General features: G+C 44.3%; 47 protein-coding genes and 1 pseudogene (1 of these 48 running past the window's edge). 22 read left to right on the top strand and 26 right to left on the bottom strand.

Going from position 1 to position 57,671, the window contains the following annotated elements; all coding sequences use genetic code 11:
* Nucleotides 1–959, bottom strand: partial view of a 3-deoxy-7-phosphoheptulonate synthase gene (locus MRK00_07765; GenBank protein MDR4517267.1) — the 5' portion only. It extends 163 nt beyond the left edge of the window; only the first 959 of its 1,122 coding nucleotides appear in the window; its start codon is at nucleotides 957–959; the stop codon falls past the left edge of the window.
* Between the two features lie 94 nt (nucleotides 960–1,053).
* On the bottom strand, nucleotides 1,054–2,781 hold the full coding sequence (locus tag MRK00_07760) for a chloride channel protein (protein ID MDR4517266.1): 1,728 nt from the start codon (nucleotides 2,779–2,781) through the stop codon (nucleotides 1,054–1,056).
* A gap of 329 nt (nucleotides 2,782–3,110) precedes the next feature.
* Here MRK00_07760 and MRK00_07755 point away from each other — a divergent pair, with 329 nt between their 5' ends.
* From MRK00_07755 to pyrF, 4 genes are all read left to right on the top strand, one after another.
* A complete protein-coding gene (locus MRK00_07755) occupies nucleotides 3,111–4,370 on the top strand; it encodes an ATP-binding protein (protein ID MDR4517265.1) in 1,260 nt (419 codons plus the stop codon).
* A gap of 4 nt (nucleotides 4,371–4,374) precedes the next feature.
* The gene (locus tag MRK00_07750; protein MDR4517264.1) at nucleotides 4,375–4,938 is read left to right on the top strand and encodes a response regulator transcription factor; all 564 of its coding nucleotides are present in this window, start codon (nucleotides 4,375–4,377) and stop codon (nucleotides 4,936–4,938) included.
* Nucleotides 4,939–5,183: 245 nt separating this feature from the next.
* Complete coding sequence (gene rapA / locus MRK00_07745) at nucleotides 5,184–8,084, top strand: RNA polymerase-associated protein RapA (protein ID MDR4517263.1); 2,901 nt, start codon at nucleotides 5,184–5,186, stop codon at nucleotides 8,082–8,084.
* Between the two features lie 80 nt (nucleotides 8,085–8,164).
* Entirely contained in the window at nucleotides 8,165–8,854 is a 690-nt protein-coding gene (gene pyrF / locus MRK00_07740) for an orotidine-5'-phosphate decarboxylase (protein ID MDR4517262.1), read from the top strand.
* Between the two features lie 26 nt (nucleotides 8,855–8,880).
* Here the strand turns inward: pyrF and MRK00_07735 are convergent, their stop codons facing one another.
* The gene (locus MRK00_07735) at nucleotides 8,881–9,627 is read right to left on the bottom strand and encodes a retroviral-like aspartic protease family protein (GenBank protein ID MDR4517261.1); all 747 of its coding nucleotides are present in this window, start codon (nucleotides 9,625–9,627) and stop codon (nucleotides 8,881–8,883) included.
* A 633-nt stretch (nucleotides 9,628–10,260) separates the two neighbouring features.
* Between MRK00_07735 and MRK00_07730 the strand changes: the two genes are divergently transcribed.
* From MRK00_07730 to MRK00_07710, 5 genes are all read left to right on the top strand, one after another.
* Entirely contained in the window at nucleotides 10,261–10,566 is a 306-nt protein-coding gene (locus MRK00_07730; protein MDR4517260.1) for a hypothetical protein, read from the top strand.
* 228 nt (nucleotides 10,567–10,794) lie between these two features.
* Entirely contained in the window at nucleotides 10,795–11,868 is a 1,074-nt protein-coding gene (purM, locus tag MRK00_07725) for a phosphoribosylformylglycinamidine cyclo-ligase (protein MDR4517259.1), read from the top strand.
* A 22-nt stretch (nucleotides 11,869–11,890) separates the two neighbouring features.
* A complete protein-coding gene (purN, locus tag MRK00_07720; GenBank protein MDR4517258.1) occupies nucleotides 11,891–12,529 on the top strand; it encodes a phosphoribosylglycinamide formyltransferase in 639 nt (212 codons plus the stop codon).
* Entirely contained in the window at nucleotides 12,526–13,299 is a 774-nt protein-coding gene (locus tag MRK00_07715; GenBank protein MDR4517257.1) for a DUF3108 domain-containing protein, read from the top strand. Before purN ends, MRK00_07715 begins: the two co-directional genes overlap by 4 nt.
* 15 nt (nucleotides 13,300–13,314) lie before the next feature.
* Complete coding sequence (locus tag MRK00_07710) at nucleotides 13,315–14,574, top strand: RsmB/NOP family class I SAM-dependent RNA methyltransferase (protein MDR4517256.1); 1,260 nt, start codon at nucleotides 13,315–13,317, stop codon at nucleotides 14,572–14,574.
* A gap of 30 nt (nucleotides 14,575–14,604) precedes the next feature.
* On the opposite strand, the gene MRK00_07705 is transcribed toward MRK00_07710, so the two are convergent.
* The 5 genes from MRK00_07705 to MRK00_07685 all read right to left on the bottom strand — a co-directional run bounded on the left by MRK00_07705 (nucleotide 14,605) and on the right by MRK00_07685 (nucleotide 21,404).
* Entirely contained in the window at nucleotides 14,605–17,247 is a 2,643-nt protein-coding gene (locus MRK00_07705; protein MDR4517255.1) for an MMPL family transporter, read from the bottom strand.
* A gap of 47 nt (nucleotides 17,248–17,294) precedes the next feature.
* Complete coding sequence (locus MRK00_07700; protein ID MDR4517254.1) at nucleotides 17,295–17,957, bottom strand: ABC transporter substrate-binding protein; 663 nt, start codon at nucleotides 17,955–17,957, stop codon at nucleotides 17,295–17,297.
* The gene (locus MRK00_07695; GenBank protein MDR4517253.1) at nucleotides 17,935–19,086 is read right to left on the bottom strand and encodes a glycosyltransferase; all 1,152 of its coding nucleotides are present in this window, start codon (nucleotides 19,084–19,086) and stop codon (nucleotides 17,935–17,937) included. Before MRK00_07695 ends, MRK00_07700 begins: the two co-directional genes overlap by 23 nt.
* A gap of 64 nt (nucleotides 19,087–19,150) precedes the next feature.
* Nucleotides 19,151–20,269, bottom strand: a complete 1,119-nt coding sequence (gene hpnH, locus MRK00_07690) for an adenosyl-hopene transferase HpnH (protein ID MDR4517252.1) — start codon at nucleotides 20,267–20,269, stop codon at nucleotides 19,151–19,153.
* A gap of 478 nt (nucleotides 20,270–20,747) precedes the next feature.
* Complete coding sequence (locus MRK00_07685) at nucleotides 20,748–21,404, bottom strand: peptidoglycan-binding protein (GenBank protein MDR4517251.1); 657 nt, start codon at nucleotides 21,402–21,404, stop codon at nucleotides 20,748–20,750.
* Between the two features lie 223 nt (nucleotides 21,405–21,627).
* On the opposite strand from MRK00_07685, the gene MRK00_07680 reads away from it, so the two are divergent.
* The 5 genes from MRK00_07680 (at nucleotide 21,628) to MRK00_07660 (ending at nucleotide 27,428) form a co-directional block, all read left to right on the top strand.
* A complete protein-coding gene (locus tag MRK00_07680; protein MDR4517250.1) occupies nucleotides 21,628–22,761 on the top strand; it encodes an FAD-dependent oxidoreductase in 1,134 nt (377 codons plus the stop codon).
* 444 nt (nucleotides 22,762–23,205) lie between these two features.
* Nucleotides 23,206–25,029 (top strand): fatty acyl-AMP ligase, encoded by a 1,824-nt coding sequence (locus MRK00_07675; GenBank protein ID MDR4517249.1) that lies wholly within the window; start codon nucleotides 23,206–23,208, stop codon nucleotides 25,027–25,029.
* 6 nt (nucleotides 25,030–25,035) lie between these two features.
* Complete coding sequence (locus MRK00_07670) at nucleotides 25,036–25,956, top strand: NAD(P)-dependent oxidoreductase (protein ID MDR4517248.1); 921 nt, start codon at nucleotides 25,036–25,038, stop codon at nucleotides 25,954–25,956.
* Between the two features lie 26 nt (nucleotides 25,957–25,982).
* Nucleotides 25,983–26,237: an acyl carrier protein gene (locus MRK00_07665; GenBank protein ID MDR4517247.1), complete on the top strand. Its 255-nt coding sequence runs from the start codon at nucleotides 25,983–25,985 to the stop codon at nucleotides 26,235–26,237.
* Nucleotides 26,238–27,428 (top strand): aminotransferase class I/II-fold pyridoxal phosphate-dependent enzyme, encoded by a 1,191-nt coding sequence (locus MRK00_07660; protein MDR4517246.1) that lies wholly within the window; start codon nucleotides 26,238–26,240, stop codon nucleotides 27,426–27,428. It abuts the gene before it with no gap.
* Between the two features lie 80 nt (nucleotides 27,429–27,508).
* Here MRK00_07660 and MRK00_07655 read toward each other — a convergent pair whose 3' ends face one another.
* The 6 genes from MRK00_07655 to MRK00_07630 all read right to left on the bottom strand — a co-directional run bounded on the left by MRK00_07655 (nucleotide 27,509) and on the right by MRK00_07630 (nucleotide 33,747).
* The gene (locus MRK00_07655) at nucleotides 27,509–28,177 is read right to left on the bottom strand and encodes an HAD-IB family hydrolase (GenBank protein MDR4517245.1); all 669 of its coding nucleotides are present in this window, start codon (nucleotides 28,175–28,177) and stop codon (nucleotides 27,509–27,511) included.
* A gap of 14 nt (nucleotides 28,178–28,191) precedes the next feature.
* Nucleotides 28,192–28,869 (bottom strand): DnaA regulatory inactivator Hda, encoded by a 678-nt coding sequence (gene hda, locus MRK00_07650; GenBank protein ID MDR4517244.1) that lies wholly within the window; start codon nucleotides 28,867–28,869, stop codon nucleotides 28,192–28,194.
* Nucleotides 28,870–28,944: 75 nt separating this feature from the next.
* On the bottom strand, nucleotides 28,945–30,012 hold the full coding sequence (locus tag MRK00_07645) for an AI-2E family transporter (protein MDR4517243.1): 1,068 nt from the start codon (nucleotides 30,010–30,012) through the stop codon (nucleotides 28,945–28,947).
* A gap of 655 nt (nucleotides 30,013–30,667) precedes the next feature.
* Entirely contained in the window at nucleotides 30,668–31,930 is a 1,263-nt protein-coding gene (locus MRK00_07640) for a methane monooxygenase/ammonia monooxygenase subunit B (protein MDR4517242.1), read from the bottom strand.
* Nucleotides 31,930–32,754 carry a methane monooxygenase/ammonia monooxygenase subunit A gene (locus tag MRK00_07635; GenBank protein ID MDR4517241.1) on the bottom strand — a complete coding sequence of 275 codons (825 nt, stop codon included), beginning with the start codon at nucleotides 32,752–32,754 and terminating at the stop codon, nucleotides 31,930–31,932. The genes MRK00_07640 and MRK00_07635 overlap by 1 nt, the downstream gene beginning before the upstream one ends.
* Nucleotides 32,755–32,940: 186 nt before the next feature.
* Nucleotides 32,941–33,747 carry a methane monooxygenase/ammonia monooxygenase subunit C gene (locus tag MRK00_07630; protein ID MDR4517240.1) on the bottom strand — a complete coding sequence of 269 codons (807 nt, stop codon included), beginning with the start codon at nucleotides 33,745–33,747 and terminating at the stop codon, nucleotides 32,941–32,943.
* A gap of 523 nt (nucleotides 33,748–34,270) precedes the next feature.
* On the opposite strand from MRK00_07630, the pseudogene MRK00_07625 reads away from it, so the two are divergent.
* Nucleotides 34,271–35,334 (top strand): annotated as a pseudogene (locus MRK00_07625) (IS5 family transposase).
* 133 nt (nucleotides 35,335–35,467) lie between these two features.
* On the opposite strand, the gene MRK00_07620 reads toward MRK00_07625, so the two are convergent.
* Entirely contained in the window at nucleotides 35,468–35,776 is a 309-nt protein-coding gene (locus tag MRK00_07620; protein ID MDR4517239.1) for a Spx/MgsR family RNA polymerase-binding regulatory protein, read from the bottom strand.
* A gap of 398 nt (nucleotides 35,777–36,174) precedes the next feature.
* Between MRK00_07620 and MRK00_07615 the strand changes: the two genes are divergently transcribed.
* Both MRK00_07615 and MRK00_07610 read left to right on the top strand, forming a co-directional pair.
* Nucleotides 36,175–36,555, top strand: a complete 381-nt coding sequence (locus MRK00_07615; protein MDR4517238.1) for a DUF2784 domain-containing protein — start codon at nucleotides 36,175–36,177, stop codon at nucleotides 36,553–36,555.
* 892 nt (nucleotides 36,556–37,447) lie between these two features.
* Nucleotides 37,448–38,656 (top strand): succinylglutamate desuccinylase/aspartoacylase family protein, encoded by a 1,209-nt coding sequence (locus MRK00_07610; GenBank protein MDR4517237.1) that lies wholly within the window; start codon nucleotides 37,448–37,450, stop codon nucleotides 38,654–38,656.
* Nucleotides 38,657–38,732: 76 nt separating this feature from the next.
* Here the strand turns inward: MRK00_07610 and MRK00_07605 are convergent, their stop codons facing one another.
* Complete coding sequence (locus tag MRK00_07605; protein MDR4517236.1) at nucleotides 38,733–39,116, bottom strand: exosortase system-associated protein, TIGR04073 family; 384 nt, start codon at nucleotides 39,114–39,116, stop codon at nucleotides 38,733–38,735.
* 125 nt (nucleotides 39,117–39,241) lie between these two features.
* Entirely contained in the window at nucleotides 39,242–42,670 is a 3,429-nt protein-coding gene (locus tag MRK00_07600) for a GMC oxidoreductase (protein ID MDR4517235.1), read from the bottom strand.
* 336 nt (nucleotides 42,671–43,006) lie between these two features.
* Between MRK00_07600 and MRK00_07595 the strand changes: the two genes are divergently transcribed.
* Nucleotides 43,007–43,933 carry a peptidylprolyl isomerase gene (locus MRK00_07595; GenBank protein MDR4517234.1) on the top strand — a complete coding sequence of 309 codons (927 nt, stop codon included), beginning with the start codon at nucleotides 43,007–43,009 and terminating at the stop codon, nucleotides 43,931–43,933.
* Nucleotides 43,934–44,027: 94 nt separating this feature from the next.
* Here the strand turns inward: MRK00_07595 and MRK00_07590 are convergent, their stop codons facing one another.
* Nucleotides 44,028–44,864, bottom strand: coding sequence for a DUF3025 domain-containing protein (locus tag MRK00_07590; protein MDR4517233.1), 837 nt, complete (start codon nucleotides 44,862–44,864; stop codon nucleotides 44,028–44,030).
* Between the two features lie 85 nt (nucleotides 44,865–44,949).
* Nucleotides 44,950–46,263: an MFS transporter gene (locus MRK00_07585; protein MDR4517232.1), complete on the bottom strand. Its 1,314-nt coding sequence runs from the start codon at nucleotides 46,261–46,263 to the stop codon at nucleotides 44,950–44,952.
* Nucleotides 46,264–46,375: 112 nt separating this feature from the next.
* Between MRK00_07585 and ppa the strand changes: the two genes are divergently transcribed.
* Nucleotides 46,376–46,924 (top strand): inorganic diphosphatase, encoded by a 549-nt coding sequence (gene ppa, locus MRK00_07580; GenBank protein ID MDR4517231.1) that lies wholly within the window; start codon nucleotides 46,376–46,378, stop codon nucleotides 46,922–46,924.
* Between the two features lie 115 nt (nucleotides 46,925–47,039).
* Here ppa and MRK00_07575 read toward each other — a convergent pair whose 3' ends face one another.
* The 3 genes from MRK00_07575 to MRK00_07565 form a co-directional block, all read right to left on the bottom strand.
* Nucleotides 47,040–47,525, bottom strand: a complete 486-nt coding sequence (locus MRK00_07575) for a zinc-ribbon domain-containing protein (GenBank protein MDR4517230.1) — start codon at nucleotides 47,523–47,525, stop codon at nucleotides 47,040–47,042.
* A gap of 166 nt (nucleotides 47,526–47,691) precedes the next feature.
* On the bottom strand, nucleotides 47,692–49,092 hold the full coding sequence (locus tag MRK00_07570; GenBank protein ID MDR4517229.1) for a hypothetical protein: 1,401 nt from the start codon (nucleotides 49,090–49,092) through the stop codon (nucleotides 47,692–47,694).
* Between the two features lie 36 nt (nucleotides 49,093–49,128).
* On the bottom strand, nucleotides 49,129–49,737 hold the full coding sequence (locus MRK00_07565; GenBank protein MDR4517228.1) for a hypothetical protein: 609 nt from the start codon (nucleotides 49,735–49,737) through the stop codon (nucleotides 49,129–49,131).
* Between the two features lie 213 nt (nucleotides 49,738–49,950).
* On the opposite strand from MRK00_07565, the gene MRK00_07560 reads away from it, so the two are divergent.
* Nucleotides 49,951–50,523 carry a hemerythrin domain-containing protein gene (locus MRK00_07560; GenBank protein ID MDR4517227.1) on the top strand — a complete coding sequence of 191 codons (573 nt, stop codon included), beginning with the start codon at nucleotides 49,951–49,953 and terminating at the stop codon, nucleotides 50,521–50,523.
* 140 nt (nucleotides 50,524–50,663) lie between these two features.
* On the opposite strand, the gene MRK00_07555 is transcribed toward MRK00_07560, so the two are convergent.
* Nucleotides 50,664–51,056 (bottom strand): hypothetical protein, encoded by a 393-nt coding sequence (locus MRK00_07555; protein MDR4517226.1) that lies wholly within the window; start codon nucleotides 51,054–51,056, stop codon nucleotides 50,664–50,666.
* 147 nt (nucleotides 51,057–51,203) lie between these two features.
* Nucleotides 51,204–51,995 carry a carbonic anhydrase family protein gene (locus MRK00_07550; GenBank protein MDR4517225.1) on the bottom strand — a complete coding sequence of 264 codons (792 nt, stop codon included), beginning with the start codon at nucleotides 51,993–51,995 and terminating at the stop codon, nucleotides 51,204–51,206.
* 777 nt (nucleotides 51,996–52,772) lie between these two features.
* Here MRK00_07550 and MRK00_07545 point away from each other — a divergent pair.
* Complete coding sequence (locus MRK00_07545) at nucleotides 52,773–53,525, top strand: EI24 domain-containing protein (GenBank protein MDR4517224.1); 753 nt, start codon at nucleotides 52,773–52,775, stop codon at nucleotides 53,523–53,525.
* Between the two features lie 77 nt (nucleotides 53,526–53,602).
* On the opposite strand, the gene MRK00_07540 is transcribed toward MRK00_07545, so the two are convergent.
* Nucleotides 53,603–54,109 (bottom strand): heme-binding protein, encoded by a 507-nt coding sequence (locus MRK00_07540; GenBank protein ID MDR4517223.1) that lies wholly within the window; start codon nucleotides 54,107–54,109, stop codon nucleotides 53,603–53,605.
* 286 nt (nucleotides 54,110–54,395) lie between these two features.
* Here MRK00_07540 and MRK00_07535 point away from each other — a divergent pair, with 286 nt between their 5' ends.
* Nucleotides 54,396–55,037: a hypothetical protein gene (locus MRK00_07535; protein MDR4517222.1), complete on the top strand. Its 642-nt coding sequence runs from the start codon at nucleotides 54,396–54,398 to the stop codon at nucleotides 55,035–55,037.
* Nucleotides 55,038–55,593: 556 nt separating this feature from the next.
* Here MRK00_07535 and MRK00_07530 read toward each other — a convergent pair.
* Nucleotides 55,594–57,222 carry a DUF4157 domain-containing protein gene (locus MRK00_07530; GenBank protein MDR4517221.1) on the bottom strand — a complete coding sequence of 543 codons (1,629 nt, stop codon included), beginning with the start codon at nucleotides 57,220–57,222 and terminating at the stop codon, nucleotides 55,594–55,596.
* Nucleotides 57,223–57,671 lie beyond the last annotated feature (449 nt).

Here is a 57,671-nt window from a genome sequence, read left to right as displayed (position 1 = left end):
ATGTTGGCACCGGCAATAATCCCTTGCGCCGTGGCATGCATAATATCCAGAATGCCATCAGACGATTCAGCTCGGGTACCTACAGAATGCGATGGGTCAATACAGACCGGCATGCGTGTCAGTCGTTTCACGACCGGAACATGCGCAAAATCAACAAAATTACGGTGCGGGTCACCCATATTCGTTTTCATTCCCCGTAAGCCAAATATAACTTTCCGGTTACCTTCTGAAGCCAGATATTCAGCCGCATTCAGAGATTCATCGAGGGTAATACCAAAGCCACGCTTTATCAGTACCGGAAAATCCTGCTGCCGTCCGACTATTTTCAGTAATTCAAAGTTCTGCGTATTGCGTGTGCCAATCTGCAGCATGACGCCAGTTGCATTTCCAGTTTGGTGAAGTGCATTGCGTATCTCTTCCAGGTGGATTTCATGCGTTATTTCCATCGCAATCACTTTGATGCCATATTTCCCTGCCAGATCAAATACATAAGGAAGACAGCTTTTTCCATGCCCCTGGAAAGCGTATGGACTTGTTCTCGGTTTGTACGCGCCCATACGGGTACAAACCTGCCCATTATCCTGCAATGCTTTCATCATGGTTTCCACATGTTCAAGCGTATCAACAGCGCATAATCCCGCAAAAACATTCAATGTATCCTGGCCAAACAAAACGCCGTTATATTCAAAACTGGTTGACCGGCTATCATTCATATGGCGGCCGAGTATGCGATACTCCTCAGAAACACGCACAACATGATCCACACAAGGAAGAATGCTGATCTCTTCAACTGATAACGTCTTGGTATTTCCAATCAGATACAGTTCAGTCAAAGTTTGTTCAGTACCAACTTCTGTATGTACACGTGTACTAATACCTGGAATATTGGCAAGATAGCTCAACAACTGTTTATATTCCGGACTCTCTGGCCGGGTATTCGGTACTAAAATTAGAATCATAAAATCATTTCAAAAAATTTATGCCGACATCTTCAGCACAAAGAAAACAGGTATTGAATTCTAACCGAAAACAAGGCCTGTTACCATGACCCAACTAACGTTCATCAATGCGATACCGCTCAAGAGCTTGCATACAGGCCTCTACCAATTCACCCACATAAACCACGCCCACAAATTGTTGTGTCCGGCCATCCAACACCGGAATACTGGCGCCTTTAAAATGCCTCGATTGCTCATATGCCTGATAGACACTCATGTCATTCGTAAAAATGATCGATGGCATATATAGCATGCTTTTAATCAGGTTATCCATTTTTTCTTCATTATGAATACGATACAACTGTGCTGCGCTGATTTGCCCCATTAACCGCCTCTCATTATTAACAACATAGGCATCTTCGATAACAGGTGCAAAATGGGCAAGCCGATGACGCGCTGACCGCAACGTCATGTCTGATGTTAAAACGACCGACTGCTCAGAAATAAATGCACAAACTGACATTTGATTCAATTTCTGCTGTATTTGCGACGTTTCGGGTTCCATTCCACGCATACGCAGCTGGTGATAAAAATAGGAATGATTGAAGAATTCTCGGGTAACAGTGCCTCCCGCAACAACCGACACCATGACCGCTGTCATTAATGAATAACTTCCTGTCAATTCAAAAACAATCAGAATTGTCGTCATCGGTGCGCCAATCACACGGCTAATTACCGCACCCATACCCACAACACCATAAACTGCAGGTGAAGCGGTTACCCCGGTCAACTCCTGAACACCCATCCCACACACAGTGCCCATCATTGCACCCAGAAAAAGCGCTGGACCAAATACGCCCCCAGAGAAACCCGCAGCAAAACTCACCGAAGTCGCAAGTAACTTTGCCAGGATCAACATCATTAATACGCCCGCGGACAGTTGGAGGTGCAAAGCATCTTGAATAACTTGCTCGCCCAGCCCAAAAGTCTGAGGAAAAACGAGAATAATAACACCCAGCAACATCCCGCCTATTATGGCCCTCACCATCAGAGAAATAGGTAACTGCTGAACAAACTGGTCAATGCGATGCATCACAGACATAAAACAGACAGCCAGGGCGCCACCGGCAACACCGACAAGTGCAAATACAAAAAATTCCCAGCTCGCGACCACCGGTATATCCGGCAACAAAAAAATCATGTTGTCTAATGCATGTATTTTTACGATCGCAGTGGCCACTACTGATGATATAACGATCGGCATTACAGATCTGCTGCCAAATCGGCCCAATACAACTTCATGCGCGAAAACCACCCCGGCCAGAGGTGCAGAAAATGAAGCCGAAATAGCACCCGCAACGCCGCAGGCCAGAAGATTCTTTTTTTGTTCTGCAGTAAGTTTCAGTAATTGAGCCAGCCATGACCCTAAGGATGCGCCCAAATGTACAGCGGGGCCATATCGCCCGACCGATGCCCCGCTACCTATTGATACGATACTGGCAACAGCGCTGCCAACTCCTGCTTTAATGGACAGATCACCATTTCCAAGCCGCGTCGCTTCAATCACATCTGCGGGTCCATGATTTCGCTGCTCAGGCATCCAGTATTGAATAATGAGTCGCACAAAAACTGCACCCACAACAGGCAGAAGAAATAAATACCACGCGGGCACCTTTTCCAGAACTTTGTAAAGCTCTCCACTTTCTGCGCCCAGGAAAAACTCGTGCAAACGGTCAATAGCCCACAAAAACCCCAAAGCTGCGTAACTGACCACAATACCCACAACAACCGCCAGCATCACCGTTGAAATTGTTTCCCGCCAGTTGTTTATAGAAACCTCCATCCTTAGCTTAGTCAGCCTGCCGCCAGAAAAAAGCAATTTACTGAATACGTCAACTTTAACTGCGACAAAATGTCACATAGCCATTGCTATCAATTTTGACTAGAGTAATATATTTTTCCAATACCTAATATAAATTAACAAGTCTGAATGTCCAAGTTCGGATTTTTTGTTGAAATGAGAAGTACTTTAAGAAAGGAACATCAAGCGTTTGATACAAATCGTCATGGTGTAACTTCACTAACAATTATCTGAAAATGACGCCAAAACAACATATCTACAGCAAATCAATCCTATTTGGACAATCAATTAGATCACTCTGACAAAAAATTATGTTTAGCGACCTTAGCCAATTACCGCTGAGTAAAAATCTGCAGCGCTTGTTCATGCTCCGAAATATTGCGATCCTGGCACAGTGCCTGACTTTCAGCCTCGTTTACATTATTATCGATCTCGATATTCCGTGGACACAAATGATCATCGTTGTTGTAATCCTGGCACTATTAAACCTGCTGACCTGGATACGGTTGTATCGAAAATGGCCAGTATCCAGTATCGAATTTTTTGCGCAATTGCTCATAGATGTTTTCGCGCTTAGTGCATTGCTATATTATAGCGGCGGTTCCACGAACCCATTCATTTCACTATACCTTCTGCCACTGACCATCGCAGCAGCCACCCTTCCTTGGCGATACACCTGGGTTATGGCCGTTATTACAATTGGCTGCTATACATTACTGTTGTTTAATTATATTCCGCTACCCCATGATCATAGCAAACACCTCATTGAATTCAACTTGCATGTATCCGGCATGTGGCTGGCGTTTGTACTCAGCACTGTTATTATTGCCTGGTTCGTAGTAAAAATGAGCATTTCAATCCGGGATCGCGACCGAGATCTGGCTCAAGTCCGTGAACAGGCATTACGCAACGAACAAATCATTGCATTGGGTACACTTGCAGCCGGCGCAGCACACGAACTCGGCACACCACTATCAACAATGGCGGTTATTACGGGAGAATTACAAAAGGAATATGTCAACGATAATGAATTTCAAAACAACATACATATTCTGCGCGACCAGATCACACACTGCAAGCAGACTTTAACCCAGCTTCTGGCCAAAGCAGGACAAACCAGAGTTGAAGGTGGCAGCCAATTGCCGGTTGATGAATTTTTATCTTCGTTATTGGAGAAATGGAAACTCATACGACCCACGGTCAAGTTTAATTATCAGAGTAACGGGCCACTTCCCGCGCCCAAAATAATGGATAACCAATTGGTCAGCCAATCGCTTCTGAACCTGCTCAACAATGCTGCCGATGCTTCCTCACATTGTATTGATATCAAAAGCCATTGGAATTCAAAGCGACTGCATCTCGAAATCATTGACGACGGTGAAGGCATATCGACTGAAGCCGCTCAACGTATCGGCGAAGCTTTTTTCACCAGCAAGGCTCCCGGTCAGGGCTTTGGCATTGGTCTGTTTTTAGCCAATGCCAACATTGAACGATTGGGTGGAACGGTGCATTTATTCAATCTTGAGAACGGCGGGGCCTGCACGCAAGTTTCATTGCCGCTAATAGGATAAAACCATGACAGAATCGATACCAGTCGATGACGCAAGCGAACGCCCCAGCTTGTTGGTCGTTGATGATGACAAGATTTTCTGCGATGTACTGGCGAAAGCCATGACTAAACGCGGTTTCAATGTGCACACCACGCATACCATAGAAGACGCACTTGCACAGGCTGAAGCAGCAACCCCGGAATACGCAATAGTAGACCTTAAATTATCCAGCGAATCGGGATTGGTTCTGGTTGAAAAGTTAAAAGCATTGGACCCGGGCACACGCATTGTCATGCTAACAGGATACGCCAGTATCGCAACAGCCGTGGAAGCAATAAAACTTGGCGCAACGCATTATTTAGCCAAGCCCGTCGACGCCGATGAAATTATGACGGCATTTGAACGCACAAGCGGTGAAACTGACACACCAATCAGCGCCAATCCTTTATCGGTCGGCAGACTAGAATGGGAATATATTCACCGAATTCTTACTGAAAATGACAACAATATTTCCGTAACAGCAAAAGTCTTGAACATGCATCGCCGGACACTCCAACGTAAACTGGCAAAAAAACCACATCGGGAGTAATTCAGCTTCGAATTAATCAAGGGCACCTCTAAAAACTCAGAGTTTTAAACAAGACGAGGCGAGAACAAAAAATATTGACGCAGCATATGATTGATATGTAAGGAGATATTTTTTGTGAATAACAAAGTATTGTGACAAAATATGGATTTTTAGAGATGCCCTCAATTATTTCCTGACAACACATTTTTAGCGGCACCTTTTAGCCGTCTCATGTATCCTGTCACTTCTTTTCAGTACAGCATAGAATGAACAACTTTAAACCTGGTCAACGCTGGATTTGCGATGTCGACCTGCAATTGGGCCTGGGCACTGTGCAATCAGTTGAACAACGCATAGTCAGCATTGCCTTCCTGGCATCCGGCGAGACCCGTACTTACTCACGTCAATCGGCGCCGCTCAAACGCGTGATTTTTAATGTTGGCGATACTATCACGAGTCTTCATGGCACTGTCATACAAATCCTGTCTGTTGAGAAAAACGATGGATTACTGACATACACGGGAAAAGACAAAAATGGCAAGCCGGTCATCCTGCCCGAGCATCAACTGGCGCACCATATACAATTTAACCGGCCTATCGAACGGTTGCTCAATCAGCATATCGATGCAGACAAGTGGTTCCAGATCCGATATCAAACTTGGTTGCAGAGAAACCGGCTTGTCAATAATTCATTGTACGGCCTGGTGGGCTCACGCACCAGTTTAATCCCGCATCAACTCTACATTTCACACGAAGTCGGCCGGCGCTATGCACCACGTGTATTGTTGGCCGATGAAGTCGGATTGGGCAAAACAATCGAAGCCGGCATGATTTTACATCAGCAACTCTTAACGGAACGCGCCAAACGCGTTCTTATTGCAGTTCCGGAAACATTGATTCATCAATGGCTTGTCGAAATGCTACGCCGCTTTAATCTCCGGTTTAGTCTATTTGATGACGAACGCTATGCGGTACTTGAAGAAAACAGTGCCGACGGCAACCCTTTTCACAACGAACAGCTCATTCTATGCAGCCTGGGCTTTCTGTGTAACAATCCGAAACACCTGAGAACAGCCTTGCAAGGCGATTGGGATTTACTCGTCGTCGATGAAGCACATCACCTCGAATGGTCGGAGCAGGCATCCAGCCCGGCATACCAGGCTATTGAGCAACTGGCTGCTCAAACACGCGGGGTACTGTTGCTGACTGCAACTCCTGAGCAGCTGGGTAAAGCAAGCCATTTTGCTCGCCTGCGTCTGCTAGACCCCGATCGTTTTTCTGACTTCCATCGTTTTCTTGCTGAAGAACAAACATTTGAACCGATCGCCAATGTGGTCGAAGCGCTGCTTGATGGGCATAAACTGAATGAAGAAATCAACACGACAATCTTGTCGATAGAAAATAACCCGCAGACCCAGTCCCTGCTAGATTTACTGGATAAAACCGATACAACGGATAAAAATAATAAAGCAGCACGGCAAGCTCTCGCAGCATTAATGCTCGACCGCCATGGCACCGGCCGCATTTTATTTCGCAACACCCGCGTCACGGTCCAGGGTTTCCCGGAAAGAGAACTGAATATGGTTCGATTACCGCTACCTGCCAGCTATAACGATTGCCTGACCGTTTTTGAAACCACTCGGTTGTCAGAACCTGAATTACTGCTTTATCCGGAATTGCTCTATCAGGTTAATGCCGGCACTGATGACCCGAAATGGATCGACATTGATCCACGCATCAACTGGCTGCACGAAACCATGCGACAGCTCAAGCCGGAAAAAATCCTGGTGATCACGGCCAGCGCACAAACAGCTTGCGATATTGCTCACGCGCTCAGAATGTTGACAAGCCAGCACTATCCAGTCTTCCACGAAGATATGAGTTTACTCGAACGTGATCGCGCCGCCGCCTTTTTTGCCGACAGAGAGGCTGGCTGCCAGGTATTGATCTGTTCTGAAATTGGCAGCGAGGGACGTAATTTCCAGTTTGCCCATCATCTTGTGTTATTTGATTTACCGTTTAATCCCGATTTACTCGAACAACGTATTGGCAGGCTCGATCGAATCGGCCAGACAGAAACAATCAAAATTCATCTGCCTTATCTGCAGCATAGCGCTCAAGCGCTCATGCTGAACTGGTATCATAAAGGGCTTAATGCCTTTAAAAAAACCTGTCCAGCAGGATCGGCCGTTTTTCAAAAATTTAAAAATCAGCTAATTAACAGTTTTCATCAACGTAACCCTGACTCGACTGCCTTTTCGAAATTAACTGTTCATACCCAAGAAGCCAATCAGGCACTTAACGAAGCACTTGATCGCGGACGCGACCGTTTACTGGAATATAATTCGTGCCGTCCACAGCTTGCAGAGCAATTATACAAGGCTGGAACTTCGCAGGATAACGACAACAGCCTGCAGCATTACATGGACAGCGCCTTTGACTGCTTTGGCGTACATATTGAAGAACACCGCCACATGAGCTATTACATTGAACCAAGCGAGCTAATGACATCGGCATTTCCCGGGCTACCCGATGATGGCCTGACCATTACCTATAACAGAAATGTCGCACTCGCCAACGAAGATATGCAGTTTTTAACCTGGGAGCACCCCATGGTTATCCACGCGATGGATCGTGTAGTCGATAATGAAACCGGCAATGCAACCGTATCAAGTTTCTCGCATCCCGATACCAGACCGGGAACACTGTTTCTAGAATGCCTGTTCATTCTTGACATCTCAACAGAAATTTCTGTGACCCGCAGCCACAACCAGCCATCAATCATGATACGCACCATTATCGATGAGCATGGCCGTTCTGATTATGCTGCACTCGATCACGACACGATCAATCAGTACTTGAGAACACTATCACCAAGCGTTTCAAAACAAGTTATTGAACTGAAGAAAGAAACGATTAAAGACATGATAACCGCCAGCGAGCAGCTTGCTAAAATACAGATGCCGGCTCACACCAAAAAGAACAAGGAAAAAATAGAGGAAAAATTCAAATTTGAAATTGAAAGGCTGAAAGCCCTGAAAGAAATCAATCCGAGCGTACGGCCAGAGGAAATTCTTTTTTTTGAACAACAGCTACAAATTTTAACCCGGGCAATAGACACCGCAAAGACCAGACTAGACGCCATGCGTGTTATTGTTGCGACCTGAACAATATTGCACGAAACTTTATAATGCACTATTTCTTCAACGCCTTTTTGTATTAGCAGTATCGTTTATTATCTCCGATCATGAAAAAATCACGTATTATTGTTGCACTGGATTTCAGCAATGCCGAACATGCACTAGACCTTACCGCACAACTTGACCCGAAATTATGTCGCCTGAAAGTGGGAAAAGAACTTTTTACCGCAGCAGGCCCCCATCTGGTCGAGAAACTGATTCGCGACGGTTTTGATGTTTTTCTGGATTTGAAATTCCATGATATTCCCAATACCGTTGCCAAAGCATGCAAGGCAGCCGCAAACATGGGTGTGTGGATGATGAATGTACATGCACTCGGGGGAAGAAAAATGCTTCAGGCTGCACGTGAAGCGGTTCCTGCAGGAACAGCCAAACTGATTGCAGTTACATTGCTGACCAGCATGGATCAGGATGATCTGAACGATGTTGGTTTGCAAGGTAAGCCCGAAGAGATTGTGATTCGCTTAGCGACATTAACTCAGGATTGCGAACTTGATGGCGTTGTTTGTTCTGCTTTGGAGGTCGGCAGTTTACGGCAAATCATCAGGCCGGAATTCAACCTGGTCACGCCTGGTATACGCTTGGAAGAAAACAGCCTGGATGATCAAAAACGAATCGCCACACCTGCTGCAGCAATCCGTAATGGCGCAGATTATCTCGTTATTGGCAGGCCAATCACGCTCGCGCAGTACCCACTGAAGGTCTTACATCATTTGAACCAGACAATTGAAAGTTAGTTTGCATTCTCTAAGAAAAATTTTTCTCAACGCGAGGATATCCTCATGATTTCCCCCACCTGCTCGATACGAAAATTGCGCAACACATTCATGCCCAACAAGGCATCTCCGGACATGTTCGGCAAAACAATTACATCAATGTCGGTGATCTGGTAGCTTCCAAATGTAACTTCTGCCACTTTTGCGATACATGCGTTGACAATACCATTTGCAGTTGAAACTTTAATTGGGGCACACTTTTTAATCCCGGCCAGCGCCGCTATCTCTGAAGAAACAGAGACGATGGTCGCACCGGTATCAATCATAAAAACAACAGGCACAGCATTTACAGTTCCCGAGCTAAAATAATGGCCATCATATGACTGCAATAACTCAAGTACTCCATCACCAATCACTTCAGAAGGCGGTATTTTCTGGCTAAAGTTAGCAGGTGGACTAAATGTACTATACGCAAGCGCAATCTGAACAGGGTTAAGACCCGTACCATAGAATTCCAGCAAGGTCGTTTGTCCAGTTTCTATAGTAATTCCACCGTCAACTGAAATATGCGCGCCATCGGAAAATCCTGATTCCAGATTGCACCAGTCTGATCCAATAAAAATCTGAATACCGTATTGCCCAACAGGAACACTGAATTGAACAGTTTTATTTATTGCCACCGAAGTCGCTAGAAATTGAAAAGAGCCGGACATGTCAGACAACACCACCACCATCGGATGATCATGTGTGTTGAGTATTTCCAACCCGGAATAGAGCACATCAGTGCGCTTCATAAATGATGGTTCCATCACATAAGCCGATCCGTGCGCAGGCAGTGACTGACATCTGGTCAATGAAATTACGCCGGCTTCAACCTCGCTTGACAAATTCGAATGAACCAATAATGGATTGTAATTTTTGAAAACGGCCAAAATGGTCAGGCCTATGGCAAGCCAGATAAAAGTAATTTTTACTATTGATGTGTGTTTGTTCTTACACAAATCATTTGATCCTGGCTTGTGCCTGCCGTATTGAGGCGCATTATATTGTTTCACCCAATTCGGATTGATATCCTGTTTATCCATATACTGTCTTATTCGATTTATAAAAAATTCCAGTCGTCAGTCAATCGGCGATTGCTTATCAGACTTGACGACCAAATTTATCAATTAACCGCACCGTGTAACAATTGGACTTTTGTTCATGGACAGCATATCACGCCGTATTCAGTGCTCAGTTCTCCAAACACGAAATGCTTAAATCAGTTAGCGCAGAAAACATTTTATGTTCAGCCATGATTCAGCTTGAAGAACATAAAATTTTAGTCATGAACAACAAACAGTAAAAAATTAATGCATCGATTTCATATAGAACATAAAGGAGAGTGATCATGAATACAAAACAATTTTTAATCTTTTTTGTCGTTATTGCTGCACTTTTACTCAGCGGCTGTGTTGCTCCGCCCTATTATGGAGGAGCAGGATATTATAGTGGTGTCAGGAGCAGCTACGGGTATCAACCAGCATTTTATGGTAATCAAAGGTATTCTGGAGGACACAGGTATTACCAGGGTGGGCATAAACACTATCGGAGCGGACATGGGCATAACTTCCGCGGAGGTCATAATCATTTCAGAGGTGGTCACGGACACTTCGGAAGTAAAATTTCACACTCTCGCGGCGGACACCGTGGAGGTGGTCACCGAGGCGGCCGCCATCATTGATGATTCATAATTTTCATTGTTTTGAGGGTAATGAGCTACAAAATCGCTCAATACAAGCGATCTTACACAAACTAAGGTAACAGATCAGACCGCAAGGAATAAATATGAAAAGCTTCCATAAACACATCTTTGAAATTTGGGTAATTTAAAGCGTTAAAACAACAGAAGATGAACGCGGTATATTTGCTGTAAAATAACGGCTGATAAAAATATACATACTGCAATTGCAAATTAACACGTGACCACTCATCATTCTGACAATAATAGTTCAACGCATTCTTCAACGGCGCCGCTTTCCTATCGTGATGCCGGTGTCGATATCGACGCCGGCGATCGACTCGTACGCAACATCAAGCCTTTCGCCAAACGCACTTTGCGTCCCGAAGTATTGACCGGCATCGGTGGATTTGGCGCTTTATTTGAGATTTCCAAGAAATACCAAAATCCGGTGCTGGTATCCGGCACCGACGGTGTTGGCACCAAACTAAAACTCGCATTTCAATTGAACAAGCATGACAGCATCGGTATTGACCTGGTTGCAATGAGTGTCAATGATATTTTGGTTTTTGGGGCTGAACCGCTGTTCTTTCTTGATTACTATGCCTGCGGCAAACTCAATGTCGATACTGCAACGGCTGTTGTCAGTGGCATCGCCACCGGTTGTGAGCAAGCGGGCTGCGCATTGATTGGCGGTGAAACAGCAGAAATGCCGGATATGTATCCTGCGGGTGAATATGATCTGGCTGGATTTGCAGTGGGTGTCGTTGAAAAAGACCAGATTATAAACGGTTCAACTATACAGCCGGGCGATGCTGTAATTGGCCTTGCTTCGAATGGCGCACATTCCAACGGCTATTCATTGATCCGGAAAATTATCAACGATAATCGGATTGATTTATCACAAGATTTTCATGGCAAACCCATCAGCGATGCCATAATGGCGCCAACCAGAATCTACGCAAAATCGTTGCTGACATTAATAAAACGGGTTTCCGTTAAAGGTCTTGCGCACATCACCGGAGGTGGTTTAGTTGAAAACTTGCCACGCATTTTACCGGCCAATACTGCCGCAGTACTGCACAAAAAAGCCTGGGAAATACTTCCGCTATTTCACTGGCTGCAACAACTGGGTAATGTGGATGAAGCGGAAATGTTCCGTGTATTTAATTGTGGTATTGGTATGGTCGCGATAGTTGCCGCCGATCAGACAGAAGCCGCCATAAAATGTCTGCAAGAGAACGGAGAAATCGCTTATCACATGGGCGAAATAAAACATCACACTCCGGAACAGCCTGCTGTTGTCCTTATTTAAGCGCAGTGTTGCAAGATTTGTTATGAAAACGCTTGTTATTCTGATATCCGGACGCGGCAGCAATATGCAGGCATTACTTAAGGCCAAATTGCCAGTCGATCGTATCGTGGTTATCAGCAGCAATCCGAATGCAGAAGGCCTCATAACAGCAACAGAATTAGGCATACAGACAGCAAGCATTGATCACCGCACTTTTTCTGATCGCGAAACATTTGATGCAGCATTGGCCGAAGAAATTGACAGTTATCAGCCTGTTCTGATCGTGCTTGCCGGTTTTATGCGCATTCTCACTGACGGTTTTGTTCTGCGTTATCAGGGCAGACTAATGAATATTCATCCGTCATTGTTACCCGCTTTTACAGGTCTGCGGACACACCAGCGTGCATTGCAGGAAGGCGTAAAAATTCACGGTTGCACCGTGCATTTTGTAACGCCGAAACTCGATCATGGCCCTATTGTGATTCAAGCAGCCGTCCCAATATTTCCCAATGATACCGATAACACACTGGCCGAACGCGTGTTGCAACAGGAGCATCGTATATACCCTCAAGCTGTTCGCTGGTTTCTACAAGGTCAGCTCAAACTTTCGGCTCGTACTGTAGTAGTAAACGACGCCCGTGTTCATGATTGGGTTGCCTATTCACCAGGATTGCAGGAATGAAATTTTTTCTAGTACTTTTCATGTTTTGGGGAATTGAGCATACAGTCCTTGCAGCGGAAAAAAAGACAGAAGAAAACATTGCAGATAAAATACCTGCACGCATTCATATCAGTTATACCGTTCATACCGGCATCGGGCATGGCGAATTGAATGAAATTGTCGATATCAGCCAGAAAAGTGATACGCATACATTTAACATCAGCAGTAATGCACAGGCAACCGGTATCTTCAAGGTCATCAAGCCCGGCAATATTGTTCGAAATAGCCGCGGCACCGTAACCAAGAAAGGCTTGCAGCCAACCTATTACTCTGATCAGCGCACAAATAACAAACCCAGCCTGGCACTGTTCGACTGGGAAAACCAGACTTTAACCCTCAGACATGAAGATAAAGAAACAGTGGAACCCCTCGCCTCAGGCACGCTTGATCGCTTAAGCCTATCGTACAGTTTCATTTTCTCATCACCTGCAAACCTTCAACCGGGCGAATTGCTGGAAATCTATGTAACCGATGGACGCGGTTTACAGTTAATACAGTTTAAGGTCAGTCAAGAAAAGCTCAACACACCCTTAGGTGAATTAGAAACCATCTTGCTCACAAAACTGCATACAAAACAAGACAAAATGCAAAGAAAAATATGGCTTGCTCCTCGTTATCATATGATACCTGTACGTATTCAATCCGTTGAAACAGATGGCCTCGAAGTTGATAAAATGATTGCCAGCATTGACTTGGGCAACATCGACAACTATTCTTGTTGCAGCCATTAAAATAATTCACAAAAAATGCATTTGATTCCATCGCAACTGGATAAAACAGTCACCGCCCTACGCACATTGCTTCCACTTGAATTTCCGGCCGATGCGTTACTAAGGCGTTTTTTTAGAGAAAACCCAAAGTTTGGTGTTCACGATCGCGCTTTTGTTGCGGAAACAACATTCGGTATTTTGCGCCACCGACTGTTCCTGGAACATATTATCGATTCTGCGACACCCCGGTCGCTGTTACTCGCCTACTTGGTCCGGTTTCAGGACGTTGATTTAAACCAGTTGAAAGGATGGGCCAGCGAGTCTGAGATAAAATGGTTGTCCTCTATAACAGCAATAAAAATGGATGCCCAGCCGATGGCAATTCAGGCAGAATTTCCGGAATGGTTAATTGAGAAACTGAGGCACTCCATGAATGATGCCGATATTCTTAAACTGGGACTTTCTCTGCAAAACCCGGCACCACTGGATTTACGCGTAAATACATTTCTAACAAAACGTGAACACGTTCTCGACACATTCTTGAAAGATGGCATTCAGGCGGAGGCGACGTCCATTTCGCCTTGCGGCATCCGCCTGCATGAAAAACCTGCTATTAATCGTCATCCACTTTTCCTGTCTGGCAGAATTGAAGTACAAGATGAAGGCAGTCAATTAATGGGTTACTTACTGGCACCCAGACGGGGTGAGATGGTCGTCGACTTTTGTGCCGGAGCAGGTGGAAAAACATTGCTGCTTGGAACATTGATGCACTCAAAAGGTCGACTATATGCCTTTGAAGTTAATGAAAAACGGCTTAATAATCTAAAACCGCGCTTGAAACGCTCGGGCTTATCCAATGTGCATATTCAGCGTATTACAAACGAGAATGACATCAAGGTTAAACGTTTATCAAGAAAAATAGACCGGGTGCTTGTCGATGCGCCTTGCAGTGGTTTCGGCACATTACGACGAAATCCGGATCTCAAATGGCGTCAATCACCTCAAAGCATAGCTGAATTAAGAAAAAAGCAGGCTGCGATTCTGTCAGCCGCCGCCGCTCTACTCAAACCAGGCGGACGACTGGTCTATGTAACCTGTAGTTTTCTTCCCGAAGAAAATCAGGAAATTATTGAAGAATTCAAGTCAAAAAACTCCGAATTCAACATCCTCAACTGTTCCGAATTAATGACAGAACAAGGAATCACTGTGAATACAGGCAAATATCTTCAATTGTCGCCGTATGAGCACCAGACTGATGGCTTTTTTGCAGCCGCACTAGAGCGCAAGAACATATAAAAGAATCCATAATTTGAATTGCGGCACGCGCTAACCGGTTTTTTTATGCGCTGAAGCATGCAAAAGAACGGGCAGAATGACTAAAACACAAATCAAAGTCAGTATTACGCCAACAAGTAACAGCAATCCCATACTGGCCGTTCCCTGATGTTGTGAAAATATCAGGCTGCCGAATCCAGCCATTGTAGTTAGCGCGCTATAAAAAACAGCACGCGCGGTACTTGTATACAACAGATTTTCATACGCTTCTCCGGCATTACAGCTCCTGTGCACCATATGCACGCTGCAATCTATACCGATGCCGAGTATTAGCGGCAAGGCGATCACATTGGCAAAATTGAATGGCACATCCAAAAGTACGGTTACTGCGCCGGTAAACAACGCCGCCAGTAACAACGGCACTAAAACCAGCACGGTCGACTTCACACTCCTGAGTAGTAGCAATAAAGCCACCACAACACCAATCAACGCCAGTGAGAAAGCATGAATAAATGCATCGACAACGGCTTTCCCCGCCTCAAGACTGATAACCGGCACGCCCGTAGCACCGGGCGCGATCTTCTGTACGGCACGTACAAATCGTTTCAGCGCATCATTATCATTGATATTTTCAGTGGGATAAATTGCAATACGATAGATATCATCGCTGCTTTGCCAGTGTATTTTGACTGATTCAGGAACGTCCTGCTGACTAAAAGGCGTTGCTTCAAGTGCGAGTTGCAGGCGATGAATCGACACCGGCAGCAATTCCAGCAAGTCCCGATCAATGGCATGTAACAGCGTCACCTGCGCGTTGCGATCACTCAAGTTATCAAGTTGTGACAACAGGTTTGTCAAAGAGACCTGCAAGTCACGCGCAGCGTTTGCGGCAGCATGCGCGGGGTGTTCAACGAGAAAACCACTTAACGCATTGTACAAATTCTGTAAAGCGTTACGCTGCGCTTGAACATCAATCTCGTTTTGCGTGACCGGTACAAACGAAATCGGGCCAAGCGTCATCGCCATCTCCTCAATTAACCGGATTTTTTCTTCCTGATCACCGGGAACAAAATCCAGAATTGTAACAACCTTATCGACCTCCGGCAGCCCGGATAACTGTTCCACAAGCCTTTCGGTTTCAACACGGTCATTTGCGAGCGCAATAATATGCCAGGGTGAATCCTCAGCATTTTCCAGCAAATCTCGGAATGTCTCTACGGACTCTGTGCGAGGATCGTTCAGATTGAGCAGGTTATAATCGAACCGGATTTGCGGCAGCACAATGACAGAAAACAATACAGCGACAGCCGTAATAACGTAAACACTTCTTCGCGCATGTAACGGCCATTCCAGAGCTGTATGCACTGGCCGAATTGAAATAAGCGGTTTGATCGGCCTTATTGGAAAAAAACGTTGCAAGGCTGGTACGATAGTCAATGTTACCAACAGACTGATTACCATCCCTGAGCCGGAAATCAAACCGAGTTCCGCCACACCATCATACGTTGTCGGTATAAACGCATAAAACCCAATAGCAGTCGTCACCGCACAAATCATCAAGGCCCGTCCAATATCGCCACTGGCCGTGGACAACGTTTTGATAACTGGCTGACCGGTTCTTCTGGTTTCTTCATGCCGCAATAAAAAGTGAATGGCATAGTCGACGCCCAGACCAATATAAAGCACTGCAAAAGCAATTGAAATCAGATTCAAATGGCCCACGGCGGCAGTCGCAAAAGCTGCTGTCAGCAGAAGCCCTAAAACAAGACTGAACATGACCGTCATAATGGCACCGAAAGTACGCAACGCCAATAGCAAGACCACTATGACCAATACCAGCGCCAGAACACCTGCATCCTGCGCACCCCGCATGGCACTGTGAAGCTCATCATAAGCAAGCGCTGCTTCGCCTGTTATACGTAAATTTTCCGGCGCATCCTGCGTTAACCCAATATCTGCTGCTGCTTCGCGAACCGCCCGCAAAGATTGCTCGGCAGCAAACAGCTGCGCGTAGTCATGTTTGGGCCGAGCCAGAATAAGCTCCTGATATTGATCGACTTGCTTGTCGCCGTCCAGAAGTATTTGCCAAGATAACGCATGGGGCGAACCGGAAAGTCGAGCAGCGAGTGTACTACTGACACCATTGAAAACCGCCTCCAGATCCAGATTTCTGCCATTTCTGATCTCATCTACAGCTTCGGTCAACACTGATGCAAAAGTGTCCAATGCCGGGTTCTCGGCCAAACGCGCAATCAAAGGTTGGGCGGCGGCCAGACGATCAGTTATTTTTTCCAGTTCAGGAATGCTTTTGAAGAGCAGGCCATTTCGCTCAAAGAATGGATCACCGCTAAGATAACTCGCTTCATAGAAATGTTTATTGTCTGACTGCAGATGCACAGTCAACTGCTTAGCGGCAGCATGCGCTTGTTCAGGTGTAGGTGCATCCACGACCAATAACAATGCATCCTCGTATTGCGGAAAAGCTTCTTTGTAACGCTTGTGATTTACCCGAAACGGCACATCCTCAGAAAGCATGTCCGTGGTATCGGTATGTACACCCAGATTATTCGCGGTATAAACAATACTGACTCCTGCAACGACAATGGCTAGAAAAACAATCCAGATGGCCTTTTGATAGGAAAATGCAGCCCAGCGTGCAAAAAAACGGTAGCTTGCTCCGTTCGATACTTCCACAAATATCCTTTTCTTTTATATTCTTTTATACATACTCATGGTGAAAATTATTCGCCGTCTTCTGCCTCAGCAATTTTAATATCAAGCATATCAATCAGTGACTGAAATCCTTCACGTTGCATGATTGATCGATATTCACTACGTTTAATCGCCAAATCACTGACGCCGTCAAACAGAATATTAATAATCAACCAGTGTTCCCCCAGTTTGTGCAGAACGTAATCAAAGTTGACAGTACCGCCGTCACTCTTGATGAGCTGACTCCGAACAAGTTTCTGTTCCCGCGGCAAGTCACGTTGCTCGATAAATTGGAATTGTTCGCCGCCATATTGCTTAAATTGTCCAGCATATGTGGCAATACTCAGTTGACGGAACGTTTCAATAATTAAATTCTGCTGTTCCGGTTCAAGTTCATGCCAAAGTGTTGCACCGAGAATTGTTTTAATGATCAGTTCAATATCATGCGTTCGGTTAACAACGGGGGTTAAAAATTCCACCCGTCCCGAAAAACCCAGTTGCTCACCTTCATGCATTGCCTTTAACAAGGATTGCTGCAAATCATACACTGCAGCGTGTGCGCTATTTGGATCAGGTTCAGGTTCATCCGTATCGGCAGCACTGGCTAATGAAAAAGAAAATAACGATAACGCCATGATACTGACCAGCACCAGTATCCATAATAGATTTTTAGTTTTCTGCTTTGCTTTCATAGCGACGGTCTTTCCAACGAGCTCGCTCACCATGCCAGTAACGAATTGCTGAGGTCCATGTCATGGCAAGATACAAAGCGCCGACAACAGGCAACACAAATACCCAGAATGGTGAACGAAAATAATAAATTAAAATCGGCCTATAGGCTAAAAACATTGCCAACCATGTTAAAGCACTGATCATATAAGTTTTCTGTTCAGGCAGCAATAAAAATACAAATGGCGCAATCCAGAACATGGACACCATCATAATGGTGCATAAAGCCAACAGAATCAGTGAATAATTGAGCTGGGTGTAAGCTGTTCGCGCCACCATATCCCAGATAGTCCGGAGATCATAATAGCCACGTAAACTGCGAGCAGCATGACTCAGCCCTATCCAGATATTTCCACCAGCATGTTTTATACGCGCAGCCAATGTGCAATCATCAATCAGCGCATCGTGGAGACTACCAAAAGCGCCTCCTGAACGAAGTGCCTGTGTTTCAACCAGAATAAATCCACCTGCGGCAGCAGCCATATGCGATGCTGGTTTGTTTGCAAGGCCAAATGGATAAAGCAATTTAAAGAAGAAAATGAATGCAGGCATAAGAAGGCGTTCTATGGCGTTGTCCATAGGTGGTGTTGCCATTAACGATACCAGCACCCGTTTTTCGGTTTTCGCCTTTTCCCGCAATGTGGCGATAATACCGGGGGATAATGCAATATCAGCATCCAGCAATAATGTATATGGCGTCCGCACTTCCCGCAAACCCTGTTCAAGTGCCCACAACTTTCCACTCCAACCTGGCGGTGGCGTGGTTCCTGTAATCACTTTCGCCCCTTTCTCACGTGCCAGTTGTGCGGTATCATCAGCAGATTGATCATCGATAACGATGATACTCAAATCACCCTGCGCCTTGACAGCATCAAGCGTGCACTGAATAAATTGCGCTTCATTTCGCGCCGGAATCAACACCGTAATATCAAGCAGGCTCTGATCCAATCGAATTTCCGCTGTTGGCTCTATCTGCTCTTCAGTACTCGCTGGACGCCAGGGGAACAACAAAATCGCCCACCAGCTAACAACACCAAAAGCAGCAGCAAGCATTACTGCTAACATCAATCCCGTCAATGGCAGATCAACCATGAAACTTACCTGACAAGGTCCTTCAAGGCACTTTTGTTAACAAACTGCCAAGCGCCACATCAGGCTACTTATTGGAAATTGTGACAGGAATATCTGCCAGTTTTTTTTCTTTTTTACCTTCTTTTGTTATCCATTGCGGAATAGGCTCTGCAACCATGTCCCCAGATGTTCTGGGGCCTTTGACAGCAGTTACCAATGCTTTCCAAGGATGGCGCAGGGTATCTTCAACGGCTGTTGCTTCATAACCACAATGCGCCATGCATTGAGCACACTTTGGGTTACTCGCATTTCCGTATTTATCCCATGGCGTACTGTCGAGCAATTCCTGAAAAGTTGCTACATAACCTTCATCTGCTAACAAGTAACAGGGTTTTTGCCAACCGAAAACATTTCGTGTTGGATTTCCCCAAGGCGTACACTTGTAACTTTGATTACCCGCCAGAAAGTCAAGATAGAGCGCCGAGTGATTTAAACGCCATTTACGCTTTAGTTTTTTCCCCAGTTCGAAAATACCGCGAAAGAGTTTCTTGGTATCTGCACCTTTAATAAAAACATCCTGCCTGGGCGCATGCTCATAACTGAACCCGGGGGCAATAGTAGCACCTTCTACACCCAATGCCATTGCATAATCCAGAAACTCGGCAACGTCCTCAGGCGTTTCACCCTGAAACAGGGTGCAATTAATGGTAACTCTAAATCCTTTATCAAGCGCCAGTTTGATAGCTTCCACCGCACGGTCGAACACACCTTCCTGACATACGGAAGCGTCATGCCGCTCCTTCAGGCCATCAAGATGAACCGAAAATGTCAGATAGGGCGAGGGCCGGTAATCACTAATCCGCTTCTTTAGCAGTAATGCATTAGTGCAAAGGTATACATACTTTTTCCGCTTGATAATACCCTCAACAATCTGTGGCATTTCTTTATGCAGTAGTGGCTCACCCCCTGGAATCGATACCATTGGTGCGCCGCATTCATCTACAGCCTGCATACATTCTTCATAAGATAAACGCTTGTCCAGAATTTCCTCCGGATGCGCTATTTTTCCACACCCCGCACATTCCAGATTGCAGCGAAATAATGGTTCGAGCATTAAAACCAAAGGGTATTTTTTTACACCTTTAATTTTTTGCTTGATCAAATAGCTACCTACCGCAATCTGTTGACGTAAGGGAACGCCCATGGGAAAACCTCCAAAAACTTCAGTTGATCTACTATAGTAAATTGATTACGAACCAGAAACACAACAGTGGCAATTACAATTCCGGTTCCTGATAACTCAATTGCAAAGAAACAATCGAGCCCAGTACATGATTGTAAAATTAATCAGACCGACGTACTTAACCAAGAATTGTGCTGACATTAAGTGTTCCAGAATTCTGCTGAATTATAGCTTAAACTTGCCTTGAAACTAAATACGTATCGTAAAACTGACTCTTGTTTCAACACAATGCCTGCAAAAAACTATAGGATCAATTAATAATGATTGTTTGAAAACAGCCTGTCCTGAATGATTTGTATGAAAACAACACTCTTACATAACCGTCGTTGACTTGACCTAAGTTTCAACTGTATCCAGTTGAGCGTAATAAGTTACCCGACAAGGGTTTCCAAGGAAAAAAAAACCTTGAGCAACCCTCGACATACCAATACATCTAGTCCTAAAAATCCACACCAAGTGTACGCAGAGTTTCCTTGGTTAACGCGCCAGCAGCAAGATTGTTTCCTTGCTGAAAGTCTTTAATGGCTGTTAATGTTCTTGGCCCACTGATACCATCAACAGGGCCCGGATTGTAGCCCGCCTTAACCAGCGCTTGCTGAACACGGCGAATTAAATCTGGCGTAGCCGCAACAACCTCTTCACCATCATCAAATATGTCAGCAACTGGCTCGGCGATTGCCGTATCAATTTCAGACGAAACGCCTTCCTGCAAACCAGCAATAGCATCACCAGCGTCAGTAATATTCTCGTCTATGATATTTACCAAAGTATCGGCAGCCTCGGTAGTTGTCTCCTCGGCAGCATCGATGGTTTCACTTGCCGCATCAGACAATTCGCCCAGAATTCCTTCTACAGAATTTGACCCGCCTTCTTCCTCCAGATCGATATTGCCGTATGATTCGAAGTCATCATCTTCAAAGCTGGTTATAGGTTCAGGTTCAATGATCGTTTCTATACTCTGAATCGGCTCTTCCATAATGATTTCATTACTCTGGGTCACTGCCTCGTCCGGCTCATCACCACAGCCGGATAATAGTCCGGCGCTGAATAAAAGCGCAACGCTTGTTGATAGTATTCTGATTTTGCTTGATTTCATTGACACCCTCCGTACGTATGGAAACTTAGTAACAAGTTTGTAATGTTGCATAAATCCAATATTTAAATGTTTAAAACAAACTGGAATCTGCTCAATGTGTTATCTAACCATTTAAAGAGAAAACATTAAACTCGATCCCTAACCAATATAGACTAATTTATATTGCAACAAATTACCAATTTTTTTATTCTTATCAAATCATAATAACTTATTTAATCCAAAAATGAAGGCGCTTTCTCCTTGTAAAAAGCATTTATGTCTGATTGGCGGTGGACATAGTCATGTTACGGTTATCAAGCAATGGATTAAAAAACCCATCGCCGACACACGCGTCACCTTAGTGAGCCCCGATATTTATACGCCTTATTCCGGTATGCTGCCCGGTTTGATTGCCGGCCATTATTCATTTGAGGATTGTCATATCAATTTGCAACGCCTTTGCAATTGGGCTGGCGTGCAATTCCTCAGCAGCACTGTTGAAATGATTAACCCCGATTTAAAAACCATACACTGCACTCAGATCAGGCCTGTCAAGTACGACCTACTCTCCATTAACATTGGTTCCCGGCCTGCAATTGATGATATTCAAGGCGCAGACAGCTTTGGCAGCACAATCAAGCCCGTCAAGGATTTTCTAAATCAATGGTCTGAATGGCTCAGCACGCATTCCGAATCAAAACATAAACAACGCATTGTTGTTGTCGGCGGTGGCGCTGCGGGTGTAGAAGTATTGCTCGCCATGTATTATCGTCTGCAAAGCACCACTTCAATTAATGCTGCGTTTACGCTGATATGCGCAGACCAGACAATCCTGCCTTCTCACAACCCGGCAGTACAAAATTTTTTTCTACACTATTTGCAATCGCTCAATATAACAATTATCAGAAACAGCCACGTAACAGCAATAAACCGACATCAACTTCATTTACAGGATGAAACGTCCATTCAATACGACTTTACAGTGTGGGCTATCCACGCAGGTGCACATCCATGGCCAGCGAAAAGCAGCTTAAAATGTAATGCACATGGTTTTATCGAAGTTGATCGATTTTTACGCAGCACTTCTCACCAAGATATTTTTGCTGCCGGCGACAGCGTTTCATTTATGCCACGTTCACTACCAAAAGCAGGCGTCTTTGCAGTACGGGAAGGGCCGGTATTGTTTAAAAACCTTATAGCCACACTTCAACACCAACCACTTGTTCCATTCAGACCCCAGCAGAACTTTTTGAGTTTGTTAACAACAGGAGATCGCTACGCGGTCGCTTCGCGTGGTGCTATTTTTTTCCAGGGAAAATGGGTTTGGCACTGGAAAAACCATATTGATCAAGCTTTCATGCGGCAATTCAAGCCATAACAGGTAATTTATTTTTAAAAAACTCTCTTATCATTCATGTCACTTGTCGAATTATTGAATTAAGTTACATCACCACGATATGATACACCTGACTTATATCATTCAAACTTACACACTAAAATACTTTTTTCGTATTGCCAATATGTGGATCAAAATATGACCTTAGGGTTGTTTATTCGGCCGAAAGCGATTGTTGTTTTAGTACAACACCCGGCGAATATTGCCTTGACAGGAAAAACCACCTTATATAAGCTGCGCTTTGGTCGAATATGACACACATTATAAGGATTAGTAATGCCTGCGGTCAGCATTTGAATAGGAATTTCCTGCCAGCAATTAAAGAATCAGTAAGGGCAATGATCAGGGTTGGCGCGCACTATCAGAATACCTTGCTATAGGAAGCAAGATGAAAAGTACAAGTTATATTACTTCGAGGGGAAGATCTTGAGTTCGACAATAACCAAGTTGAACGCTCCGCTAACGCAAGCGTTTGATTTTCAGCCTTCAAGCGAATCACAAATTATACCAACACCTACACGCAATTCACTTGCGCAACAGTTGGCAGGGTTTGACACCTTGACCAATGCACTCGAATATGCTGCACAAGGCAAGACGGGATATAACTTTTATAACGCTAAAGGTAAACTGCATTCCGTTTTACCTTACAGCTTACTCAGAAAAAACGCACGCAAATTAGCGCTGCGTCTGTCCGGGTTTAATCTGGAGCGAGGCAATCGGGTTGCCATCATTGCAGACACATCACCTGAATTTATCGAGTTATTCTTCGCGTGTCGCTATGCTGGACTGGTGCCTTTTGCAATGCCTGTGCCGGTAAATTTAGGTAGTCATGGAATTTATGTGCAGCAATTGAAGGGAATGCTGGAAAGTAGTCATGCGAGTCTGGCTTTTGCAAATATTGACTATATCAATTTTCTAAAAGAAGCTGCCGAAAAAACAACACACATCAAATGGTTTGGAACACCTGCGCAATTAAACGAACTACCCGCAAAAGAAATCACATTGCAATCCAATAGTCCAGATGAAGTTGCATATTTGCAATTTACATCGGGAAGCACGCGTATGCCGCGCGGTGTCGTCATAACCGAAAAGGCATTGATGTGCAACCTGCAGGGAATTGTTCGCAATGGACTGGAAATCAGGCCCGGTGATCGCTCTGCTTCCTGGTTACCTTTTTACCATGACATGGGTTTGGTTGGTTTAGTTTTAGCGCCCATGGTCACGCAACTGTCTGTTGATTATCTGGCTACGAGAGATTTTGCAATACGCCCGTTGCAATGGTTAAGACTGATCAGTCAAAATCGCTGCACTGTTGCTTTTAGCCAACCTTTTGGATTGAAACTCTGCACGATGCGTGTACGCGAATCAGACTTAAAGGATCTAGATTTAAGTAGTTGGCGTGCAGCAGGTATCGGTGCAGAAATGATTCGCCCAGATACATTAAGAAACTTCGCAGAAAAATTCTCATCTGCTGGTTTTAACGATAGCGCATTTTTACCCTGCTACGGTCTAGCCGAATCGACACTGGCAGTTACATTCTCAAAAACAGGAAGCGGTTTTAGCAGCGTACAAATTGACAGCAAAACACTCATTGACAAAAGAATGGCTGTCGAATTGCAGGCTGGTGGTCGCAAATATAATGAGTTTGTAAACTGTGGACGCCCTCTTCCTGAACATACAGTAAAAATTGTTAACGAAGATAGACAGCAACTAGAAGATGGAATGGTCGGCAGCGTGCTCGTTCAGGGCGCGAGTATCATGAAAGGTTACTTTAATAATCCTGAAGAAACACGGAAAGCACTAAAACCAGACAACTGGTTGGACACTGGTGATATCGGTTTTTTGTATAAAGGAGATTTATACATAACCGGACGCAGAACTGATGTCATTATTGTTAACGGACGCAATATACGCGCCCAGGATATCGAAGAGCTTGCTGAACAGCAACCAGAAATTAGATCAAGAGAAGCGTCCGCATTTGGCGTTAATGATACAGACGGCACAACAACCATTGTATTGGTCATTGAATGTCGATTGACATCCTTGACTGAACGCCATTCATTGATAAAACGCTTGCAACAACTTGTTTATATGGCTTTTGGTGTTAACTGTGTTGTTGAACTAGTGCCGCCTCATACTTTGCCAAGAACTTCTTCAGGTAAATTATCACGTTTTGCTGCACGCCAGGGGTATATTCAACGAACAAACTTGAATGACCAACTTTCTGTTGTTGAGTCTGGGGATCGATAATTCATCATGCAAAAATTGGTAGCAGTAACGGGTGCTACTGGTTTTATTGGTCACAGGTTAATTAATACACTCGTCCGTGAAGGCTGGAAAGTCAAAGCGTTAACGCGTAAAAAACAGGAAGCTTCAGAGTCTATAGAATGGATACAAGGCGATTTAAGTAATCTATCCGCACTAGAAGGACTGACTCGAGAAGTTACAGCAATCGTACACTGTGCAGGCGCAGTAAGAGGAAGCTCTTTTGATGATTTTGTGCAAACAAACGTCACAGGAACGAAAAATCTACTCAACGCCTTAAGTAAATTCAATCAGCAAGACAGACTTCCACGTTTTTTACTTATTTCGTCACTGGCTGCCAGACAGCCAGAATTATCCTGGTACGCCAAAAGCAAGTTTTTAGCGGAACAGGTAGTTATCAATCATTCCGCTAAACTATCCTGGACAATTTTTCGGCCAACCGCAGTTTATGGTCCTGGCGACAAAGAGCTAAAACCGCTTTTCAAAGCAACCAGTAAAGGATTGCTTCCTGTTGTGGGAAAATTGAATAATCGATTCGGATTAATTCATGTTGATGATCTAGTCGCGGCCATAAGTCTTTGGCTGAAGGCTAAGACCCCGTGCAAAGATATTTTCGAACTTGATGACGGTACGCCTGATGGCTACAGTTTCGAGTCCTTAGCTAATTTAGCTCAGAAGGTCTGGAATAAGCCGGTTCGTTGTATAATTATCCCGCATACCTTAATTAGAAATGTAGCAATAGCCAATCTTTGGTTTGCGCGCATTTTTCATTATTCGCCTATGTTAACACCCGGTAAGGTTAAAGAACTGCAGCATCATGACTGGGTATGTGATAATACTGCGCTGATTCATGCATTGCCAAAATGGCGGCCAAATATCCATTTGCATGAATCATTACCATTAATCGTTTAACAAGAGGCTCGAGGGCTCTATGATTTATGACAGAAAGTAACTACGATGAAATCATGCAACTACTTTGCGACCGTTTAAGCAGTTTAACAACTTCAGAAGTCACCATCACAGCTGAAACAAACCTTATCAGCGAATTATCAATTGACTCAATCAAACTACTTAATCTGATTATGGAAATTGAAGATACCTTTGACATTTCAATTCCAATCAATGCATTGGCTGATGTGCAAACAGTTCATGAACTCGCAAGCCTCATATCCAAAATCAAATCTGCACACTAAATGAATTTACTTGAGAAACTTGACGCGGCAGCAACCAAAAGAAAGGCTTTATTACCCGACGGTGTTGGCGCATTTGGGATACCAATTGAAGAAATATATTCCGCAACCGAAGCAAGAATTGGTGATCGCCGTGTTCTTTTACTCGGTACAAATAACTATCTGGGCCTAACATTTTCGTCTGAGTGTATTCAGGCAGCACATCAAGCGCTTGATAAAGAAGGCACAGGTACAACCGGATCAAGAATGGCCAATGGCAATTATTACGGACATCGTGCACTTGAGCGTGAATTTGCAGATTTCTATGAGTGTTGCGCCGGAATTGTGTTTACCACGGGTTATCAAGCCAACCTCGGCACCATTTCTGGTTTGGTTGGACCTGGTGATACCGTATTAATCGACGGTGACTCCCATGCAAGTATATATGATGGCTGTATTCTGAGTGGAGCAGAAATTATCCGTTTTAAACATAATGACATGACCGATATGGAAAAACGGCTGCGCCGTTTGGGCGAGCGAACTGAAACCACATTGGTTATTGTTGAAGGTATTTATAGCATGCTGGGCGATCAAGCACCTTTGGCAGAAATTGTCCATCTGAAAAACAAATACAACTGCACATTATTGCTTGACGAGGCGCATTCCCTGGGTGTTCTTGGCGAGAAAGGACAAGGCTTGGCAGAAAAAACAGGCTTGCTGAAAGAAATTGATTTTATCACAGGCACATTCAGTAAAAGTTTGTGTAGCATAGGTGGATTTTGTGTGAGCAATCATCCTCAACTCGACCAATTACGCTATGTCAGCCATCCCTATATTTTCACGGCATCGCCCTCTCCCGCAACAATCGCATCAACACGTGCTGCTTTACAATTGCTGCGAGATGGCATCGACTTGCGCAGACAACTTTGGAAAAATTGCACTCAACTCTACACACAACTTGAAGCGACTGGCTACTCACTTGGCCCGGAACCGGGACCTGTTATTGCAGCTATTCTGGATAATCCACGCCAAGCGCTACAATTATGGCAAAGGCTACTGGAACATAATATTTACGTAAATTTAATTCTACCGCCCGCAGCCCCGGACGGAAAATCCCTGGTTCGATGCAGTGTTAATGCAGCACATACCACTGAACAAATAGCATACGTTAGCGATACTTTTGCAAAATTGTATAAACAGACCTTAAATTCCTAGCACATCATATAAATCGGACGCAGTCAACAGACTCCTACCTTCATCGATATAAATACACAATTTTCCAAAGTATGCACATGCTATGCCTTTCGCAAACTGATAACAGGCCAGTCATTTTCCAACGCATGTTTATTTAACGTCGCATCAGGATCGACAGCTACTGGATGCGTAACTTTGCTTAACAATGGCAAATCATTCAGTGAATCACTATAAAACCAGCTTTGCAAGAAGGATAACCATGTAAGATTGTGATGGTCCAGCCATGCTTCAAGACGTTCAATCTTACCTTCCCTGAAACAGGGTGTGCCAGAAACTTTCCCAGTAAACTCGCCGTCTTTTTCTTCAGGGTTTGTGGCAATCAAGTTACTGATCCCCAAAGTCTGTGCAATCGGCGCTGTCACGAAACTATTTGTTGCGGTTATAATAATGCACAAATCCCCATCCAACATATGACCTTCTATCAACTGCTGTGTACCCGGCGCAATCAGTGGCTTGATCTTTTTTTTAATAAACTCGGCCCGCCAAGTTTCCAACTGACTTCGTGGATGCCGCGATAAAGGTTTGAGCTGAAAGTCCAGAAATTCATGAATATCCAGAGTGCCTGCTTTATATTGCTCATAAAATTCCAAATTGCGCGCTTCGTGCAGTTCACGGTCTAGTGCTTTTTTTTCAATTAAAAATTGCGCCCATTCAAAATCACTATCACCTGTGATTAAGGTATTATCCAAATCAAATAATGCTAATTTCATAATAATTAAATCGGTTAAGAAACGCCTTGTAACAGTTCTTTTAATAACGGAATGGTAATTTGTCGTTTCTGGATCAAAGAATATCGATCCAATGCATCTAGAATCATCAATAATGAAGGTAAATCACGTTGAGTATGTCGCAGTAAATATTGACAAATTTCCTTTCTCAGATCAAATCCTCGTTCAATCGCATGATTTTGCATTGCCTTAATTTTTTCATCTTCAGTTAATTCATGGACCTGATAAACTAACCCCCATCCCAAACGGGTAACTAAATCTTGCCTTAGTTTTAACTGTGACGGCGCCACAGTTCCACTTACCAATAAGTAAGCATTTCCATCATTACGTAATTGATTATAAATTTTGAATAATTGGATCTGAGCGTCATTGTCCAATCGTTCAACATCATCGACTGCTAAACATCCAAGATCATCCGTTAACTGAGACTCTTGTGTTATTTCACCGGGGAAATACCAAGCCTTGCGTTCTATCTGGATATAGTACTCAACCACGGCTTGTAATAAATGACTTTTGCCGCAACCTATTTTTCCCCAAATATAAACAAAACGCTCTTTCTCTTGATTCACAAGAATTCTTTTTAACAATTGCACTAATTCATGATTACTTCCCGGCACAAAATTAATCAATGAAGGCACAGTTGGCAACCTGATATCTAGTAATAATTGTTTCATTTGAAGAATAAATGCATACACGCTCGATAAAAATTTATTCTACACAATCAAGTTGATATCGTATTAACAATTTCATTATTTTATATAGAGATCACTCTCCAAATAGTGTGATTGAATATGTCGCAACCAAACCAGTAAAACAGCACTTACAGGCAACGCCAAAAGAATGCCAAAGAAGCCAAACAATTGCCCAAACGCAAGTAATGCAAAAATAACCATTACGGGATGCAAGCCTATTCTATCGCCGACTAACCAAGGTGTAATCAGCATGCCTTCCAGTAACTGACCAATTGCAAATACAATCCATACCGGGATAACGCCCGCCCATCCCTGAAACTGCATAAGTGCAGCAAATGTTGCCAGGGTCAACCCTACTATCATTCCCAAATAGGGCACAAAAACTAGAATACCAGCCACAAGGCCGATTGGTAAGGCAAACTCCAAACCGACCAGCCATAAACCGGTAATGTAGCAGATACTCATTATAAATATTACAGATAACTGCCCCCGTAGAAACTCAGCCAAAATACGATCAGTTTCCTTCGCCAAGGATACAACTTGATTATGCCAATAACGGGGTATCATTTCATCAAACTGTTTTACTATTTGATTCCAGTCACGGAGCAAATAAAACAATACTACCGGGACCAACAAAAGATTAACAAAAAATTCAACAATCGCCATACCGCCACTTGTTAGTGAAGGCAACAATTTTGCCGCCATTCCGCCCGCACTATGCCAATGTCCAGACATGGCCTGCTTAATCGAATTCAGATCAAATTGCAAGTTCAAATTCATATGCGATTCAAGCCATGGAATAAACTGATTTTTTATAATATCAAAATAGATCGGTGTTTTTTCAATTAAATGTCTTGCTTCTTTTTCAAATAAAGGCACCATAACCAAAATCAATGCTGCAAATACACCGATTAAAAGCAACATGACAAAGACCGCGCCCAGTGTTCGTGGAATTTTATATTCAGCCATACGTGTAACCATTGGATTACAAATATAAGCAATCACAGCCGCCAGCAAAAATGGTGTCAAAATTGGGCTTAGTAAATATATAAGCGCACCTGTCGTAATACCCACCAATAACCACCACAGATAATGCAAACCCTTAGACTGATCATTTGTACTCATTTATATTTTTCCATTTAACGAAATAAGCTACATTGTTATCGAAGTCTATAAGTCAATTCGATATTGAATCTATATCCTTATACTTATACATTTGAATGCTCGACACAATCGATATAAAACCACATATAAGTCACATTCTCAACATGGTTCCTTGTAAATACATTCGATACATTTCGCTAATAAATGACCGTCCTAATTCTTTAGTCACTACAAAATAGATAACTCGATTGTTTTTTCAATGCAATTCTAATAGTGATTTCAAATCTGCAGTAAGATTCATACGAAATATATTTATACGGTTGGTAAAAGTAATTTCTGCAATTGATCTCTGCGTTGAAATATATTCGAGCTACCGTACACAAAAGATTCAAGTTGGATCGAATCGAGAAAGGAAAATATTTAGGTTGCTATAACGAATTTCCGAGGATGCGACAATAAACATAAATGTTCGCGATAAACTCTAACCGTCAAACTATTTATTCAATCATCGCCAAAGTAAAACTGAATATCACATCCAGCGGATTTTTTATGTTTGCTAAAAAGCGTGGGTAAAACGATTTGCGCTTGCGCCAGCACTGAAGTCATTTCAATAAAAAAGCCGGTACACCGGCTGTCTTGCGACAGTGGTGTACCGGCGTTGTTGCTTGTCTACTTTTTAGAGTCTCGTAAAGACCGGGATTACCGCTCCAGCAATACTGTTGATGTAACGGTTGCCTTCTTCATCCCATGTCATCAACAATCCACCAAAACGACTTTCCGGATCACCCAACAAAGCCATCAAACGCTGCACTTCCCACAATGCGTCTTTAGCTTCCAGTTTGACTTCACGGGTCTCGCCTGGCTCAATCGCTGCGTCATTATCCAATGTCAAGCCTGTTGCAACCAGCTCTCTCGGATAATCAGGATCAAGATGCTCACGGCCCAGCGCGTTTACAAAACGTACACCCGCTGTCGTGAACTCACCAATGTTGATCGCTGTATCACCATTGTTGGTAACGTCCATGGTAATACGTAATGCACGCCCTGGTACGTCATAGTTAGCATGCGTTATTCTGATCGCTACCGGGTTTGGCTCAATCGGCAGTGGATCTATCTTGGACTCACCAGCCTGAATCGGAATCGTATATGGATAGGTGCTTTCCGTATAACGATAACCACCCCATACCAACGTACAGGTCAGTATCGCTACCGCCCACGCTACCTTACGATCCATTGGATCCAACAACAGGTCATCACCATACGCCAATAATACACGGCTACGTGGCAAAAACATCGGACGTGCTACATAATAGCCAATCCAGAATATGCCCAGACCCGTCCATACAAGATGCCAGAATATACCATTGGCAAAGTTGAAGGTCTCTGTATCAATAGTATCGCCTGTCAGTGTCTTGATAGGGTTGGTAAAGTCATCCCAGTTGCCTGTGATGTTCATCCACGATGCAGGCCCTGCAATCGGTCCTGCGTCTTTTACGTTAACCATCGCGTGCATATGATGACGGCCAGGTATACGCGCTTTCAGCTTGACTTCAAATTCATAGTCACGACCAATAACCAACGGCCCTGATATGAACATCGGTTCGCCATTCAGCTTGGTGCTCAAACGAACAAATACCGGACTCGGACTACCAACGTTGAAGAACGCACGCTCCGGCTTGCCAACCGCACGGGGCCAGTCTTCCGCCAGGTGAAACTTTCCTGACATGGTCGCAATGTCGTTCACCTTGGTGACCTTAGGCTCCCATCTCATGTCGTACCATTGGATGGAACGCATACGCAAAAATGGCTCCTGTGAACGTTCACCATGCGCCGCTACCGGTGTCACGTCTACCGCTACTGTCAACGCCAGTGTCGCGGCTCCTATCGCTGCGCCATACAATCCCATGACGCCAAGCTTAAAGATGTTCTTTATTTTCATTATTTGATCCTCTCTGCAAATCCTGCTTCACCATATGCCGTAACGTCCATCTTCATTGAAATACGGCCTCTTTCGCCTTTAACATAGTAAAACGCGGTGCAATAGATTTTGCCAAAGTACCACCATACACAGAACATCAGCATGGATACAAAGGCCGAGAAGAACGCCGCAATCACCGTGGTGTGTCCACCAAATGTCCTCAGTGACCCTTGTTCAATCAATCGAACATATTCCGGTGTACCTGTACGTACATACAAGAATCCCGTGTAGTCAGCTACTGAAAGCAATACGCCTTCTACAACCACCGGTAAGTGGGTTGGACCAAATATCGGCCAGTTGCCAGGATAAAAGAACAATCCCCAGAATCCGCCACCAATCAATGCTGTAACCAACCAGTTTCCTGTCAACAACAAGATCGTGTCAAGCATCAATGCGCCTGGTATCATTGTCGATGGCAATACAAAGTTGATCGGATAGTGTGACCACCAGTAAAAACCCCAGTAACGCGTCAGCCATTCACCTATTAACAGGCAAACAATACATAAGGTCGCACCATACGGTAAACGGTAGTTTACCCACAGATAGTACATCAATGCCGCACAATACATAACGCCTACAATCGGTGTCACTACCGGCCACCACTGACGGTCTTTCCAATCCAACCAGAAATCCCAGTCACCTGCCAATAGCATAAAGTGCATGTGGAATGTACCTACCAAAAGTATACACAGAATTGGAAAATACACCGCATCAATGTATCTGGACATCCTAACCGCTTCCGGCGGCATCTTCGCCGCCGCTATAATTTCGTCTGTTCTGCTCACTAGACTCTCCCTTCGTTTGTTTCGTGTGATATTAATTTAATAACATGACGATTCCTTCACTGCCTTTCACTACATCTCCTCGAGATTTCTCAGAATGCATTATTATTACTCCCTTTATCTGCATCCCGTAGCCTCACAGAGCATCGCCCAGGCTTCTCGCTTGGGCGATGTATAGTCTAGCTTAGATTAAGGAACAATCCGGTTGTTTAGAATTTCTTTGCTTTGACCATTCCAGATCACGTCTGTCAGGTTAGAGTAACGGGTCACAATCTGTGCCGCGATACCACCTGAGAACAAACCTGCCCAGCCCAGAATCACAAAACCCCAGTGCAATGGCGCGCTAAACAGCTCTTCCATGAACCAGAATGCATGACCCCACTCGTTCAATCCAACGTTCGGCAGAATCATCAACGGACCAGCAATCGCCATAACCAGCGGGAATGATGTGCCACGGCTATACAGTGGCAAACGGGTCATCGCGTACAGGTATGCCGCTACACCACATACAATGTACATCGGGAATGAACCATAGAACACAACTACGTGACTTGGCGTGAAACTCGTGTCACGAATAATCACCTGATGCCAGGATGCATCTTGCTCGGTGAAGAAGCTGCCGCCCCAGTAAACACCAAACAGATAGACACCCAACCACATCATCCAGTAAAAATAACGCTTAACTTCAAGCTTTGGATCCAGGTTGTCCAGTTGCTCCTTGGTGTCACGGGTCTTCAGAATCCAGCCCCAGGTTACCAACGCAAACAATGGCATCAGGGTCATGTGTACACGCCACAAGCCCATCCATACACGGTCAAATTCCGGCTCCATTGAGTCCATACCATGTGAATACGCAAATGTACGCTGATACCAAATCCAGAATATCGCTACCGCCAGCATAATGCCCATGCCCAGCTTGTAGTACTTGGAGTCGTACCACAATGACATGTCATAGTCAGCACTCGCTGCTCTACTCGTTCCCATCGTTGTTGCCATCTTTATTCCTCCTTACTTTCGTATTAATTATTACTACTACTTCTCTCTTGTCCTTAATACTAATTAATTAGTACTGCTCTTTAATACTGCTCTTTTTAACAGCTCAGTTGCGCTTCTTCATACTCGCTCCTGCTACTGTAAACCAAAGGCTAGTCGACCTTACACTATAAAGTCAAGTCATTTGTCATAAAATCTCCACGGGGTCCGTGCGGGTTTTTATTACAACTAAGAATTATTATCACAATAACAATAGATTATATGGTTATCGCAAGATTACAATTTTTTTCTTTTTTCGAGTCAATCGAGCAAATTTTTCACTGATCAAACCTAAATTTATTTGTACCAAACTTCCGCAAACCGTTCTTCACAATAACCTACTGTTGCACGTTCTCCATCAGGGCATCTCTAAAAATTGATATTACAAGACAGGGTAATTCAGGAAGGGAAGCCATTTTTCATAGTTAGTGTATAATAACACATTGTTTATTATAGTTAATAGTCATATTCACTGATATAGGATTCCATCATGCAATTCAGTTTTTTTGACCTTGAAAATCGCTATGAACAGCTAAGCAAGCTAAGAGATCCGCTTGAAGAACTGAATCGCATGATCGACTGGAATTTATTCGCTGATCTTCTCAGGGAGACGACTACGAAGCCTAGGAAAAGCGCGGCTGGTCGCAAACCCTTTGATCGGGTGATGCTATTCAAGATGCTGGTATTGCAAAGAATGCATAATCTGTCGGAGGACCGGTTGGAGTATCAAGTACGGGATCGATTGAGTTTCATGCGTTTTTTGGGGCTTGATTTGGCGGGGGTGGTACCGGATGCAAAAACGATGTGGGCGTTTCGGGAGGAGTTGAAGGAGAATCAACTGATTGAACGGCTATTTGCGAGATTTGCTGAATGTTTACGGGAGCTGGATGTTGAGCTGAAGTCAGGTCAGATCATTGATGCAACTTTTGTGACGGTTCCCAAGCAACGTAATACGCGTGAGGAGAACAAGATCATCAAGGAAGGTGCGATTCCGATTGAATGGGGGCAAAATCCTCACAAGCTGGCACAAAAAGACATTGATGCGCGTTGGACGAAGAAGAACAACGAATCGTTTTATGGTTACAAAGATCACGTGAATGTGGATCAGTGTACCAAGTTGATAACCCATGGGAATTTACATCAGCGGAAGTTCACGATAGCCAGGTTTTGGCAGAAGTGCTGCAATCCCCTAAAGAGGGAGGGACTGATGTTTACGCGGATTCAGCCTATCGCAGCGAAGCACAGGAAGAAATTCTGGCTACTTCTGGACACACGAGCCGCATTCACGAAAAAGGTGCTCGCAATCATCCACTCACGGACACGCAAAAGTTTGGCAACAAAAAGAAATCACAGGTGCGCGCACGGGTTGAACATGTATTTGGTTCGATGACGAATGAACTGGGTGGAATCACTATTCGTACCATAGGGCTTATGAGAGCAAAAGTACAAATAGGCTTGCTCAACCTCGTTTACAACATTAAGCGTGTGGTGACGTTGATTCGCAAAAGATGTTTCAGTTTCGACAGGGTTATTACGCCCAGAATTGCCTAAAATAGGAAAAACGAGAGGATAACAACCCAAAACGCCTTGAACTGAGCAATAATCAAATTCTTGAACAGAAAAATATCGGGAATCGAACTAATCGTTCCCCGGCTTGGAAAAATTCTCTTTATATAAGGTATTTTTAGAGATGCCCATCAGTAATCAAAGGTCGCTTAATCAAGCGACCATTTCCAGCAAGCAAAGTCAGTATTTCCCGATTCGACAAAGTAGGCAAACTTTCTTTGATTTTTAGCTCACGATATTGAATCCCGCTGGTATTGAAAAGCTTCTTTAAAGGCACCTGTGCCCGTTCTGCAATCGCTTCAAGCTCACTTGCTGTCAGCGAACTCTCAGTAATATCGATATATTCGAAAACAATCCCAGCCTGCTGCAAGAATTTCTCAGCCTTCCGGCAGGTACCGCATTTTTTGTAACCATAAAATTTAAGCATATATTTAGTCTGATCATTGTATTAGAATGAGCAAATAGCATAATACACTCTTCAAAAAACGAGTGTACTTATCAATGTACATGGCATGTCATACGTCACGGTGCCACCATAGTGTTGTGCAACTGCGCTGCAATATTCGAAAAGGAAACGGCCTCTTTCTTAGTACTGCGCCTTGTTGCACAACCCTATTGGAACGGTGAGCCCAGCAATATCTGATGGATAGCATACGAGTTAACATTAATTTTTATTAGCCAATTCCATTCTTCAAAATTAAAAAGTCTTCCAAAGACAATCGTTCATTATATTTTAATACATTGTTTTATTGAAAAGAATTAAAATTACGCCGTGAAACAAACAAAAAAACCGTCACCTCAAATATCAAAGACAGATAGATTGATATGATGCTCCAGGTACTGGATTCTTTTCTTTTTATGGCACACTGCATCGTTATCAGTTTTAATCTAATCGGCTGGATCTGGATGCGCACACGGCGCTGGCATTTGGTTTCAGTGGGCGTTACTATATTTTCCTGGCTGGGTATGGGAATATGGTATGGTCTCGGCTACTGCGTTTTAACGGATTGGCACTGGCAGATCAAACGAGCAATTGGCGAGACTGACTTACCGCATTCGTTTCTTATTTATCTATTTAATGACATAATGGGATTGGGACTTGAAACCGGTTTTGTTAACAGTGGCGCGGGAATTTCCCTTGCAGTTGTAATCTTCCTATCGGTTGCGTTAAATTTCCGCGATTACAGGCAGCATCGTGTATCGTGAAACTTGTCACTTATTAGACTGCCTCAATCAATAGGGCATCTCTAAAAATCCATATTTTGTCACAATACGTCGTTGCTCACAAAAAATACTTCCTTACATATCAATCATATGCTGCGTCAATATTTTTTGTTCTCGCCTCGTCTTGTTTAAAACTCTGAATTTTTAGAGGTACCCAATAATGCAAAGAAATCTCTACTACAGATCCTAGGATAGCATTATCACCACTACGCAAACTTATCATGCAGCGGCTTAACCGCGTAGTCACTTAACCTGAAAGCATGATGCCAAATATGTACAATCCAAAACTATGCCACCCGATCATAAGACCTTGATACTTGTTGTATTGATCTTTCTGTTGATGCTAATGTTTTTTTAAAGACCCTTGCACCGATTGGAACTATGAGGATATGTGGGCAGTAATCTGCGAATAAACTGTTCAGGCGGGTTAAATTTTTAAGTTGCCACAGCGCCTCTAGTTAATAGGTGACAAACCAGAATTAAACAAGATAAATTTCAACAGTCGGCATGCACGATCATTTCAGCAAAAAAATTTGCAACGAAATGAAAAAAACAGTTCCCTGCTAATTATTTATATGCATCTTTAGCAAACTTGCAACTACAAAGCCAAACAATTTTTATAGCGTTGGCTAAGCATCAATGCCAACTTATTGTTTTATTTATTGTTTAAGTTATAACCAGAAAATAAAACGGTTTTCATGGTCTTTTTTCAGATTTATACCGCAAATAATAATTTATTCTTTGCAACAAGTTATATACAAAACTGATACAAACTGTAGTGTAAGACGAATGATCGGCATCCGGGTTTTGCAAGAAATGGAATTTAGAAAATCCGATTGTTAATACCTGTATACACATTTGCTTGGATGGTTTTATGATGCTGAAGATAATTGTAGGCCTGTTGTTACTGTTTGCCGCACACAATTGTGTTGCATACCAGTCTCATGAAAAAATTCAACACAAACCCATAAACCTCAACAATTCGGCAATCCATAGTATTCAACCTCAAGACGATAGCATTGCAGAAGTCTTGCAACTCAAGTTCTCACAACAACCGCAGCAAACACTGATCTTACTCTCTTCCGAAGTCCCTCCAGCACAAGCAATGCGGCTTTCCTGGAAACCGCAACAATCATTGGATGGTTTACACTTACCGACACCTGTTCTGGTTGTCAATGGTGCAAAAACCGGACCGGTGCTGTGTTTGACTGCGGCCATTCATGGAGACGAATTAAACGGTATTGAAATTGTCCGCCGTATCTTGCATGACCTTGATCCTGAATACTTGTCCGGTGTGGTTATCGGCGTCCCAATTGTCAATTTGCAGGGTTTTCATCGCTCATCGCGTTATTTGACCGATCGCCGCGATTTGAACCGTTATTTTCCAGGTGATCCGCAAGGCAGTTCAGCATCACGAATCGCTCATTCATTTTTTAATGAAGTCATCAATCACTGTCACTTTTTAGTTGATTTACATACCGGCTCCGCCTATCGCACGAATTTGCCGCAAATCAGAGGAAATTTGCATCACCCGAAAGTTGCCGCTTTCGCGCATTTGTTCGGCATACCCGTAATTCTGCATAGTGAAGGAACTGATGGCATGTTACGTCATGCCGCAGTCAGAATCGATATACCGTCTGTCACGCTGGAAGCGGGCAAATCACAAACACTTCAGGAATCTGCTGTACAGTACGGCGTCAAAAGCATACTGACTTTACTGAACAATCTCGGCATGGTAGAAAATGAACATGAGCCGGTCACAGAGGAGTCCGTTTATTATCAATCCGCTTGGGTTCGCGTCAACCATGGCGGCATTTTACTCAGCCATGTTCAGCTAGGAGAGCAAATCGCCAAAGACAAAGTACTTGGTGTGGTCACTGATCCCATTACAAATAACCGCAGCGAAATTATTTCACCGTATAATGGGCAGATAATTGGCATGGCGGTTGATCAAGTGGTCATGCCAGGTTTTGCGAGTTTCCATATTGGCATCCCAGAAACAAAAAAGAGAATTTCCAAAGCCGACTATACTTCAGGCAAATCACCAGCCGGCCAATTTACCGGGATCGCAGAATCAGAATAAATTCTATGGCAATCGCGTTCAACATATTGCCAAAAATAACCCTGTTTTAAATCAAGGACACTGAAAACATAAAATTTCATGCGCCTGTACGGAATGCATAATATTTGGATTCCTGGGAAAAGTCCTCCCATATAAATAGAGGCGTTGGCGTAGGAAAAGTTGGAAGCCAAAATGTGGCGACATCCAACACACCGCTTCCGGTACGGCTTGCTGTATGAACAATTCCTCTGAGTATACCTTCGGTCAAGGCGACCAACTCTCTGGATTCCCTTTGAGACCATAGATTAATATTTTTTGGCAACTCCATCCAACCGGTAGCAACATTCGTCACGCCACTTACAATTTTCATACCTGCCCGGGTAAAATAAGTATCAGTTGTTATATTTTCAGCTGCATATGCATGCGATGACAATAAAAAAAACATGCACAGTAACCAGATAGATTTGGCGCTTGCTCCCATTTAAAAATTCCTCTCACTCTTTAAAAATAAACCGCGCTGATTATTGCCTTTTCTCAAACACATGAGAAAGTATCCACAAAAAACACCGCCGCCAGATTCATAGCTTGCCTCTACTGTAATGCTGATTACTTGCCTGGATTGGTCTGATCCAATGCCGAAAGAATATAAGGATAAACATCTTTCACAGCATTCTTACCAAAAATACAATCAATATGGCCATAGCCGGGAATAACATGACGTGCGTAGCCGTCGGGACCGTTCACTTCAACCAGTTTTTTGAAACTACGCTCGGTTGATTCGGGGAGATAGCTCGCATTTTCTGCACCATGAATAAACGTAATGGGTATATTCAGCTTGCTCCAGTTCGGCGTATACACATCCTTACCCTCTGAATTCACAATATGCTCCTCACGCGCGCAAAGCGCCAGATGCTTGAAAATATCCATACTGCAAATCCCGAATAATTCATGCAGGTTGTCGTGTGTCAAACGGTTCAGCTGGTCATGTTCATAAAGCAGGGAATACATGAAGCTTATGCGGTGACAGACGGCGCTTGCACACCGTTCTTCAACATCAAAATGCTGTAAATTTAACGCTTTGTCATAGAGCCTATCAAGCCAGCCACTCCTATTGTCTGCAAATGCAGTCGCCGAATCGAATCCGATGGCATCCAGCAGTGATGGCAAATGCAGGCCGGCCTTTGCTTTAACAATCGGCGCAACAACATGATCCGGCCCGATCTGTGATGCCACTGCGGCCCGTATATGCTGCAATCCATTCATCATGGCCATGAAAAAAGTAGTCGAGCCGGCGCAGTGAACTAATGCCTGCACATCCGGGCTGCCGGTAACATCCATGATTGTTTTTACTGCCGCCGGATAATCGTAACAGGCGATATCATCAAGCGTCCAGGCCTGTTTCGCACTGGGCAACACAATACTGATACGCATCTCCAGCAGCCAGCAGTCATAACCATTGTTATAGAGATATTCCAGCATATTGGTATCGATAGTGTCCGTAGCAAAAATCTGACTGGAAACACCCGCGCCATGCACCATCAGCAACGGGCCTTTACTACCCCCCTGATAACGGGTCAAACGCAACGGCACGCCATCGCTGGTATTAAAATTATGGACTTCCGGTGCACCCACGCGCAGGCTGCGCTTTTTACGTGGCGGCGCATCTGCATCAAGGTATTGTGGTGGCACCAGGATACCGCCATAAATGTGGTACAGATCTCCGGCAAAATAAAGCCCAAAACGGGCGATTGCATGCAGCCGTTCTGTCATACTCCGGATGCCAATTGCATCGATCGTTGTAATCTGGCGCGCAAAATCCAGCGGTTGAATATAAAGCATGCCGCGGCCTTTGATCGGCGCAGTTTCGTCCGGCCCATCGTATATAGTGATATACAATTGTGTCGTATCAGACCAGATATCGATACCGGGATCGTCATGAATAATTTTATGTCCTTCAAAAAACCATATCCCCCCCTCTTCCGCATGCATCTGAAAACGGTATTTCATATACTCCTGGCCAACCCGTTTGGGATCGCGTGCAAACAGATTGAACACGCCCTGTGTAACAGTTAACGGCGTTGCAGACAAACCGGGTGCAGTAACGGTTCCCACCATACCACCGTTATATTGACCGCCCTGTTCAATCAACGCATCCAAATCATTGACGCTGACGGTCAACGTAAAATCAAGACTGTTGCCGTCTTCCTTGCCGGACCGCATGGCCTGTTCATAATCACCCTGCTGCGCCCACCAGCCCCGCATTGTTTCGGTAAAGCGAACGCCTACAGTGCTGGGCTCCACTTCACGCGGTTGCGAAGGGTTTGTGAAATCATAACCATAGCCTTCAGCTTCGGCCATCAATTCCATACTGCGTTCAGCCAAAGCAGAAATGGTCAGCAATGGATTAACACCGACAGAACGCGGAATCACACTGCCGTCAACTGCATAGAGGCCGTGGTGAACTGCCGTTCCCGATATGCTGCTGTATACCCTGCCACGGTGATCAACTACGCCAGATTCGGCATCCTTGCCCATGCAACACCCGCCCAGCGGATGAACGGTCGTCAAGTTGTTATCCAGTTCCTCCGTCCAGAGCGGATTAGAAATATACGTACCCCCATTGGCTACCGTAACTTGCCTCATAAAATCGCTGTCGAGATTAAAAATCGGTTTGTCACCCACTCCCGGCCAATCAACGTTGATACAGTTATTTTGCATAATCAGGCGCCCGTCCGAATCATCATGGCTCATAATCAAATAAACCTGTGTATTATGCACGGCGCCATGGTACGCACCTCGCGCCAGACTTTCCAGCACGCGCGCATGCTCGTTGATTTCGTCTTTCAATCCGCCGTCGGTATCCTTTCCGATCAGACCGGCGGCTGTTGCCATCAACCCCGGTAAAATACTGCTGAGCGCACCTGGCAGAGTGCCTTCTTCCAGAATCATACCCTGCTCTAAATCAGGCGTAGCCCGGTTATCAATCATGGTGGTAATGCACGGGCCGACGGGATCAATTTCACCCACCGGGATGTTGCCGAACCCAATGGCATTAATCGGAACATCATTATTAAAACCAAACCCCAGCACATCGCCATTTGATGAAAAACGTTCGCCCACCAGATCGGATAACGGCAACCCTTTTTCCTTGGAGCGTAATAATATTTCCGTACTACCCAATGTGCCCGCACCGAGATAAACCTGCTTACTGCGCAATACCAGATTAGGGGCATCAAATGCCTCCCGTCCGACTTCCATGATCTGGCAATGCACCAGCCAGTCATCGCCATCTTTTTCCAGCCAGCGTACCGCAATCTGCGTATAAATTTCAACACCGTTATTCCATGCATCCGGCAGATAATTCATCAGCGTGGTATTTTTAGCGCCATAATTACAGCCCGATACACAATCGCCACAATAGGTGCACGCCGGTTGATGAACGCCGGCCTCATTGATTCTGTCCTTGAAAGTCACGTTGATCGGTGGAAAAGAAAGTGGCTTGTTAACCGCCTTGGCAGAATTTTTCTGGGCTTCCACTTTGGACAGAACAGGAATGCCCCCTTGTCCATCCGGAAAAGGTTGCGCACCCAGCATAGTCATGGCCCGGTCATAGCAGGCCGCTAAACGCTCACTGTCCTGGCGGATTTCATCGGGCCAGTGCGAATCGTCAAATACGCGATCATCCGCTTTCAGCGAGACATTGGCATTGATCAATGATGTACCGCCCAACCCGCATCCGACGATCACATTCATATCTTTATTGGCATACAAATTGAACAGTCCCGTCCAATCACCAACATGCTTGTCATGAAAATTAATTTGAAACTCTTTGCCCGCTTCAAGCAATGTATCCGGATACTCGCCAGTCTGTATCTCCCGGCCCCGTTCCAGCAGACAAACATCAAGTTTACTGCCGTCACTGCGCGTTAATCTTCCCAAACGGGATGCAGCAATACCGCCGCCATAACCTGAACCAATTACTATTGCGTCATAACGTTCTTTTAACCGGGTGCGGGGAGAAGCAAGGCGTTTCATTGTTTGTCTCCATGATAATTGGAAATTGAATGAAATCAGCTTTCATTGCCATCTTTTTCGATAACATTTGCTGAGCATTACACAATATTAATTGCAAAATCTGTTTTTAACAAATGCCTTCGAATGATTGACGGGATAAACAATTTTTCGAACCCTGCTCTAAATATATAGTTTTATAATAATTCCGGATTACGCTCCGCAAAACACTCAAAACATAGCCTGCAACCAGCAACCATTCACTCTTAAAGTCATGAGACGACAAAACACTCCATTTTTTTCACCTAAAAAAACAAGGGTTACGTATAATAAATTTATTTATAAATATATCAATCAGCCATGTTCTTCTTACAAAACTCACTGAAAACAATGCTCGCGGCGAGCATATTATTGGCTTCGACCATTGCTCAGGCCAATCCGGTCGCCTGTTTCAATACCAACATGGGCCGTTTTTGTATGGAACTGCTGGAAAGACAGGCTCCCAATACAGTAGCCAATTTTATCAATTACATCGACAGCGGCGAATATGCGCAAAGTATTTTCCATCGCAGCGTACCTGGATTTGTTATTCAGGGCGGCGGTTTTAAAGCAAGCAGCCTCGATAACGATGTGCTCATTTCGGCTGTCACCACATTCGATCCAGTGGTTAATGAATTTGGCCTCTCCAATACCCGCGGCACGGTCGCGATGGCCAAACTTGGCAATGACCCGGACAGCGCCACCAGCCAGTGGTTTGTCAATCTGAACGACAACTCGGGAGCACCGTCATTTTTAGACTCCCAAAATGGCGGCTTTACCGTTTTTGCACAAATAATTTTTGACGGTATGACTGTATTCGACACCATTGCAGCGCTGCAAATAGTTGACAGTGGAGCCCCTTTCGACAATTTGCCTGCGGTCAATTATGAAACGTCCCAACCATTCAAAATTGATAATTTCGTGTTGGTCAATGCTGTAGAGTTACATGACGTAACCGGCATTGTCAGTAATAGTGCATTGAGTTTTGTAGTCGAAACCGGAAATAACAGTTTTTATGAAGTGCGCCTGGAATTGATTGCTGTGCAACCGAAAATTGTATTTGAACTTGATACAACCAGCGTGACAGCAGTACCGGACGGAGCAACAAACATGGCGACATTTTCTGCACAGAACCGTACACTGCTGATTCCATCGGTGATGATCAATGAAACCACCACAGTGAATAACGTAACTTTATCGCTAACCGATCCGGCAAATTTGCAGTTTACGCTGGTGAGCTTCGAATAAACGGTCGGGGCGCTTTACCCAAGCATTTATCAAGAATCCTCACGCACATAACAGACACATAACACATGACAACACCGGATTAATCTATACTGCCTCATCGTCCCCGATTTATTTTAGTCCGGGGACGAAAATATTCCTGATTATCATAAAATTCGCTAAAACCATTGGCATCAAACCATCCCGGATACCCCAAAACAGGAACCGGCGAAAGATCGTCAGTAGTTGACAGCCTGTACAGCAGAAAATCCGCAAGCCTTTGGTCAACCGCGCGCAACTGTGCCGTTAGCGGTTGTTGCAAAAACGCCTCTTTCACCTGAAAAAAAACGCTCTTGCCCGTCATACCGATATAGGGGTTGAGCGCTTTTTCATACATCGCGTGCCCAAAAACAACAAAGCGCATTGATGTCAGAACGGTTTTCCGCTGCCGCCAGAATACTTCTTTCCATTCATGTTGTCGTAACAGTTCGATTAACCGCGCTTGACTGCTCAGCACAATCACACCCGATTCGTCAAAAAGCGTAGCGGCATCTCTTACCGCCCCCCGGCCTTGGGTTTTGTGCTGGCCTGCATGGGTCAAAGCGTGATAATGCATGCGATTAAGCGCCACCTTGGCCAGTGGAAATGTCATCCATACCAGCGCGTTAAAGAAATCATGCCAGTTCCCGGGCCTTGTGGGCACGATACCGGTTTGGTAGATTCCGGATTCGTACTGCCGCGCAAAATCATCACTCCCGCTATTCACCTGAGGCACAAATCGAACCGGAATTCCGGAATGCGTAACCAAATCGTTACCTGTCTGTTGTTTAAGGTTCTCGAGGTCCTGGCAAGTCGGCCAGTTTTTAACACTGCTAATGACCTCTGTCAGCGGCTTGAGAGGCTCAAAAACAGGGGAAAGACGATCAAAAAAAGGATTCCAGTCCGTTGGCTTCATCAGGGGATGTTAACAACAAGCAAATTGTTGCTGCTGATATCCATTTTGGGCCTCAGCAAGGCAGAATGAGTGTAGTGTAATCACTCTATTCCTCGAGTTCATCTATCGTCTTTAACTGCGTAACCAGAAAAATACCCAACAGTGTTATCACGGCCGCTATCATGCCAACCGTATCGAAATTCATGATTTTACCTTGCACGGACATAACCATCATGGAACCGGCCAGCAGCGAACCCAGTCCTGCGGAGAGCTGTTGTATCGACATATGGAATGTCATAAAACTGCCACGCAAATGCGGCCTCACACATGCGGCAATCAGCGCCATCAGTGGAATGATACGCCCTGTGACCAGTATCATGAATAAAGTTGTCGCCGACAGCAGCAAAAACAAGGGCGCTTCGGAAATATGGGTTATCCACAAAATCGGCACGAGCGACAATAGCGCCAGAACGCCGAACATCAGCTTTTTGCTGTAACGGTCAGCAAAACGGCCGAAAAGATTCGCGGTGAAAAAAGTGAATAAACCACCAAAGAAATAAAGATAAGGCAACTCTTGCTCATGCATGCCCGCATTGGTCACCATATAAACACTGATAAACGGAATAACCAGATAGCCTGAAAACATCAGCATGGCGATCAGCAAAAAAGCAAAGATATGATTCTTGTTCAGAAAAATCTTTTTAAACTGATTCGACAAGCCCATCGAATCCGCTTGATGCAACGGATGCACATGCGGCTTTACTGAAGGCAGTAAACGATAAGCGGCCAGTACAATAATCACGCCCATAAAAGTCAGTACGACAAATGGAACACGCCAGTCGATCAGGTTAGCAAGAAACAACCCCGCCGGCATACCGGCAACCGCCGCAAATGGAAAAGCGGACATCACTGTTCCAGTCGCCTTGCCGCGGCGTGACATGGGAATCAGATCGGCGATAATCGAAAATACAGTTGCGCTTATCAGGCCGCCAAACATGCCTGCAATCGCTCGGCTGAACAGCAGCATTTGATAGTTGACCGACAAAGCGCATAACAGTGTCGCCAGTGAAAATCCTGCGCAAAAGCAAATCATCACATGCTTGCGGTCAAAGCGGTCAACGACAAACGCCACCAGAAAACTACAGATTGCGGCACTGAATGTATAGACTGTCACCAGCAAACCAAACTGTTGCGGCGTAATATCAAAAAGCCTGAAAAATTCGGGCCCCAGCGGCATGATCATCATGAAGTCCAGAATATGCACAAATTGTACGGCGGCAAGCACCAGCAAGACAGGCCATTCATGTATCGTTTCGGAATCGGGTATTACGCCGCAGTCGACGATTTCAGAGCCTGCTCCTGCTTCGATTATTGCAACAGAATCATCTGTAGCTAAAGGTGTTTTACTGGATTCAGACATATGGGGATTATTATCCTGAACGAAATAACTGTATGCCTTTCAAGGAAGAATTAAATTTTTACAATCACTAACGCTATAATAGTCATCATTACCAGCCTTTACAGGAGTCAGCATGAATTTAGATCGCGTCAGCTCGGGTACGGATATTCCCAATGATTTTAACGTCATTATCGAAATACCGATGCATGCAGATCCCATTAAATACGAAGTGGATAAAAAAACCGGCGCCATGTTCGTCGATCGATTCATGTCTACTGCCATGCATTACCCCTGTAATTATGGTTATATCCCGCATACATTATCAGAAGACGGCGACCCGGTTGATGTACTGGTCATCTCACCGTTTCCACTGATAACGGGTGTTGTCGTACGTTGTCGTCCTCTCGGCATGCTCAGAATGACCGACGAAGCCGGTGAAGATGCAAAACTACTGGCGGTGCCCATTAATAAACTTTGCAATCTGTATCAAAACATTGCGTCTTACGAAGACCTGCCACAGATCACCTTGCACCAGATCGCACATTTTTTTGAGCATTATAAAGATCTGGAAGAAGGAAAATGGGTCAAGATTGAAGGCTGGGAAAGCGCAAACAAGGCCAAATCTGAAATTATCAACGGAATAGAGCGATTTAATGCGGCCAAGGACAAACCCATGTTTTAGCAATGATCCGAACTCGTAACGGGAAATTGATAACCATCGCGCCAACCGGATATTCCATCAGCAAATATGGTGTGGATATGCTGCTAAATCATTTGCCGAGATCGATCACGCACAATCAAATAATGGCCAAAAGCACCAAAGTTACAAGTGTTATTGCTCCCCATATTAACCAAATTTTGCCTGCATTTTTAGCGTCCGGATGCGCCTTGCGCAAATAGGTATACCCCATGGCAATACCGATAGGCGGAACAGGAATTGACAGTAAAATAACAACAATATACATTCCAATGGAAACGACCGGCTTTTCCTTTGCTTTGTCGGATTGAAAATCGATATTTGTAATACGAGGTCGATGTTGAGTTGCTGCCGCCTCTCTCATCGATGCACCGGATTCATTATTGTGCGAAGAAGACGCCGCCGTATTAGCCGTTTCATCCCCGGACTCCCCACCCTGCTGTGTGGCAATCCCGTCCTGTCGCGCATCTGCTGCATCACCCATAAGCTGTGACGTTTGTACATCCTTAATTTTTAGCGGCTCTGCGCAATGCGTACAAAAGTCCGCTTGTTCAGTATTCTCTGTTCCACATTTAGGACATAGCATATCAATATCCTCAAAAAATTGTTTATTCTTTTTCCATGAAATACTTTTTGTAAAATACATCGCAATTGGGCATACTTTAACCTATTATGCACCGCCATCAAAGATGAAACAGTTACTTTTTTCAATTTTGAAGTGCGTATTTAATCCCGCACCGACACTGGCAAAATCACTTGGGCTGTATCGTAAAAGTCACTGCGTTTTGAAATGACTCATCGAAAATCTGATCAAGATTATTATCCACAGCAAATGAAATTGTGTAAGCACCCGCCGGGAAACCGGCCGTTGTACTCTCCAGAATACTGAACGCAGAAAACTTAACCAACGGCCCGCCATGAGCGCGTATCGGCGTATCCGAACGTATGAATCGCAACCGGCTATTCAACCAGAAATCGCCTAACGGCGTCTCAGCCCGAACCCAGTAATCGGCCAGATCGCCGTTTTTTTGCCCAGGATCGAGCGCCACGGTCAGCGACAAATGATCGCCGGATTGCAACACTATCGATCCATTCGACTGATTATTCGCCTTAATAGAAACAATCGGCTGTTCCTGCATAAGTGGCGTCAATTGCGGATTAAAAAACCACTGAAAACCTGTATTGAATGAAATATGACCTTCCTGTATCGCAACATGTCTGTCGTTGAGAAAGAAACCGGTAATCCTGCAAGCAGCAAATGAAGCTTTGTTATCAAAATTGAAAGTAATATCGGCTTCATCCGTAACCCCGAGATACTCCAGGTTTAATACATAATCGTCCGATGTGTTTTCAAGCCTGTCCAGACCGCTCATGGCAAGACGAAGTGTTGCGACATCATCGGCAGCCAGGGTACGCCGGGCTTCTCCAGATATAATGCCCTGTTGCATGACTGCCTCGGTATTTTGAAATCCGAGCAGAAATGATACCGACCGATCACCATTTGCGGCAAATCGGTGAACGGATGGCAAATCGTTCAGATCCCGGCTATAAGTTGTACTATCGACAACTTCGGTCACCACAAACGGATTATTATCCTTGTTAAACCAATGCAAATTGATATCATCTCCACGCTGGTCATCTGCCGAACCAATTACCCCATCCGCACCGGGATTCAGATCAAACCGGTTATTCTCACCGCGAATCGCACTGGTATAATTGGTATCGCTCCCCCCTACGCCCGATTCAGTAGCCAGATTAGGATGCGCAAGACCAATGCAATGTCCCAGCTCGTGCAATGCAACCGACTCAAAATCAAACATATGACGCGGCACAAGCACGTCATTGACCTGAATATTTCCAGTAGTCGGCACGCGTTGATTCCAGGTATTTACTGCATTTCGCACCGGTATTTCCATTTCTTCCGCATGCGGCGACAATGGCGAAATACCGACTGTCACATTCAATTCACCCCCCCGACCAACATAACCAATCGGGTGCGTTATAACATCCACCTCACTGATATCATTGACGAATTCGAATACACCGGCTTCAACCGAGACGATCCACAACGGTACAACCGACAGCAACAAGCGTGCTGATTCCCGCTGATTATTTCTGTTTCCCGGCTTGACTACCCGCAGACTTCCCAACATCACAAAAACCTTTCCGGTATTAATTATTAATATCTATCACTGGTCCATCCGTTGCAAGTCATCCTGATTTAGAATTGACAATACAATTTTCTGTATTGCGTATAATAATTGAAGCTGTTCAACTTGCGGATAATGCTCTGCATCCCATCTCAACCCTGCCCAGGTTATGCGCCTGACAACATTAACGTCTTCGCCCGCAAGCCCCGGCGGACTATACCTGTTGGGATAAAATTCGAGCACACTTTGAGCCTTGTCTGAAACAGTAGTCAATATAGCCCGTGATTGCTTCAGCAACTGCCGTTCCCTGATCAACGCCTCTCTTAATAGCTGCGCGTCAAATGTAAGTATTTTCTCATCAACGAGCAGCATCCATAGCGCATCCAATTTTTCTTGCGCCAAGAATGCATGATAATGACCCGCATGTTTCATGGTTTCTGAAACAGAAACAGACACGTCGCCATTTAGATAGATATTAATCGTAATATCCTGACCGGATGATCGGGTTAAATTATTTTTCTCTGAATAACTGACCAGCAAGTCATCAGGACTCATTGATCCATGAGCCTGAAGCACAAACACCGGCAGGCTTAAAAAAAACATCAACGCGTACTTAACAGCCGACCGCAACAGTATAAAAACTTTCATGAATAATAATTAGTCTAAAATAATAAGTAAGGTTCTGATATAGTGTGCAGTAGTATTAGGCATACTACCTAAGTTGTTTCAATTTACGCAAATCAAGTTTGTCCGAAGTCAGGTTCAAACGATTGATGGTTATTTGGTAAATTACAGCAAGTACGGCCATTAGCCATGCTAATGGCTTGCTATTAAAATGGCAGTTCTTTTGGAGGAGTTGTTATGCATACAATACAACGCCAGCTTCATACTGATCATTATCATTTGCAACGATTGCTCAATTGCCTCAGTCACGAAATCGATTGCTATGATTTCGACAGTAAACGGGTGCCCGACTTGGATATTATCCTCAGTGCATTAGATTATGTCCGTACTTATCCAGACAAGTGGCACCATCCTTCAGAAGACGTCATCTTCAACAGGCTCCTGAACAAGGAAGTAAAAGAAAGCAAGTTGATCAAACAACTTCAGGATGAGCATGAAAAAATTGTTCTGGAAACGAAAGAAATAAATGAACTATTCAACAGCGTGGCGGATGACTGCATTGTTTCGGCGGTTGAATTACTCTCCAGCGCCAGAAAATACATAGCGCTGCAAAAAAAACACCTCAATAAAGAAAATGAATTTGTCTATCCGCTCATGGATACTGAATTTTCGGAACAAGACTGGCGTGAAATAGAGAAAGAAGTCAAAATACAAAGCGATCCACTATTCAATAATCGCTCCAAAAAAGAATATGATCAATTGTATCGATACATTATTGATCTGGAAAAGGAAAAATGCCAGAATATTTAAAACATCATTCCGACTTGGGTTTACAACACGGGCGATGCAGGTTTACAGCTTGAATCTGGAAAAACGAACTGGATACTGTTAACGAGTCATGAGAGTCAGCCGCTCGCATTGGCAATAAAGGCTGACTCGGGAACAACTAATTATTCAAACAGTGCATACAACTTGCCAAAAAGCGCATCAACCACCGGTTGCAGCGGCCCAAGGAAATTTTCCAGCTGCAACATGCCGATAATCAGAACCAAGGCGCCACCAGCCACGATTCCGAATCTGATTCCTGAGGTAAAATTCGCAGAAGCCGGCGCTCTTGTATAGGTATCATTTGAAAACGACAAGAAAATTCGCAAAATACCCAGCACAATACCCACACCAATACAACCTAAGAATAATTTCAGCGAACACGCCAACCGTGTTCCAAGATCATCCTCAGCCAGCTCAATACTGGAAAAACGCAGACAAATAATAATGACGAGTAATATCACCAGCGAATTCCAGAATCCTCCGAATTTCGCCTTGACTTCACTTTCCATACTCATAGAGTTCTCTCCCTTTCAGAAATAATGTTTTTAGTTAAATATAAATAATTTAGCTGTTTAAATGGCGGCCAGAGATAATAATATCAATCTAGCAACCGAAGCATACTACAAGTTTACCGGGCAGTTATAATTCTATGGCGTTTAAAATTATTTGTTAAACAATATAGAACGCCCGTTTAAATCCTGCACGAAGCGTACGTTATTTGTGTAGAAACCTTTAAATTGTTCAAGTTGTGCCTCTGAAATCGTTATCGGATCAGCCAGAAGATACCACTGTACACCTTCTCTGCAAGGTGGAGTCGTTAAAGATCCCGCTAGCGTATAATATTCCAGATTGTTATGATCTTGTTTTGGGAGAAATTTGGCTGGGTCGATTTGAATACCTGTATCTGCATTGCTTTCTCTTCCCACAACGGGTGTATTATCCAGAACGATTTGAAAATCCGTATTTTCTTCTCCGAGCTCTATTGCAACTGCGACAACCGCAATTCTCCCATCTTCATTAATGTGTACAAAATGTGCCTCGGCAGGAAAGTGACGATCACCGACGACATGCTCACTGGGCTCATGAAAATGGAATTGAATTAACGGTAATGTCTCTTCTCCAACTTTCAGTGCGCCGGAATAATCGTTTGACGTATTAACCTGTACGGCGTGTCCACTATTGTAGAAAGTTACCGTGTCGGTGCCGTATATAACCGCCAATTGATTGAGTGGTCTGGAACTAAGTTTTGCCGCAGCCAGATCAACTGGTGATTGATGTTGGCCTACACCGCATTCTGCATAGGGATAGGATAACGGTACTGTGTGTGCTGGGTCTACAATTGCCCACCAAGCAGCTGGATCGTCATAATCCCAGTGTGGCGGAGCTGAAGTAGTGTTAGTCACATAAAACAGGAAAAACAGCGCAGGTAAAATTCTCAAAATTTTTGAATTCATGATTAACTCCAAAAAAATGAACGAATTAACAAGTGTGTTTTCGACAATAATCAATCATTGATGGCTTCTGACTTGCATTTGAATCTTGTTGCGATGCGGTTTGATTTTGCTATTTATTGGATACGCGTGATTTCAATTGTGACTGCTGCCCTGCATTAGTCACTGACTGGTTTTTCTGAGTGAAATCGACAGCTGATTTGAATCCACCCTTCGACCCAGCAAAACTCGACATACTTACTGCTAGTGCCACGGCAAAAAAAAGCTTAACAAACATAATCTCTCCTCGTAACAAAAATTAAGGTCATACTCCGTTAAGTTGTGTGAAGGAATATAACATACCGATTGTCAAGAAAATCTAAAGAAGATCTATGATGAAAGCTGATATTGCCTAGATTTGCCAAGCCAGACGGAATTGCAAATAAGTTGACAACCTGGCCGAACCAATGCACCGGATAAACAAGCATTACCGAATTTGAGCGTGTAGGACAACGCGCTCACGCCCAAATCTTTGTTCGATACTGAGCAACCCTACGGCCTCAACTCAGTCTCACGGTTCAAGGAGTCACTATTAGACTGCCGGCCCGGACCGCGGGCTGCATACCATTCATTCCGCTTTTAGAATTCAGAACCTCGCTGCTTGCCCATTTCTGACAACATCAACATCTTGTTCATCAAAAGGCCACCATCGCGTTTATGTGCGTTAAAATTCAATTGCCCTTGATTACATAGCGGGGCTTTTTCATTTTTTTGATTCGTTAAACATTTCATAAAAAAGTTATGTCACACATTTTAAGCGCCACAGCAAATGCAATCCGTGATTTGCTTCGATTTAATATTGTCTGGATCATGATGTGGCCGGTAATGCTGGCAAGCGCATTATGGATTTTTATCGGCTGGTTTTTCTGGGACACATTCTCGGAAGTAGTTTTTCTAGGCTTCGATGAACTGGGAATTAAGGAATGGCTGGCAAGCCAGGCCCCAGGTTGGCTCGCCTACAGTATTCAATGGCTGATCCACATTATTTTCTTCATACCGCTGGTTATCATCACTACATTATTGATCACCGCCATTTTCTCGATGCCCGCATTAATCAATCATGTAGCAAAAAAGCATTACCCCATGCTCAAACGCGAAAGCGGCGGCACCGTAACAGGCAGTCTTGTCAACGCGTTCTATGCCGTGTTCATGTACATTTTGATCTGGATCATTACCCTGCCATTATGGGCATTTGGTGCAGCAGGCCTTATTGTTCCATTTATTGCCGCAGCATTCCTGAATCAGCAGCTGTTTCGCTACGATGCGCTTTCCGAACACGCCAATCATGGTGAAATCAAGCAGCTGCTATCTTCCAACCGGTTTTCGTTATGGAATCTGGGTTTGCTGACAGGTTTTCTGCAATATATTCCGGTCGTCAATTTTTTCGCGCCGGTACTCACCGCCCTGGCTTTTATCCATTATGAGCTGGCGCGGCTGGAAAAAACCCGCGCGCAAACGGTTAGGAAAATCGCAGATGATGGTGGCAGCGATTAGGTGGTTAGGGGCCAGGCGCACGGCGCGCAGAATGCAGGCCATATCCATTAGGAGAGCCAGGCATCCCGGCATCCGTATTATTCAAACAGATCATCGGCCTGTAAAACCTTCAAGGCTTCACGTGCACAAACCTCGTCAAATTTGATTCCGGGCGCACCGCCCACACCGATGCCGCCGACAATTTCACCCCCCATTTTGATTGGAAAACCACCGCCAAGTAACAGGATACTTTCATTCATACGGGCAAGACTGTGCAAGTCTGGACTACTGATAATCAATTCAGCAAATTTCTGTGTGGGCCCGCGCAAACTGTTTGCGGTATACGCTTTGCGGCGGCTGCTGTCCAGCGTATGCGGCCCGGCGCCATCGGCTTTCAACTGCACTTTGAGCAAACCGGCATTGTCGACAATGGCCACACTGACTTTGAACCCATCGCTTTCACATTGCTTCATCGCCGCCATTGCCGCCTTGGCCGACAGTTCCGTCGTCAAAACATTCTGCGCAGGCTGATCCTTGGAAAAGGACGCACCTGGAAACAGACAGAAAAACAATAACGCGATCAGTTGATTTTTTTTGATATTCATGGCTGTATTTCCTTGTTGAATTTTCTGGAAATAGCTATTGTAAAGGCTTATCGAACGAACACAACTCTGATATTCTCGGGACAAGAAAACTTCGTCCGGTAAGCACAAACATTTAATTTTAGTGAATATCTTCAGTCCTGTCGGAATCATTTAAATTCTTCCTGTGCAGGGTTTTTGCATGATGGGTAAATGACCATTTACAATACAACATTGGTTTGGCTGCGAGATTACTTGTTCTTGATTATCGACCCGAACCCGATATGTTTTCATTATAGCAGGTGTTGCAATGCAAGATCTGACCCAGCCCCTAACCATCTTTTCTACAGGAGATTATATGGCTACGAAAGAAGTTGCACCAAGAGCACTGGCTGATAGTATTTCAGTTTTCCTACAGCATGGTTCAATTCTGAAAAACTTTAAGTTCCCTCGACTTTATATGCCTAATATAGCAATTGCAGGTTATAAACCTGAGTACTATGCAGATATTGGTCGCAAGATTGCTTGTGGCGATATAAAGGTGTTTTTGGGAGAAGGAATGATTCAGGGTGGTCTGGCGATGTATAATTTCGATGAAAATTCTCTGACACTAACAAAAGCTACAGGACCACTTAAAACTCCAAAGCAGTGGAGCACTATTGTACATGAAGCGACGCATATGATTCAGGATATGAAGAAGTGGCGTATGACAAAGATAGAAATGGAAGCTGATGCTCATTTTTCCGAGGCTTTATTTTTATGCTATAAAGGTATACGTCTTTCCAACGGTTACATGCCAAGTTTTGATATTGCCGCACGTGCTTTTTCTTCAGGTGATATGAAATCATTTAAAAAAGAATGTCTTTCTATGATTGCCGAAGTAGGAAATAAATATAGTGGCGTTTTAGGTTACGATGATATGCTCTATAAAAAGAAATTGGATGGAAATTAGAGAGCTTAGTAAAGCAATAAGGAACAACTATAACAAATCATTGGGGTCAATTTAACCTGGCGTGCAACAAAAAGGGGTCACACAGTCACAACATCTATAACACAAAAAAGTTCAAGCCTTGCATTACAACACCCACCAAAATACATACACAAAACGCGCAGAACGATGCCCATACTCTATACGCAATATTTCATTGAAAATCAATTCACTATCAAAAATCAATAGCAGATTCTCTACCGCCGGAATTTATTCCTGGATGACGTAAACTTATACAGGCTACAGGCTACAGGCTACAGGCTACATGCTCAATTAATGCTAACTGTACTGATTGTTTTTCTTGATTCGAGACCTGGCCATCAGATTTCTCCGTATAACCCGTTCGAGCTGTCTTATGCCTGGAAACAGGGTTCAAATTGAAAACCATTACTTATAGCTACATCATTTTTAGGACTACTGTGTACAAAAAACAGAAATTATTGATTATGGACCCTTTCTGTTTTTGCTTTCTGTTTTAGAGTCATTTTAGAGTTGAACAAGCCGACCGACCGATTCAAAATTAACCTTGAATATTTTTTTCCAGCTCTGCCAATCTATTTTTAGCGCCTTGGTAATATTCAACATTATATTCATCAATACCATTTTCCTCTATCATTTGAATTAGTTGCGTGATTTCTTCTATTTCGGTTATTTTTTTAATCTTTTGCTTCATAATTTCATCAACAGCTTGTTGTAGAGCCTTCCGCCCTGCCTCGGTTTGATTATATTTTTTAGCTTTGGCTCTATTTGATGTTATGACTTCACGATTTCTCGCAACATCAGCCAAGGTCATTGCACCATTCGGATGCGCGGGCTTTGCAACATGCTGTACTTTAACATTTTTATCTCCATTAATAATACGTGAAGCATTGATTGTATGGTGACTATCGAGAAGAACTAATCCTCTTGTATCTGCTGTTTTGGCTGCTTGGGTGACAAAGGCTACCGGAGGTGGAGTCATTATGAAAGATCCTTCCAAAATTTCTGCTGCTCTGGCAACGACTTTCTTAGCCTCAATGGGTTGAAGCACATTGAACCTTGAGCCTCCCAGATGTACAAATCCTTTGTGTTCTAATCCTGCCCATGCTTGCTGATCTAATAAACCATCAATCGGCACGTCCAATTCTTGACCATCCATTGGCCCTAATATTTTTTGCGCTTCCGTTTCTTCAGTCTCGTTCCATATCATTTGCACCACAAACTGAGGCTTTTGTTGAAAAACGGTCCCTGGCTTTTTACTTTCCATATGGACAGCAGCATTTGAATCGACTGTATTTTTCTCGGTGAATAAGGTGGAATGAATGGGGTCTGAACCTAAGAAGTCAGACACAATTGGGTTTCTCAAGTCTTGCCTCTCCTGCACCACCCCAGCAGAAACCGCCCGCTCCCCCATCACATCCGCTTCACGTTCCAACCTCTGATCATCATTAACCTGCTGCCCCGCCATCTGCATGGTCGGCTTGACCCTCCCCTGCGCCTGCTGCACAACATGCCACGCTTCGTGTGGTAAGTGTTTTTCTTGCCCCGGCGCAAGATGAATATCCGTGTCTTGTGCATACGCTAACGCATTTAACTGCGTGGGTTCTGAAGAGTTGTAATGGACTTTCACATTGTCCATCGACATGCCAGACAGGTGTTCGATACCGGACTTGAGGTTGTCGGGCAACCCGGTGTTGTTTTGTTTTGCTGCCGGTTCTTCTGTCAACGGAGCGGTTTCACATTTCCCCTGCACCAACTCGTCTTCCTCCACGCGTTGCACCGGATCGAATTTTCCCTGAATCAATTCATCCTCATCTTCAACGCGCTGAACGGACTGAAGCTGGAGATTGAACTGGTCTTGTACCGGTTCCCCCTCGTCACCCATCCGCTGCATCGCAGCACCCGTGATTTTGGCGAACTGTTGACGTTGAGCGATCATGCGCGGGCTGTTGTTGAATTGTTCGCTGAGTTTGCGTTGCGTCACGGCCTGCGGGCTGTTATCGGCCATCGCGGCCAATTTCGCCAGTTTATTGACCTGTGGGCTATTGTTCGCCATCGCTTCGAGTTGCGCAATCTGTTCACCCTGCGGCGCTTCGAGCGACGCACCTTTGTCTTTGCGTTGCGCCTGCTGGTTTTGGGTATGGCTGTGTTGCGGTTCGGCTTTTTGCATATCCCTTCTCCATTGTCCCTGCGATGTAGCGAGTAGCTGTGCATTGTCGCTAAGGTCATCACAGTAGCGTCGTGCCAACGCATTTGCGGCACAGACAGTACACATTACCCGGGTGGATAAACTGAATATAGGAAAAACACCATTTGTTTCTTGACAATTTAATCTACAGAAAACCACATCTGTTGTCAAACACCTTGATAATTAATCAAGAAAATGACTACACACCGGCTCAGCTAGTAGCTTGGAACACAAAACAAAGGGGTTCAAGCCTTGCATTACAACACTCACCACCCACCAAAATACACACACAAAACGCGCAGAACGATACCCATATTCTATACGCAATATTTCATTGAAAATCAATTCACTATCAATAGTCAATAGCAGATTCTCTGACGCCGGAATTCATTCCTGGATGACGTAAACTTATCCAAGCTACATGCTATAAA

The sequence above is a fragment of the Nitrosomonas sp. genome (assembly GCA_031316255.1).
GTDB lineage: Bacteria > Pseudomonadota > Gammaproteobacteria > Burkholderiales > Nitrosomonadaceae > Nitrosomonas.
The sequence above is the reverse complement of the archived record's forward strand: the minus strand, read 5'-3'. Positions and strand labels throughout refer to the sequence as shown.

Excerpts from the sequence above, each read along its gene's own strand:
- MRK00_07565 (MDR4517228.1), bottom strand. The coding sequence starts at position 49,737 with ATGAAAGTTTTTATACTGTTGCGGTCGGCTGTTAAGTACGCGTTGATG.
- MRK00_07555 (MDR4517226.1), bottom strand. The coding sequence starts at position 51,056 with ATGAGTATGGAAAGTGAAGTCAAGGCGAAATTCGGAGGATTCTGGAAT.
- MRK00_07560 (MDR4517227.1), top strand. The coding sequence starts at position 49,951 with ATGCATACAATACAACGCCAGCTTCATACTGATCATTATCATTTGCAA.
- MRK00_07530 (MDR4517221.1), bottom strand. The coding sequence starts at position 57,222 with ATGCAAAAAGCCGAACCGCAACACAGCCATACCCAAAACCAGCAGGCG.
- MRK00_07610 (MDR4517237.1), top strand. The coding sequence starts at position 37,448 with ATGATGCTGAAGATAATTGTAGGCCTGTTGTTACTGTTTGCCGCACAC.
- MRK00_07665 (MDR4517247.1), top strand. The coding sequence starts at position 25,983 with ATGACAGAAAGTAACTACGATGAAATCATGCAACTACTTTGCGACCGT.
- MRK00_07685 (MDR4517251.1), bottom strand. The coding sequence starts at position 21,404 with ATGAAATCAAGCAAAATCAGAATACTATCAACAAGCGTTGCGCTTTTA.
- MRK00_07595 (MDR4517234.1), top strand. The coding sequence starts at position 43,007 with ATGTTCTTCTTACAAAACTCACTGAAAACAATGCTCGCGGCGAGCATA.
- MRK00_07755 (MDR4517265.1), top strand. The coding sequence starts at position 3,111 with ATGTTTAGCGACCTTAGCCAATTACCGCTGAGTAAAAATCTGCAGCGC.
- MRK00_07640 (MDR4517242.1), bottom strand. The coding sequence starts at position 31,930 with ATGAAAATAAAGAACATCTTTAAGCTTGGCGTCATGGGATTGTATGGC.
- pyrF (MDR4517262.1), top strand. The coding sequence starts at position 8,165 with ATGAAAAAATCACGTATTATTGTTGCACTGGATTTCAGCAATGCCGAA.
- MRK00_07535 (MDR4517222.1), top strand. The coding sequence starts at position 54,396 with ATGCAAGATCTGACCCAGCCCCTAACCATCTTTTCTACAGGAGATTAT.
- MRK00_07575 (MDR4517230.1), bottom strand. The coding sequence starts at position 47,525 with ATGCTATGTCCTAAATGTGGAACAGAGAATACTGAACAAGCGGACTTT.
- MRK00_07540 (MDR4517223.1), bottom strand. The coding sequence starts at position 54,109 with ATGAATATCAAAAAAAATCAACTGATCGCGTTATTGTTTTTCTGTCTG.
- MRK00_07715 (MDR4517257.1), top strand. The coding sequence starts at position 12,526 with ATGAAATTTTTTCTAGTACTTTTCATGTTTTGGGGAATTGAGCATACA.
- hpnH (MDR4517252.1), bottom strand. The coding sequence starts at position 20,269 with ATGGGCGTTCCCTTACGTCAACAGATTGCGGTAGGTAGCTATTTGATC.
- MRK00_07750 (MDR4517264.1), top strand. The coding sequence starts at position 4,375 with ATGACAGAATCGATACCAGTCGATGACGCAAGCGAACGCCCCAGCTTG.
- MRK00_07660 (MDR4517246.1), top strand. The coding sequence starts at position 26,238 with ATGAATTTACTTGAGAAACTTGACGCGGCAGCAACCAAAAGAAAGGCT.
- MRK00_07630 (MDR4517240.1), bottom strand. The coding sequence starts at position 33,747 with ATGGCAACAACGATGGGAACGAGTAGAGCAGCGAGTGCTGACTATGAC.
- MRK00_07600 (MDR4517235.1), bottom strand. The coding sequence starts at position 42,670 with ATGAAACGCCTTGCTTCTCCCCGCACCCGGTTAAAAGAACGTTATGAC.
- MRK00_07545 (MDR4517224.1), top strand. The coding sequence starts at position 52,773 with ATGTCACACATTTTAAGCGCCACAGCAAATGCAATCCGTGATTTGCTT.
- MRK00_07655 (MDR4517245.1), bottom strand. The coding sequence starts at position 28,177 with ATGAAATTAGCATTATTTGATTTGGATAATACCTTAATCACAGGTGAT.
- MRK00_07695 (MDR4517253.1), bottom strand. The coding sequence starts at position 19,086 with ATGGTTGATCTGCCATTGACGGGATTGATGTTAGCAGTAATGCTTGCT.
- MRK00_07645 (MDR4517243.1), bottom strand. The coding sequence starts at position 30,012 with ATGAGTACAAATGATCAGTCTAAGGGTTTGCATTATCTGTGGTGGTTA.
- purN (MDR4517258.1), top strand. The coding sequence starts at position 11,891 with ATGAAAACGCTTGTTATTCTGATATCCGGACGCGGCAGCAATATGCAG.
- MRK00_07585 (MDR4517232.1), bottom strand. The coding sequence starts at position 46,263 with ATGTCTGAATCCAGTAAAACACCTTTAGCTACAGATGATTCTGTTGCA.
- MRK00_07670 (MDR4517248.1), top strand. The coding sequence starts at position 25,036 with ATGCAAAAATTGGTAGCAGTAACGGGTGCTACTGGTTTTATTGGTCAC.
- MRK00_07615 (MDR4517238.1), top strand. The coding sequence starts at position 36,175 with ATGATGCTCCAGGTACTGGATTCTTTTCTTTTTATGGCACACTGCATC.
- ppa (MDR4517231.1), top strand. The coding sequence starts at position 46,376 with ATGAATTTAGATCGCGTCAGCTCGGGTACGGATATTCCCAATGATTTT.
- MRK00_07570 (MDR4517229.1), bottom strand. The coding sequence starts at position 49,092 with ATGTTGGGAAGTCTGCGGGTAGTCAAGCCGGGAAACAGAAATAATCAG.
- MRK00_07590 (MDR4517233.1), bottom strand. The coding sequence starts at position 44,864 with ATGAAGCCAACGGACTGGAATCCTTTTTTTGATCGTCTTTCCCCTGTT.
- MRK00_07680 (MDR4517250.1), top strand. The coding sequence starts at position 21,628 with ATGAAGGCGCTTTCTCCTTGTAAAAAGCATTTATGTCTGATTGGCGGT.
- rapA (MDR4517263.1), top strand. The coding sequence starts at position 5,184 with ATGAACAACTTTAAACCTGGTCAACGCTGGATTTGCGATGTCGACCTG.
- MRK00_07700 (MDR4517254.1), bottom strand. The coding sequence starts at position 17,957 with ATGAAAGCAAAGCAGAAAACTAAAAATCTATTATGGATACTGGTGCTG.
- hda (MDR4517244.1), bottom strand. The coding sequence starts at position 28,869 with ATGAAACAATTATTACTAGATATCAGGTTGCCAACTGTGCCTTCATTG.
- MRK00_07620 (MDR4517239.1), bottom strand. The coding sequence starts at position 35,776 with ATGCTTAAATTTTATGGTTACAAAAAATGCGGTACCTGCCGGAAGGCT.
- MRK00_07550 (MDR4517225.1), bottom strand. The coding sequence starts at position 51,995 with ATGAATTCAAAAATTTTGAGAATTTTACCTGCGCTGTTTTTCCTGTTT.
- MRK00_07735 (MDR4517261.1), bottom strand. The coding sequence starts at position 9,627 with ATGAAGCGCACTGATGTGCTCTATTCCGGGTTGGAAATACTCAACACA.
- MRK00_07605 (MDR4517236.1), bottom strand. The coding sequence starts at position 39,116 with ATGGGAGCAAGCGCCAAATCTATCTGGTTACTGTGCATGTTTTTTTTA.
- MRK00_07760 (MDR4517266.1), bottom strand. The coding sequence starts at position 2,781 with ATGGAGGTTTCTATAAACAACTGGCGGGAAACAATTTCAACGGTGATG.
- MRK00_07710 (MDR4517256.1), top strand. The coding sequence starts at position 13,315 with ATGCATTTGATTCCATCGCAACTGGATAAAACAGTCACCGCCCTACGC.